General features: G+C 61.8%; 53 protein-coding genes and 1 tRNA gene (2 of these 54 only partly in view). 25 read left to right on the top strand and 29 right to left on the bottom strand.

Features of this window, described 5'->3' with window-relative positions; all coding sequences use genetic code 11:
* Nucleotides 1-32 carry the 3' end of an MATE family efflux transporter gene (locus PG900_RS19535; RefSeq protein ID WP_270802784.1) on the top strand. The gene continues 1,369 nt to the left of window position 1, outside the view, so the window shows 32 of its 1,401 coding nt (coding positions 1,370-1,401); its start codon lies beyond the left edge, outside the window; the stop codon is at nucleotides 30-32.
* 23 nt (nucleotides 33-55) lie between these two features.
* On the opposite strand, the gene PG900_RS19530 is transcribed toward PG900_RS19535, so the two are convergent.
* Complete coding sequence (locus PG900_RS19530; protein WP_024946196.1) at nucleotides 56-532, bottom strand: FxsA family protein; 477 nt, start codon at nucleotides 530-532, stop codon at nucleotides 56-58.
* A 449-nt stretch (nucleotides 533-981) separates the two neighbouring features.
* On the opposite strand from PG900_RS19530, the gene aspA reads away from it, so the two are divergent.
* From aspA to PG900_RS19515, 3 genes are all read left to right on the top strand, one after another.
* Nucleotides 982-2,424, top strand: a complete 1,443-nt coding sequence (gene aspA, locus PG900_RS19525) for an aspartate ammonia-lyase (protein ID WP_011704801.1) — start codon at nucleotides 982-984, stop codon at nucleotides 2,422-2,424.
* Between the two features lie 127 nt (nucleotides 2,425-2,551).
* A complete protein-coding gene (locus tag PG900_RS19520; protein WP_011704800.1) occupies nucleotides 2,552-3,871 on the top strand; it encodes an anaerobic C4-dicarboxylate transporter in 1,320 nt (439 codons plus the stop codon).
* A gap of 200 nt (nucleotides 3,872-4,071) precedes the next feature.
* Complete coding sequence (locus PG900_RS19515) at nucleotides 4,072-5,172, top strand: porin (protein ID WP_270802782.1); 1,101 nt, start codon at nucleotides 4,072-4,074, stop codon at nucleotides 5,170-5,172.
* Nucleotides 5,173-5,236: 64 nt separating this feature from the next.
* Here the strand turns inward: PG900_RS19515 and mdtH are convergent, their stop codons facing one another.
* Nucleotides 5,237-6,430 carry a multidrug efflux MFS transporter MdtH gene (mdtH, locus tag PG900_RS19510; RefSeq protein ID WP_219255980.1) on the bottom strand — a complete coding sequence of 398 codons (1,194 nt, stop codon included), beginning with the start codon at nucleotides 6,428-6,430 and terminating at the stop codon, nucleotides 5,237-5,239.
* Nucleotides 6,431-6,637: 207 nt separating this feature from the next.
* Here mdtH and PG900_RS19505 point away from each other — a divergent pair, with 207 nt between their 5' ends.
* Complete coding sequence (locus PG900_RS19505) at nucleotides 6,638-7,537, top strand: LysR family transcriptional regulator (RefSeq protein ID WP_024946193.1); 900 nt, start codon at nucleotides 6,638-6,640, stop codon at nucleotides 7,535-7,537.
* Between the two features lie 52 nt (nucleotides 7,538-7,589).
* On the opposite strand, the gene PG900_RS19500 is transcribed toward PG900_RS19505, so the two are convergent.
* A complete protein-coding gene (locus PG900_RS19500) occupies nucleotides 7,590-9,359 on the bottom strand; it encodes a M4 family metallopeptidase (RefSeq protein WP_270832078.1) in 1,770 nt (589 codons plus the stop codon).
* A gap of 351 nt (nucleotides 9,360-9,710) precedes the next feature.
* On the opposite strand from PG900_RS19500, the gene PG900_RS19495 reads away from it, so the two are divergent.
* Both PG900_RS19495 and rimJ read left to right on the top strand, forming a co-directional pair.
* Nucleotides 9,711-10,265, top strand: a complete 555-nt coding sequence (locus PG900_RS19495; protein WP_017410624.1) for a GNAT family N-acetyltransferase — start codon at nucleotides 9,711-9,713, stop codon at nucleotides 10,263-10,265.
* Nucleotides 10,265-10,816, top strand: coding sequence for a ribosomal protein S5-alanine N-acetyltransferase (gene rimJ, locus PG900_RS19490; RefSeq protein WP_270802779.1), 552 nt, complete (start codon nucleotides 10,265-10,267; stop codon nucleotides 10,814-10,816). The genes PG900_RS19495 and rimJ overlap by 1 nt, the downstream gene beginning before the upstream one ends.
* 102 nt (nucleotides 10,817-10,918) lie before the next feature.
* Here rimJ and PG900_RS19485 read toward each other — a convergent pair whose 3' ends face one another.
* The 3 genes from PG900_RS19485 to PG900_RS19475 all read right to left on the bottom strand — a co-directional run bounded on the left by PG900_RS19485 (nucleotide 10,919) and on the right by PG900_RS19475 (nucleotide 13,795).
* Complete coding sequence (locus tag PG900_RS19485) at nucleotides 10,919-11,164, bottom strand: hypothetical protein (RefSeq protein WP_005309486.1); 246 nt, start codon at nucleotides 11,162-11,164, stop codon at nucleotides 10,919-10,921.
* A gap of 309 nt (nucleotides 11,165-11,473) precedes the next feature.
* Entirely contained in the window at nucleotides 11,474-12,523 is a 1,050-nt protein-coding gene (locus PG900_RS19480) for an oxidoreductase (protein ID WP_270802777.1), read from the bottom strand.
* Between the two features lie 108 nt (nucleotides 12,524-12,631).
* Nucleotides 12,632-13,795, bottom strand: a complete 1,164-nt coding sequence (locus PG900_RS19475) for a multidrug effflux MFS transporter (RefSeq protein ID WP_024946189.1) — start codon at nucleotides 13,793-13,795, stop codon at nucleotides 12,632-12,634.
* Between the two features lie 222 nt (nucleotides 13,796-14,017).
* Here PG900_RS19475 and PG900_RS19470 point away from each other — a divergent pair, with 222 nt between their 5' ends.
* Complete coding sequence (locus tag PG900_RS19470) at nucleotides 14,018-14,614, top strand: XTP/dITP diphosphatase (RefSeq protein WP_011704791.1); 597 nt, start codon at nucleotides 14,018-14,020, stop codon at nucleotides 14,612-14,614.
* Nucleotides 14,615-14,748: 134 nt separating this feature from the next.
* Nucleotides 14,749-15,894, top strand: a complete 1,146-nt coding sequence (hemW, locus tag PG900_RS19465) for a radical SAM family heme chaperone HemW (protein ID WP_270832076.1) — start codon at nucleotides 14,749-14,751, stop codon at nucleotides 15,892-15,894.
* Between the two features lie 116 nt (nucleotides 15,895-16,010).
* Here hemW and PG900_RS19460 read toward each other — a convergent pair whose 3' ends face one another.
* From PG900_RS19460 to zntR, 3 genes are all read right to left on the bottom strand, one after another.
* Entirely contained in the window at nucleotides 16,011-16,229 is a 219-nt protein-coding gene (locus tag PG900_RS19460; protein WP_017410628.1) for an alternative ribosome-rescue factor A, read from the bottom strand.
* A 127-nt stretch (nucleotides 16,230-16,356) separates the two neighbouring features.
* On the bottom strand, nucleotides 16,357-16,893 hold the full coding sequence (locus PG900_RS19455) for a dihydrofolate reductase family protein (protein WP_270832074.1): 537 nt from the start codon (nucleotides 16,891-16,893) through the stop codon (nucleotides 16,357-16,359).
* The gene (gene zntR / locus PG900_RS19450) at nucleotides 16,883-17,320 is read right to left on the bottom strand and encodes a Zn(2+)-responsive transcriptional regulator (protein WP_005309469.1); all 438 of its coding nucleotides are present in this window, start codon (nucleotides 17,318-17,320) and stop codon (nucleotides 16,883-16,885) included. The genes PG900_RS19455 and zntR overlap by 11 nt, the downstream gene beginning before the upstream one ends.
* 411 nt (nucleotides 17,321-17,731) lie before the next feature.
* Here zntR and purH point away from each other — a divergent pair, with 411 nt between their 5' ends.
* From purH to PG900_RS19425, 5 genes are all read left to right on the top strand, one after another.
* Complete coding sequence (purH, locus tag PG900_RS19445; RefSeq protein WP_270832073.1) at nucleotides 17,732-19,324, top strand: bifunctional phosphoribosylaminoimidazolecarboxamide formyltransferase/IMP cyclohydrolase; 1,593 nt, start codon at nucleotides 17,732-17,734, stop codon at nucleotides 19,322-19,324.
* 110 nt (nucleotides 19,325-19,434) lie between these two features.
* Nucleotides 19,435-20,724, top strand: a complete 1,290-nt coding sequence (purD, locus tag PG900_RS19440) for a phosphoribosylamine--glycine ligase (RefSeq protein WP_011704786.1) — start codon at nucleotides 19,435-19,437, stop codon at nucleotides 20,722-20,724.
* 263 nt (nucleotides 20,725-20,987) lie between these two features.
* On the top strand, nucleotides 20,988-21,362 hold the full coding sequence (locus PG900_RS19435) for a cytochrome b562 (protein WP_011704785.1): 375 nt from the start codon (nucleotides 20,988-20,990) through the stop codon (nucleotides 21,360-21,362).
* The gene (locus PG900_RS19430) at nucleotides 21,343-21,897 is read left to right on the top strand and encodes a cytochrome b/b6 domain-containing protein (RefSeq protein WP_270802771.1); all 555 of its coding nucleotides are present in this window, start codon (nucleotides 21,343-21,345) and stop codon (nucleotides 21,895-21,897) included. Before PG900_RS19435 ends, PG900_RS19430 begins: the two co-directional genes overlap by 20 nt.
* A gap of 274 nt (nucleotides 21,898-22,171) precedes the next feature.
* A complete protein-coding gene (locus PG900_RS19425; protein ID WP_270802770.1) occupies nucleotides 22,172-24,748 on the top strand; it encodes an alpha amylase C-terminal domain-containing protein in 2,577 nt (858 codons plus the stop codon).
* 429 nt (nucleotides 24,749-25,177) lie between these two features.
* On the opposite strand, the gene PG900_RS19420 is transcribed toward PG900_RS19425, so the two are convergent.
* The 5 genes from PG900_RS19420 to rpsU form a co-directional block, all read right to left on the bottom strand.
* Nucleotides 25,178-25,254 (bottom strand) — tRNA-Ile (locus tag PG900_RS19420).
* 195 nt (nucleotides 25,255-25,449) lie between these two features.
* A complete protein-coding gene (gene rpoD, locus PG900_RS19415) occupies nucleotides 25,450-27,345 on the bottom strand; it encodes an RNA polymerase sigma factor RpoD (protein ID WP_263642045.1) in 1,896 nt (631 codons plus the stop codon).
* 183 nt (nucleotides 27,346-27,528) lie between these two features.
* Nucleotides 27,529-29,316, bottom strand: coding sequence for a DNA primase (gene dnaG, locus PG900_RS19410; protein ID WP_270802055.1), 1,788 nt, complete (start codon nucleotides 29,314-29,316; stop codon nucleotides 27,529-27,531).
* A gap of 88 nt (nucleotides 29,317-29,404) precedes the next feature.
* Entirely contained in the window at nucleotides 29,405-29,848 is a 444-nt protein-coding gene (locus tag PG900_RS19405; RefSeq protein WP_016349543.1) for a GatB/YqeY domain-containing protein, read from the bottom strand.
* Between the two features lie 15 nt (nucleotides 29,849-29,863).
* On the bottom strand, nucleotides 29,864-30,079 hold the full coding sequence (gene rpsU, locus PG900_RS19400) for a 30S ribosomal protein S21 (protein ID WP_005309452.1): 216 nt from the start codon (nucleotides 30,077-30,079) through the stop codon (nucleotides 29,864-29,866).
* 179 nt (nucleotides 30,080-30,258) lie between these two features.
* Between rpsU and tsaD the strand changes: the two genes are divergently transcribed.
* The gene (gene tsaD / locus PG900_RS19395; protein ID WP_270832072.1) at nucleotides 30,259-31,272 is read left to right on the top strand and encodes a tRNA (adenosine(37)-N6)-threonylcarbamoyltransferase complex transferase subunit TsaD; all 1,014 of its coding nucleotides are present in this window, start codon (nucleotides 30,259-30,261) and stop codon (nucleotides 31,270-31,272) included.
* An 84-nt stretch (nucleotides 31,273-31,356) separates the two neighbouring features.
* On the opposite strand, the gene rpoS is transcribed toward tsaD, so the two are convergent.
* From rpoS to rlmD, 14 genes are all read right to left on the bottom strand, one after another.
* Entirely contained in the window at nucleotides 31,357-32,340 is a 984-nt protein-coding gene (gene rpoS / locus PG900_RS19390; protein ID WP_011704778.1) for an RNA polymerase sigma factor RpoS, read from the bottom strand.
* Between the two features lie 47 nt (nucleotides 32,341-32,387).
* On the bottom strand, nucleotides 32,388-33,428 hold the full coding sequence (locus tag PG900_RS19385) for a peptidoglycan DD-metalloendopeptidase family protein (protein ID WP_270802051.1): 1,041 nt from the start codon (nucleotides 33,426-33,428) through the stop codon (nucleotides 32,388-32,390).
* A gap of 10 nt (nucleotides 33,429-33,438) precedes the next feature.
* Entirely contained in the window at nucleotides 33,439-34,020 is a 582-nt protein-coding gene (locus PG900_RS19380) for a YqaA family protein (protein WP_016349540.1), read from the bottom strand.
* Entirely contained in the window at nucleotides 34,017-34,634 is a 618-nt protein-coding gene (locus tag PG900_RS19375; protein WP_011704775.1) for a protein-L-isoaspartate(D-aspartate) O-methyltransferase, read from the bottom strand. The genes PG900_RS19380 and PG900_RS19375 overlap by 4 nt, the downstream gene beginning before the upstream one ends.
* A gap of 4 nt (nucleotides 34,635-34,638) precedes the next feature.
* On the bottom strand, nucleotides 34,639-35,385 hold the full coding sequence (gene surE, locus PG900_RS19370) for a 5'/3'-nucleotidase SurE (RefSeq protein ID WP_017410638.1): 747 nt from the start codon (nucleotides 35,383-35,385) through the stop codon (nucleotides 34,639-34,641).
* Nucleotides 35,366-36,424: a tRNA pseudouridine(13) synthase TruD gene (gene truD / locus PG900_RS19365; protein WP_270802048.1), complete on the bottom strand. Its 1,059-nt coding sequence runs from the start codon at nucleotides 36,422-36,424 to the stop codon at nucleotides 35,366-35,368. Before truD ends, surE begins: the two co-directional genes overlap by 20 nt.
* A complete protein-coding gene (ispF, locus tag PG900_RS19360; RefSeq protein ID WP_016349536.1) occupies nucleotides 36,424-36,900 on the bottom strand; it encodes a 2-C-methyl-D-erythritol 2,4-cyclodiphosphate synthase in 477 nt (158 codons plus the stop codon). The genes truD and ispF overlap by 1 nt, the downstream gene beginning before the upstream one ends.
* Complete coding sequence (gene ispD / locus PG900_RS19355) at nucleotides 36,897-37,628, bottom strand: 2-C-methyl-D-erythritol 4-phosphate cytidylyltransferase (protein ID WP_270802046.1); 732 nt, start codon at nucleotides 37,626-37,628, stop codon at nucleotides 36,897-36,899. The genes ispF and ispD overlap by 4 nt, the downstream gene beginning before the upstream one ends.
* On the bottom strand, nucleotides 37,621-37,938 hold the full coding sequence (ftsB, locus tag PG900_RS19350; protein ID WP_011704770.1) for a cell division protein FtsB: 318 nt from the start codon (nucleotides 37,936-37,938) through the stop codon (nucleotides 37,621-37,623). Before ftsB ends, ispD begins: the two co-directional genes overlap by 8 nt.
* 178 nt (nucleotides 37,939-38,116) lie before the next feature.
* Nucleotides 38,117-39,418: a phosphopyruvate hydratase gene (gene eno / locus PG900_RS19345; protein ID WP_011704769.1), complete on the bottom strand. Its 1,302-nt coding sequence runs from the start codon at nucleotides 39,416-39,418 to the stop codon at nucleotides 38,117-38,119.
* Between the two features lie 89 nt (nucleotides 39,419-39,507).
* Nucleotides 39,508-41,145: a glutamine hydrolyzing CTP synthase gene (pyrG, locus tag PG900_RS19340; RefSeq protein WP_017410643.1), complete on the bottom strand. Its 1,638-nt coding sequence runs from the start codon at nucleotides 41,143-41,145 to the stop codon at nucleotides 39,508-39,510.
* A 141-nt stretch (nucleotides 41,146-41,286) separates the two neighbouring features.
* Entirely contained in the window at nucleotides 41,287-42,084 is a 798-nt protein-coding gene (mazG, locus tag PG900_RS19335; protein WP_270802044.1) for a nucleoside triphosphate pyrophosphohydrolase, read from the bottom strand.
* Nucleotides 42,085-42,167: 83 nt separating this feature from the next.
* Entirely contained in the window at nucleotides 42,168-44,378 is a 2,211-nt protein-coding gene (relA, locus tag PG900_RS19330; RefSeq protein WP_016349532.1) for a GTP diphosphokinase, read from the bottom strand.
* Nucleotides 44,379-44,644: 266 nt separating this feature from the next.
* Entirely contained in the window at nucleotides 44,645-45,967 is a 1,323-nt protein-coding gene (gene rlmD / locus PG900_RS19325) for a 23S rRNA (uracil(1939)-C(5))-methyltransferase RlmD (protein WP_270802042.1), read from the bottom strand.
* 153 nt (nucleotides 45,968-46,120) lie between these two features.
* Here rlmD and barA point away from each other — a divergent pair, with 153 nt between their 5' ends.
* The 3 genes from barA (at nucleotide 46,121) to PG900_RS19310 (ending at nucleotide 50,308) form a co-directional block, all read left to right on the top strand.
* Entirely contained in the window at nucleotides 46,121-48,832 is a 2,712-nt protein-coding gene (gene barA / locus PG900_RS19320; protein ID WP_270802040.1) for a two-component sensor histidine kinase BarA, read from the top strand.
* A gap of 72 nt (nucleotides 48,833-48,904) precedes the next feature.
* Entirely contained in the window at nucleotides 48,905-49,384 is a 480-nt protein-coding gene (locus PG900_RS19315; protein ID WP_043125137.1) for a DUF1456 family protein, read from the top strand.
* A gap of 3 nt (nucleotides 49,385-49,387) precedes the next feature.
* Entirely contained in the window at nucleotides 49,388-50,308 is a 921-nt protein-coding gene (locus PG900_RS19310) for an N-acetylmuramoyl-L-alanine amidase (protein ID WP_270802036.1), read from the top strand.
* 72 nt (nucleotides 50,309-50,380) lie between these two features.
* Here PG900_RS19310 and PG900_RS19305 read toward each other — a convergent pair whose 3' ends face one another.
* Entirely contained in the window at nucleotides 50,381-51,178 is a 798-nt protein-coding gene (locus PG900_RS19305) for a DeoR family transcriptional regulator (protein WP_017764749.1), read from the bottom strand.
* A gap of 272 nt (nucleotides 51,179-51,450) precedes the next feature.
* On the opposite strand from PG900_RS19305, the gene kbaZ reads away from it, so the two are divergent.
* The 7 genes in view from kbaZ to nagA are tightly spaced (at most 46 nt apart) and all read left to right on the top strand, a layout consistent with a single transcriptional unit that may run on beyond the window.
* The gene (gene kbaZ, locus PG900_RS19300; RefSeq protein ID WP_270832070.1) at nucleotides 51,451-52,764 is read left to right on the top strand and encodes a tagatose-bisphosphate aldolase subunit KbaZ; all 1,314 of its coding nucleotides are present in this window, start codon (nucleotides 51,451-51,453) and stop codon (nucleotides 52,762-52,764) included.
* A 12-nt stretch (nucleotides 52,765-52,776) separates the two neighbouring features.
* The gene (locus PG900_RS19295) at nucleotides 52,777-53,946 is read left to right on the top strand and encodes an SIS domain-containing protein (protein ID WP_039214650.1); all 1,170 of its coding nucleotides are present in this window, start codon (nucleotides 52,777-52,779) and stop codon (nucleotides 53,944-53,946) included.
* Nucleotides 53,946-54,419 (top strand): PTS N-acetylgalactosamine transporter subunit IIB, encoded by a 474-nt coding sequence (agaV, locus tag PG900_RS19290; protein WP_005309404.1) that lies wholly within the window; start codon nucleotides 53,946-53,948, stop codon nucleotides 54,417-54,419. The genes PG900_RS19295 and agaV overlap by 1 nt, the downstream gene beginning before the upstream one ends.
* 15 nt (nucleotides 54,420-54,434) lie before the next feature.
* Nucleotides 54,435-55,211, top strand: coding sequence for a PTS N-acetylgalactosamine transporter subunit IIC (agaW, locus tag PG900_RS19285; RefSeq protein WP_270832069.1), 777 nt, complete (start codon nucleotides 54,435-54,437; stop codon nucleotides 55,209-55,211).
* Nucleotides 55,201-56,079: a PTS N-acetylgalactosamine transporter subunit IID gene (gene agaE / locus PG900_RS19280; protein ID WP_017410651.1), complete on the top strand. Its 879-nt coding sequence runs from the start codon at nucleotides 55,201-55,203 to the stop codon at nucleotides 56,077-56,079. The genes agaW and agaE overlap by 11 nt, the downstream gene beginning before the upstream one ends.
* Nucleotides 56,080-56,125: 46 nt before the next feature.
* Nucleotides 56,126-56,560: a PTS galactosamine/N-acetylgalactosamine transporter subunit IIA gene (gene agaF / locus PG900_RS19275; protein WP_010635027.1), complete on the top strand. Its 435-nt coding sequence runs from the start codon at nucleotides 56,126-56,128 to the stop codon at nucleotides 56,558-56,560.
* Nucleotides 56,561-56,914, top strand: partial view of an N-acetylglucosamine-6-phosphate deacetylase gene (nagA, locus tag PG900_RS19270; protein ID WP_270832066.1) — the beginning only. 846 nt of this gene lie beyond the right edge of the window; the window shows 354 of its 1,200 coding nt (coding positions 1-354); the start codon lies at nucleotides 56,561-56,563; its stop codon lies off the right edge, out of view.

Here is a 56,914-nt window from a genome sequence, read left to right as displayed (position 1 = left end):
TCGAGCAGTTGTGCCATCAGGGCAGGCCCTGATGGCTGGGAAGTAAGCGCAGCAGTTACTCCTTGCGCTCGAACTCCCCTTCGATGGTGGTGCCGCTGCGCGGAGCTTGACCCGGCTGGTCATTGCCCGGCACCTCGTCAAACGGCTGCTGACGGGCCTGAAAACCGCCCATCTGCATCTTGAACTGGTTGCTGCCGATCAGCTTGTCGGCCAGCTTGTTGCGCAGCCAGGGCTGCAGCAACAGGATGCCGAAGAAGTCGGTCACGAAACCCGGGATGATCAGCAGCAGACCGGCCAGCGCCAGCATCATGCCCCCCATCACCTCACGCCCCGGCATCTCCCCCTGCTGCATCTTCTGCTGCGCGTTGAACAGAGTCTTGATCCCTTCGCTGCGCACCAGCGAGGAGCCCAGCACCGCCGTCAGAATGAGCAAGCCGACGGTCGGCAAGGCACCGATCACGGAGCCGACCTCGATCATCACGGTGAGCTCAAGCACCACCAGACCGACCAACAATAGAAACAACTTGCCCATAACAACCTCAGTGCGGATGAATGTGAATGAACCGCTGGCGAAGTGCCACAACCGTTGATGCCGTTGCCAACCCGCCATGGTATCGGTTCCTGTTGATTAAAATGGGGGGTGACGCGCATTTTTCAAGTCCACAGGGTGACGGGGCGCCGGATCCGCAGAAAAACCGGCCTGCCAGACTGTGATTGAAGTCATTGTTCTGTCAAAGTAAATCGGTTGATTGCATTATCTGTTTAATGACCACAAGTTATTTGAGGTTGTCTCAAATTTAGTGATCCAGGTCTAATATCAGATACCTCAATTGGGGTAATATCGACGCCAGTAATTAAGGGGGCAAAAAAGCCCCCAACCGCCCCACTCGATGTGTGGTGCTTCAGGATGAACCGTGCGTAAGGAACTCGCGACCACTCGGTGAGGATCGTTTCCATTTATCTGATTTCTGAGGCATTACAATGAGCGACATCAAGAACGTCCGCATTGAAGAAGACCTGCTGGGCACCAAAGAAGTTTCCAACGATCTCTACTACGGTGTGCATACCCTGCGCGCCGTTGAGAACTTCAAGATCAGCACTCAGAAGATTTCTGACGTTCCGGAATTCGTCCGCGGCATGGTACTGACCAAGAAGGCCGCCGCCCTGGCGAACGGCGAACTGGGTACCATCCGTCCTGAAATTGCTGACAAGATCGTAGAAGCCTGCGACCTGATGCTGAACACCGGCAAATGCTTCGACCAGTTCCCGGTCGACGTTTACCAGGGTGGTGCCGGCACCTCCGTCAACATGAACACCAACGAAGTACTGGCCAACATCGCCCTTGAAATCATGGGCCTGGCCAAGGGTCGCTACGACGTCATCAACCCCAATGACCACGTCAACAAGTGCCAGTCCACCAACGATGCCTACCCCACCGGCTTCCGCGTGGCCGTGGTCAACAGCACCGACACCACCCTGCACGCCCTGGAAGCACTGATCGCCGCCTTCGATGCCAAGGCCGCCGAGTTCAAGGGCATCCTGAAGATGGGTCGTACCCAGCTGCAAGATGCGGTGCCGATGACCCTGGGTCAGGAGTTCCACGCCTTCGCCGTCACCCTGCGCGAAGAGATCAAGTCCATCAAGCGTTGCCAGGAACTGCTGCTGGAAGTGAACCTGGGCGCCACCGCCATCGGTACCGGCCTGAACACCCCGCCCGAGTACTCCGCCCTGGCCATCAAGCGCCTGGCCGAGATCACCGGTCGTGCCTATGTCCCGGCTGAAGATCTGATCGAAGCGACCTCCGACTGCGGCGCCTACGTGATGCTGCACGGCGCCATCAAGCGCATGGCGATGAAGCTCTCCAAGATCTGTAACGACCTGCGTCTGCTCTCCTCCGGCCCACGTACCGCACTTAAAGAGATCAACCTGCCGGAAATGCAGGCTGGCTCCTCCATCATGCCGGCCAAGGTCAACCCGGTCATTCCGGAAGTGGTCAACCAGTCCTGCTTCAAGGTATTCGGCAACGACGTCACCATCACCTTCGCCGCCGAAGCCGGTCAGCTGCAGCTGAACGTCATGGAGCCGGTGATCGGTCAGGCGATGTTCGAATCCCTGAGCCTGATGGAAAAAGCCTGCATCTCCCTGCGCGAGAAGTGCGTGGAAGGCATCACCGCCAACCCGGAAATCTGCATGAACCACGTGCTGAACTCCATCGGCATCGTGACCTACCTGAACCCCTTCATCGGCCACCACGAAGGCGACATTGTCGGCAAGATCTGTGCTCAGACCGGCAAGAACGTCCGTGAAGTCGTGCTGGAGCGCGGCCTGCTGACCGCCGAGCAGCTGGATGAAATTCTCTCCATCGAGAACCTGATGAACCCGCAATACAAAGCCAAGCGTTATACCCGCGAAGCCACCGTATAAGCGAGCAAATGGGCCGGGTTTATCCCGGCCCATAAAGTCAGTTCCCGATAGGTCTTGCCCAGCCCCATCGGGAATTGGCTTTTCTGCCAAATAAAACCTAAAAAAACTGGAAAATGGAGTGTTCGCTATGATTGGAATCGAGTTACTTGTCGTGCTCGCCGCTATCTATCTGGGGGCCCGGATAGGCAGCATCGGCATCGGCTTTGCCGGTGGTTTGGGGGTACTGGTACTGACCTGGGGTCTGGGGATGCCAATTCCCAGCGACCAGCTGGTCACCTACATCCCCTGGGACGTGATCATGATCATCGCGTCCGTCATCTGTGCCATTGCCTGTATGCAACTGGCCGGTGGCATGGACTATCTGGTCTCCCTGGCCGAGAAAGCCCTGCGCAAGAACCCCAAATACATCACCTTCGCCGCACCGGTCGTCACCTATCTGATGACCATGCTGGCCGGTACCGGTCACACCGCCTTCTCCACCCTGCCGGTGATCGCCGAAGTGGCCAAAGAACAGGGCATTCGTCCGTCCCGTCCGCTCTCCATCGCCGTCATCGCCTCCCAGATCGCCATCACCGCCTCGCCCATCTCCGCGGCCGTGGTTGCCTTCTCCGGCATGCTTGAGCCGTTTGGCGTGGATTACCTGACTCTGCTGGCCATCTGCATCCCCTCCACCTTCATCGCCTGCATCCTCGGTGCCTTCGTCGCCAACATGCTGGGCAAGCCGCTCGACCAGGACGAAGTCTACCTGGAGCGCAAGGCCAAGGGGCTGATCAAGCTGCGCGGCACCACCAAGCTGGAGCTCAAGCCTTACGCCAAGGTGTCGGTCTGGATCTTCATCGCCGCCATCGTGGCCGTGATGGCCTACGCCACCGCCATCTCCGGTAAAGTGGGCCTGATCGCCAACCCGCCGATCCCCCGTGATGGCGCCATCATGGGCATCATGCTGGCCGCGGCCACCATCATGACCCTGGTCTGCAAGCTGGACGCCACCCAGGTCACCAACATGCCGACCTTCAAGTCCGGCATGTCCGCCTGTATCTGCGTACTGGGTGTGGCCTGGCTGGGTAACGTCTTCGTGAAAGGCAACATGGACACCATCCAGCTGATCGCCGGCGACCTGCTCAATCAGTACTCCTGGCTGCTGGCCGTGGTGCTGTTCTTCGCCGCCATGCTGCTCTACTCACAAGGCGCCACCACCAAGGCCCTGATGCCGGCCGCTCTGGCACTGGGTGTCAGCCCGCTGACCGCCATCGCCTCCTTCGCCGCCGTGAGCGCCCTGTTCGTGCTGCCGACCTACCCGACCCTGCTGGCCGCGGTCGAAATGGATGACACCGGCTCCACCCGTATCGGCAAGGCGGTATTCAATCACCCCTTCTTCGTACCGGGTGTTGCCACCATCGCCATCGCCGTGGCGCTGGGCTTCTTCTTCGGTGGCATGATGCTCTAACCAGCATTTAATTCCACAAACACGCAAACGGCCCTGTTCGGGCCGTTTTTTATGCCTGCTTTTCAGGTCAAATCATTAATTAATCCTTGTGCGCTTCAGTTTCTATCAAGGTTCGCAGATCTACTCTGGGGCATCGGAACAGAAACCGATCAACAGGGCCGAGCACAGGTCCGACAGTGTTTACACCAGAGGAACGAACAATGAAAAAGACAGCATTGACCATGGCCATCTCCAGCGTGCTGCTGGCCGGTGGTGCGCAAGCCGCTACCGTCTACAACCAGAACGACACCAAACTCGACATCGGTGGTCGCGCTCAAGGCATGTACTACGGCACTGATGACAACGGTTCTGAAGGTGACCAGAGCTACCTGCGTCTGCACGTTGCCGGCGAAACTAAGATCGACAACGAGCTGACCGCGTTCGGCTTCGCTGAATACAACCTGCCGGTCTCCGGCTCCGACAACGACGAGCTGCGTTATGCCTACGCCGGCATCAAGCACGATCGTTTCGGTGCCTTCAGCTACGGCCGTCAGGATGGTCTGTTCACCAAAGCCGTGAACAACTACACCGACGTGCTGCCAGAGTGGGGTGGTGACGGTCTGGGCAAGGACACCGAAGTGTTCGGTACCGGTCGTACCAACGGCCTGGCCCAGTACATCTACACCTATCAGGGCCTGACCCTGGGTGCCCAGTTCACCGGCAACAACGATCCGCAGAATGCCGATCGCTCCAACCTGACTGGCGCCAACAGCACCTGGAATCCGAAGGGTTCCGCTGAAGGCTTCGCCGTGTCCGCCAACTATGACTTCGACATGGGCCTGAGCCTGGGTACCGCCTACAACCAGGCTGGCAAGACCGACGAGCAGGCCGCCAACGCCGACTTCGGTGGTGACCGCGACGCCAAGCTGTACGGCGTCGGTGCCAAGTACGCCGTCGGCGACCTCTACCTGGCTGCCACCTACTCCCACGGTGAAGACCACATGTACGTCAGTACTTCCCACTACAACGGCTATGCCGAGAAGATGGATGGCTACGAAGCCGTCGCCCAGTACGCCTTTGGCAAGTTCAAGCCGTCCCTGGCCTACCTGCGTACCGACGTGAAGGACAGCGCCCACGGCATCGATGACACCGCCACCGAGTACGTCTCCATCGGTGCCTGGTACAACTTCACCGACAACTTCAACGCCTACGTTGATTACAAGATCAACCTGCTGGACAACAACGGCGATAAATCCCACACCAACTCGCTGGGCAAGAACACCGACGACGTGGTCGCCGTGGCCCTGCAGTACAACTTCTAAGTCTTCCCTGAATTGCCTACTGTATTTTTTACCGGCCGCCCAGCGGCCGGTTTTTTATTGCCCGTCAGATGTCAACCCGCGCCAGACTCGGCTCGCGGTGAAAGCAGTTCACCAGCAGCAGCAAGGTCGTCACCCCCACCGTGCCCAGCACCAACCAGGGTAACCAGGGCTGACCCTGCAGCATGGCGTAGTCATGCAGCGCGCCGCCCCCCACGTAACCCGTCATGCCCCCCAGCGCCAGCCCCAGCCGGCTGAAGCCCATGTAGCTGCCGCGTGCTCCCGGTTGTGCGAGCTTGGTCATCAGCGTCTCCCGCGCCGGTTCGGCGATGACGATCCCCAGATAGAAGCAGGCCAGCAGCATGAATACCGCAGGCAGGGTGTTGGCAAAGGCCACCAGCCCGATGCCGGTGGTCATCAGCAGCACCCCGGCCATCAAGCGGCTCTCCAGCTTGAAGTGGCGCTCGCCATAGCGCGCCAGCGGATAGAGCAGCGCCAGCGAGATGGCGGTCTCCAGGGTATACATCCAGCCCACCGCCGTGGTGGTGCCCGCCATCTGCTTGACCAGGATGGGGAAGATCAGCATCACCTGGACCCAGAGCGCGTAGTAGCCGCTCAGGATCAGTACCAGCCGGCAGAACGCCTTGTCGGCCAGCACCTGGCCGAGACCGGCGCGGATCGGGGTCGGTCGCACCGAGAGTTTGTAGGCAGGCAGGATCAGCAGGTTGCACAGGGCGGCGCAGACAAACAGGCCGGCCCCCAGCAGGCAGACATATTCGAAGTCGAAGTTGAGCAGCCAGCTGCCGAGCAGGGCCCCCACCACGGCGCCGGCGCTCTCCAGCATCATCAACAAGGAGATGTAGCGCCCCCGCTGACGGGGCCGGGTGAATTTGATCACCAGCGCGGCGCGAGGCGGATCGAACAGACAGCCTCCCAGTCCCGAGATGACGCAGGAGAGGATCAGCTCCAGCCCGCTCTGGGCGTAGGCCAGGCTGGCAAACCCCGCCGCCCGCAGCAGCATGCCACCCACGATGAGTGGCCGCGCGCCGAACTTGTCCGCCAGCGAGCCGCCCAGAATGCCCAGCCCCTGCTGGGTCAGCTGGCGCAATCCCAGCGCCAGCCCCACCACCCCGGCCGCCCAGCCGAGTTGATCCACGAAGCGCAGGCTGATCATGGGCATCACCACGAAGAACCCCAGGATCACCAACAGGGAATCCAACGCCAAAAACCACCGCCCCAACCGCCTCGCCCGCTCCACCATGACTACCCGTCCCCTGCTTTCTGATGACATTCCGATTAATTCGTCTCATCGCCCGAATGACGCCGTCACCAAACGGGCTCAAGGTGCAACAAGCCCCTGAACCGATATGGCAATATGCCAAAGCACAACGATTGATACTGCTATTCTGGAAGGACGCCAGATATAGTGGTAGCCGACAACTGGCTATATTTTATATTGGATTATGTTATGGCTATGACCCTCGACGATCTGCAATTGCTGCTGGATGTGGTCAATCGCGGCAGCTTCAGCAAGGCGGCCGCCGTGCGCGGCTGGTCACAACCCATGGTGAGCCAGCGGATCGCCGTGCTGGAACAGGATCTGGGCCAGCCCCTGTTTCGTCGCCACCGGCGCGGCGCCACCCCCACCCCGGCCTGCGAGCAGTTCCTGCCCGCCGCGAGTGCGGCACTGAGTGCGCTGGAAGGGGGTCGCTTGGCGATGCAGGGAGCGCCGGCGCTGCCGCGCATCCGGCTCGCCTGCCTGCCCTCCCTGACGACCGTGGTGTTCGGCCCCCTGCTGCTGGCACTGGTCGACGAGACCTTCGAGATCCGCTGCAACACGGATCACTCCGGCATCATCATGCAGGAGCTGCTGACCGGCGAGACCGACGTCGGCTTCATCCTCAAGTGCCCGGCCATCGCCGGCATCCAACTCGAGTTGCTCTATCGCTCCCCCATCATAGCGGTGGCCTGTGCCACCCATCCGCTGGCCGGGCGGCAGGGGCTGACCCTGCAGGACATCGCCAACGAGCGGCTGGCCCCCCAGCAGTGGGGTACCGGCTGCGACGAGCTGATCCTGCAGTTGCGCCTGCTGCGCCAGGTGGCGAGCCCGCTGCACGCCATCCAGCCCGCCAGCGCGGCGCGGGAGCTGGCGCTGGAGCACGGCTTCATCACCCTGATGCCGGCGCTCGCCATCGCCCGGGATCTGGAGTTCGGCCGGCTGGTGCAACTGGACGTGGTGGATCTGCCGCCGGATCACTGGGATGTGATGATGGCCTGGCGCAGTGGAAAACGGCCCAATCCCGCCAAGGAGCGGGTACTGGAGGCCGCCCGTACCCTGGCCCGGCGCTGGGCGGGCAAATCCGCATAAAAAAAGCGCCGGACAAGTCCGGCGCTCCCTCTCTATTTGCAGTGGCTCAGGCTCAGTAACTGGCCTTGAGGGTCACCCCAGAGAAGGCGCTGTAGGCGCTCAGCTGCACGTTCCAGGTCCCCGCCTTGGGCGAGTTCAGGGTGCAGGTCTCGGCGTTGCCGCTCTTGTAGGGGCGGCAGTCATAGCTGCTGCTGGTCGGCACGCTGCCGAACTTCACATACAGATCCGCATCGCCGGTACCGCCACTGCTGGCGATCACCAGCTGGCTCTTGCCGGCCGGCACGTCGATGGTGAAGTTCAGCTTGCCACCCTTGGCAGCGGAGAGACCGCTCACCGGCACCCCGTTTTGCAGCACGCTACCCGGCTGCGGCGTGGTACCGCCACAGGAGGCATTGACCCCCACAGTGGTGAAGGCCGCCGCCACGTCGGTCACGCTGTAGCCCAGATCGGTGGCGGCCTTGGTCACGCCGCAGGCGCCCTGATCGAAGGTGGTGTTGGCGCCCCAGTAGAGGCGGTTGGCCAGCACGAACACTTCAAAGGCCTTGCGGGTGTTCCAGCCGCTGGTGTTGGCCAGCAGGTAGAAGGCGCGGTTGTAGACACCTGAGCTGTGGTGCACATCGATGCCATCGTAGTAGTCGCTGGCATGGCCGATGGAGCTGCCGTCCCGGGTCGGATCCTCGAAGTAGCGCAGCGAGCCGTTGCCCTTGAAGATCTGGGCGCCCACCAGCCAGTCGTTGCTGCCCTTCATGAAGTTCTCGGCCGCTTCCCCCGCCATGTCGGAGAAGGCCTCGTTGATGCCGCCCGACTGACCGGAGTAGACCAGCCCGGAGTTCTGCTCGGTAAAGCCGTGGCTCACCTCGTGGGCCGCCACGTCCAGGCTCACCAGCGGGTAGAAGGTGGTGGCGCCGTCGCCGAAGGTCATCTGGCTGCCGTCCCAGAAGGCATTCTCGTAGTTGCGGCTATAGTGCACCCGCATCTTCAGCTTGAAGGTCAGCGGCGCCGTGTTGTACCAGTTGCGGTACATGTCGAACACCACGTTGCCGAAGTAGTGGGCGTCATTGAGCGGCGAGTAGGCGCCGTTGATCTCCTTGACCGTGTTCTCCGGGCAGGTGAACTGATGAATGGCGCCGCCCGTGGTGGCGTGATTCATGTTGAGGGTGTCCACGTTCGGGCTGGTCATCCGGCAGTTGTCGTCCACCAGCAGCGGGCCGAAGTCGGCGCCGTAGAAATACTTGCCGGTCTTGACGTTACCACCCGGGCCGGTGGCGTCCTTGTGATTGATCCCTTCCCAGCGCTTGAGCTCGCTGCCGTTCTGGGCATCGATCACCACGAAGGGGCGGCTTGGCTCGTTGCTCGCCGCCAACCAGGAGACCAGATAGACCAGGCGGGCCTGACCTGCCTCATCCTGCATCACGAACAGCTTGACCCGCTCGTTGCTGCCCTTGGCCCCGGCCCGCGCCTTGCTGGCGGCATCGGCCGGCGACAGGGCGGCGGTCGGGCTGGCCACGTCGGCATCGATCTGGCGCAGGATCTGGCCGGAGACCTGGCTTATCTGCCCGCCGAGGGACTGCTCGGCCACCAGCACCTGACCCCAGACCGGGATGCCGTGCCAGGTCTGCTCATAACGCACCCGCTGCTGACCGTTGGGCAGCTTGACCGCCCGCACCTGACGAAACTCGCCATCCCCTGCCAGCGCACTCACCCCGGCAGCACCGCTCGGCGCCCCCTGAATGCCCGCTACCTGATGCACATCCACCTGTTCTGCAGCCAGCGCTGCGCTTCCCCAGCAGGCCAATACCACGGCCAAATAGACTTTGTTCATCCGTCTTTTCCTTAAGTCGATGAAGATTACACGTCGGGTCCGTTGCCCGGCGCTCCTACACTAGTTGGCACGTTCAAGATTGCTGCCTGTCATATGTGACAGAGCAGCACAAACCCATAGCAGGATCTGCTGTTGCTCCTGTTTGGTAGCGTGAGAAGAGATCAAAATGGCGAATAACACCAAAAAAAGCCGAACAATGGCCAGGCACTTTCTGACTGCCGCCAATCGCCCCTCCATATGGGGATGGCGAGGCGCAAGAACAGATGGAAAACCCTTGGCGTACAAGGGGTTGATTGGCTACATTGGCGGTTTGGCGGCCCGCTTCGGGCCCTGACTGGAGGGGAGGTACGGATGTTTTCATGGCAACTGGACGACGAGCTGGCGCTGCTGTTCCTGCAGCCCGACATGGCCAGCGAACTCTTTGCTCTGTGTCGGGAAAACCGTGACTACCTGACCCAGTGGCTGCCCTGGCCGCCCTACATTCAGCAGCCCGCCGACAGCGCCACCTTCATCCGCCACGCCATCGAGAAGTTTGCCCGCGGCGAGGGGCTGACCACCGCCATCGAGTATCAGGGGGAAGTGGTCGGCGTCATCGGTTACAACCAGATCGACCGGGCGCTGGCCAAGGTCAGCATCGGCTACTGGCTGGCCGAGCGCTGGCAGGGCAACGGCATCATCACCCGCGCCTGCCAGGCCCTGATCCATCACGCCTTCGAGGAGATGGGGATGGAGAAGGTGGAGATCAGCGCCGCCACCGACAACGAGCCCAGCCGGGCCGTCTGCGAGCGCCTCGGCATGCAGCAAGAGGGGATCACCCGCCGTGCCGAGCGGCTGGCCGACCGCATCGTGGATCACGTTCACTACAGCCTGCTGCGCGATGAGTGGCTCAGGCAGAGGGATCACTGATGGCGCTGCCACACCTGTGCACGGCCCGCTGCCAGCTCACCATACTGCCCCCCGAACGGGCCGATCTGATGCTGGATTTCTATCTGCGCAACCGCGCCCACCTCGCCCCCTGGGAGCCCAGCCGGGACGAGAACTTCTACACCCTCAGCCACTGGCACGGCCGGCTGCGCGACAGCTATGGCCAGTTCTTCAATGGCAGCGGGGTACATCTGGTGGCGCTCGATCCCCATGGTGAGCAGGTGATCGCCACCTGCAACTTCACCAACATCCTGATGGGCGCCTTCAAGGCCTGCCATCTGGGTTACGCCATCGACCAGGCCCACCAGGGACAGGGGCTGATGCAGGAAATCGTCGAGACCGGCATCGACTACCTGTTCCGGGAACACGGCCTGCACCGCATCATGGCCGGCTACATGCCGTCGAATCAGCGCAGCGGCGCCCTGCTCGAGCGGCTCGGCTTCGAGCGGGAGGGGTACGCCAAAGACTACCTGATGATCAATGGCCGCTGGGAGGATCATATCCTCACCGCGCGCCTCAACCCGGCACTCTAGCCGGTTCTCGGGCCGGCAATAATCCCGTCAAAGGCGGGGAACGGGCATAAAAAAACGGGCCCGAAGTTACCTTCGGGCCCGTTCTTCAGATGAGGTGCAGGCTTAGTTGGCCTTGGCATCGCTCACTGCGGCTTCTGCCTTGGTGGCTACGTCAGCGGCAGCCTTCTCAACGGTTGCAGTCGCTTCGGAAGCAGCCTTCTCTACGGTAGAGGTGGCTTCGCTAGCGGCTTTCTCAACAGTTGCAGCAACGTCGGCGGCCGGAGTAGCAGCCGGAGCGGCGGCTTCTTCTTTCTGACCACAAGCGGTCAACATCAGACCCAGGATACCGGCTACCAGTACTTTGTTCATGTGCATACCCTCAGAAAAATATGGAGAGATGGTTGGTACAACCATCACAGTGCGTCCTTTCACCCGGTGAAAAACCCATATGCCGGGAGCCAAGAGGCGCGCGAAATATATCCCCATACGCGCCCAATGAAAACGAGTATCACAATGATATTTTCTCGTTGGCTGGATGAAAAGAACTACTACAACGACAAACATTAATACAAAACACTGTAAATGGCGCAGTTTTGTACAATAAAACGCCACAGGCCCCGTGGTTGCTGGCAATAAACGGCTATTGCATTGTGCCGGCAACCGCGTGCGGACAGCGCCTCAGTCAGACAGGATCTGACAAGCCAGTCGTTTCCCCTCGCGGGCGCTGTCGCGGGCCAGGTCCAGCAGCGCCATCACCGCCAGTGCCTCGCCGGCCGGTACCGGGTTGTCGCCTTCCCCACGAATGGCGGCGCAGACACCGCGATAGTAGGCGCCGTAGTCCCCCGCTTCGCCAGCCACGCTCTGCTGCTGCAGCTGACCATCGCGGATCCGGCTGAGCTGGCCGGGTTCGTTGTCCACTCCCCAGTCTGCCGCCGGCGGCCGCTTGCCGAGCTTGAGCTGCTCCTCCTGCACATCCATGCCGAACTTGATGAAGGAGCCCTCGCTACCGTGGATGACAAACCGCGGCATGGTGGCCGACACCAGGCAGCTGCCGTGCAGCACGACCCGCATCTCGCCATAGCCGAGCACCACGTGGAAGTAGTCATCCGCCAGGGCAGCGGGGCGCTGCTGAGCCAGATCCGCCTGCAGCCAGTCCGGCTGACCGAACAGCTGGAGCGACTGATCGAGGATGTGGGGGCCGAGATCGAACCAGAGGCCAGAGCCCGGACCGCCCGCCTCGCGCCAGCGCTGGCGCACCTCGGGACGATAGCGATCGAAGTGGGATTCGAACTGGGCAACCTGACCGAGCGCTCCTTCCGCCAGCAGGCGGCGCACGGTGAGAAAGTCACCGTCCCAGCGCCGGTTGTGGAAGATGCTGAGCAGCCGCTGCTGCTTTTCCGCCAGCTCGACCAGCGCCTTCGCCTCGGCCAGATCCAGGGCGAACGGCTTGTCGATCACCACGTGCTTGCCGGCCAGCAGGGCCTCGCGGGCGATGGGGGCATGGGTGTCGTTGGGGGTGGCGATCACCACCAGATCGACCGACGGGTCCGCCAGCACCTCGGCCAGCGAACCGACCCGGCAGCCGGGCAGATCGCTCTGCACCTTGGCGGCATCGCGGCTCACCACCCAGCCGAGGGAGAGCCCGGGCGTGCTGGTCAGAAACGGGGCGTGAAAGGTTTGGCCTGCAAAGCCGTAGCCCACCAGGGCGGCATTGATTGTGTGGCTCATCCGGTTTTCTCCACGGGTAGCTGTGTCACGGGGTGCAGGCAAACCCTTGCCTGCCAAATAGAGAAGGGGGCCCAAGGCCCCCTGAGTGTGCCCATCAGAGCACAGGATTTATTGCAAACACAAGCGCCGGCCCTGGCGGGTCATCAGCATCAGCAGAGGGGGCAGCAGCAGCCACATGTGCAGCGCCAGCTGGCTGAGCGGATCATGCATCAGCACGCCGATGAAGCCCACCAGCGCGCCTGAGCCGCTCATCTGGAACAGACCGAGCAAGGCGGCGGCGGTGCCGGCGCAGTGGCCGAACGGTGCCAGCGCCATGCCGGCGGCCGCGCCCAGGATCATGGCAAAGCCGATGCTGGAGAGGAACACCGGGCCCATCATGGCCAGCGGATGCTCGATGTGCATGGCCAGGGTCAAGGCAATGGCGGAGAGCAGCAGCACCAGCAGGCCGATGCGCAGGGTGCGTCTTGGCCCCACTCTGGCGATGAAACGGGGTGCCAGGAAGCAGGCCAGGATGTTGAGTGCCGCGTTGGCGGTGAACCAGTAGCTGAAGCCGCTCATGTCCAGTCCCAGCTTCACCATCAGCTGCACCGGCGCCGCGGTGACATAGGCCAGGATCACCGCCATCGCCAGCATGCACAACGTCGCGTTGAACAGGAAGCTCGGGGAGCGCAGTACCGGGCTGTAGCGCGACCAGCTGATGAGCGGGCCGCTGCTGCTGGTTTCTTCCGGACGGGTCTCCGGCATCCGCCACAGCAGCCAGCTACCGACGATGACCGCATAACCGGCCATGAACCAGAAGTTGGCCGACCAGCCCGCCTTGGCGGTGAGCCAGCCACCGAGCAAGGGGGCCAGCGCCGGAATAAAGCAGATGGCACCGTTCAGGTAGGAGATCATCTGACCGCTCTTCTTGGGGCCGTAGCTGTCACGCACCACCGAGAAGGCGGCCACCGAGGTGGCACAGGCGCCAAAACCCTGCAGCACCCGCGCCAGCATCAGCTCGCCGAGACTCGCGGCAAAGCCGGCCCCCAGGGCGCTCAGACCATAGAGCAGCACACCGCCAAGGGCGATGGGCTTGCGGCCGTAGCGATCGGCCAGCGGCCCCACCAGCAGTTGCCCCAGTCCCATGCTGAACAGGAACCAGGTGATGGTGCCCTGCATCAGGGTCACCTCGGCACCCAGCTGCTCGGCCATCTGCGGGATGGCGGGCAGGTAGATGTCGATGGCCAGCGGACTGAACAGCACCAGTAGGACAAGCAGAAGAATCAATGGCATCAGTCACCTCGTGGCATGGGGAAAATAGATTGGGGCGCGAGTCTACTGGCTCACAGTAATGAATTGAAATGGTATTTAATCACTTCTGTTATTCCATTCAGGAAACATTCATTTTATCCGCATCTTGCCATGACCCCGGTGAGGGTGATCCAGGGCAATTGGCGCTTTTCCTGGGCGCCAGCCCCGCATAGAATGCGCAGATTATTTTTGCGGAGGTGCTCGATGAACAAGCTTGTCCTGGCAACAGGGAACCAGAAAAAGGTGAAGGAATTGGCCGCCATGCTGGCCGATATGAAGATCCAGGTGATCCCACAGAGCGAGTTTGCGGTCTCCGATGCCGAAGAGACCGGCACCACCTTCGTCGAGAATGCCATCATCAAGGCCCGCCACGCCGCCCGCATCACCGGCCTGCCGGCGGTTGCCGACGACTCCGGCCTGGAAGTGGATCTGCTGCACGGCCGTCCCGGCGTCTACTCCGCCCGCTTTGCCGGTGAGGGTGCCAGCGACAAGGACAACATCGACAAGCTGCTGGGCGAGCTGAAAGGGGCCCCAGAATATCTCAAGAGCGCCCGTTTCTGGTGCGTGCTGGTCTACATGCGCCACGCCGACGATCCCACCCCCATCATCTGCCAGGCCAGCTGGGAAGGGATGATCATCGACGAGCCGCGCGGCCAGCACGGTTTTGGCTATGATCCGGTGTTCTTCGTGCCCGATCACGACTGCACCTCGGCTCAGATGCCGGCCGAGCTCAAGAACCAGCTCAGCCATCGCGGCCAGGCGCTGGCCAAGCTCAAAGCGGCTCTGGCGGCGGTCAACTAAAGCGCTGTCTCCCGCCGCGTTGTCATCTACAATGGGGGCCGTCGGCCCCCGTTTCGTTCGCGGCGCCCCGGCCCGTTGTCATCGACGACAAGGGCAAACCGACCCCTGATGATTTTTTGAACACTGGAAACCCCATGCTGCAACTGCCGCCCCTCTCCCTCTATATCCACGTGCCCTGGTGTGTCCAGAAGTGCCCCTACTGCGACTTCAACTCCCACGCCCAGAAGGGGGAGCTGCCCCACCTCGAGTACGTGGCCGCCTTGCTGGAGGATCTGGAGCAAGACCTGCACTGGGCCCAGGGGCGCCCCCTCTCCTCCATCTTTATCGGTGGCGGCACGCCGAGTCTGCTCTCCGTGGAGGCCATGCAGGCGCTGCTGGACGGGGTGCGCGTGCGCATCGAACTCACCGCGGACTGCGAGATCACCATGGAGGCCAACCCGGGCACTGTGGAGGCGGACAAGTTCGCCGGCTTCCAGCGGGCCGGCATCAACCGCATCTCCATCGGGGTGCAGAGCTTCCAGCAGGAGAAGCTGACCCGGCTCGGCCGCATTCACGGGCCAGAGGAGGCGCGCAAGGCCGCCGAACTGGCTCACGCCATCAAACTGCCCACCTTCAACCTGGATCTGATGCACGGCCTGCCGGATCAGAGCCTGGCGGATGCGCTCTCGGATCTGCAGCAGGCCATCGACTGCGCGCCGCCGCACCTCTCCTGGTATCAGCTCACCATAGAGCCGAACACGGCGTTCGCCTCCAAGCCACCCACCCTGCCGGAGGATGACACCCTGTGGGACATCTACGAGCAGGGCCACTCTATGCTCACCGCCCACGGCTATCAGCAGTACGAGATCTCGGCCTATGCCAAGGCGGGCTACCAGTGCCGCCACAACCTCAACTACTGGCGCTTCGGCGACTATCTGGGGATCGGCTGCGGCGCCCACGGCAAGGTGACGGATCTCGCCAACCAGCAGATCCTGCGCACCGCCAAGGTGAAGCACCCGAAAGGGTATCTGGACCCGAGCCGCCCCTATCTGGACGAGCAGTGGCAGGTGAGTGCGGACGATCTGCCGCTCGAGTACTTCATGAACCGGTTCAGATTGTTTGAACCGGCCCCCAAGGCGGAGTTCGAGGCCTATACCGGGCTGCCGCTGGAACGGGTAGAGACCATGCTGACCATCGCCCAGAGCAAGGAGCTGATCCAAGATCTCGGCGACAGCTGGCAGCTCACCCCCCTCGGCCATCGCTATCTCAACGTGTTGCTCGAGCTCTTTATGGACGAATGAGCACGGATTCACTCTCTTGCGGCAAGAGAGTGAATCAGCACCAACGAATAGAGAAACAATCAGGGCGCCATTGGCGCCCTGATTGTTTTAGCTGATGCCTTGCGGCAGAAACCCGCTCAGCAGCAGACGCGTACCATCTGCTGTTGACCGGGCTCCCACCGCTTGCCGTGCTTGGCCTTGCGCTGATAGCTGCCCTTGCCTTTCTTGCTCGGTTCGACCCGGGCCTGGAACAGGGGAGAGGTCACCAGTGCCTTGAGGTGGTTGTCCTGAATGATGCCGCGCTGATGTTCGCAGGCGGGCTCGGTGGTGACCCGGGTCACCTTCTTCTTGGCCATATCGGCTCCTTGATGCAGTTGTGTGTTTGCCCATCGCGCCAGCCACCACAGATCCGGGGCTGGCGGCGAAAAAACGTGCCGATTGTGCGCCTCTCCCGGCCCGCCTGCAAGGGGGCTGGCGGGATCCTCAGGCCGGTTGATAGACGACCCGCACCAGCCCGCTCGGTAGTACGGTGCTCGACACCGGCACCAGCGCGCAGGGCAGCGGCCCTGCAAAGAGCGGTACCCCGCCCCCCAGGGTGACCGGCACCCAGAACAGGATCAGCTCGTCCACCAGCGCGGCCTGCAGCCCCTGCCTGACCACCTCGCCGCCATCCAGATAAAGATGGCGGCTGCCTGCCTGCCACAGCTCGTCCAGCACCTGCGCCAGCGCCCCCTGCCGGAAGGAGACGTGCTCACGGGGAGCGGCGGGTCTGTGGGTCAATACCACCACCGGCTTGTCGCCATAAAACCACTCGGGAAAGCCCAGCACAGTGTCGTAGCTGTTGCGCCCCATCAGCAAGGTATCAACACTCGCCATCAGCGCGCTGTAGCCGGTATCTTCCTGGGAGTCGCCGTTGTAGGGTTCAAGCCAGGCCAGATCGCCCCCCTCTCCGGCAATGAAGCCGTCGAGGGAGAGAGCGAGAAAGGCGGATACCCGGGGCCGGCGCAACTCAGTGCTCATGGTCGTGATGCTCATGACGGGAGGGGGCGCCGGACTCCAGCGTCTCTAGGATGGCGCAGTGCTCCGCCGAGCGCGGGCCGCCGCAGCAGATATTGGAGAGCTCGCGCAGGTTGTCGCGAAAACGGGTCAGCTCGACGATCTTCTGCTCCACCTGTTCGAGCTTGGTGTCGGCCACCGCCTTCACCTCCTGACAGGTGACCTTGGCCTTGTTGGTATCGAGATCCAGCAGCTCGCCGATGTCGGCCAGCGAGAACCCCACCGACTTGGCGCGGATGATGAACTCCAGCCGCCGCTTGTCCTGCTCGCCATAGAGGCGATAGCCGGACTCGTTGCGGATGCCTGGCGAGATGAGACCATTCTTCTCGTAAAAACGCAGGGTATCCGCCTTCACCCCGCACGCCTTGGCCAGCTCCCCGATCCGATACATGCCTTTTCTCCCGTTGAATTTGCCACACAGCCACAACCGGCCCCCACTATCGCCCCTTTGCCCGGCGATTGCCAGCCGGCAGCAGGAAAGAGCACGCGGCCACCCTTTTGCCATCAAGAGACTGAAAAGACAAACGTTTCACAAAAACCAACCAGAAAACGTTTAACACCGCACCAGGCAAGGCTTTGTCACTTTAAAAAATCCACCACGGGTCACATTTTTTGTGTAGAATACGCGCCCACAAGAGAGCGTCGCGTCAAGCGGGCATTTCCTAAAACGCTTTTGCCTGTCGGCAGGTTTTTCAGGCGAGAGCGGTTTGCGAAATCCCCCACTTCCATTTATTTGGGGACTCTCTGTGTTGAGCCTCGCCTCCCATGGAACGGTCCCCGTTATGCTGAGGACGATAGTGTGATGGAACAAGCTCGACCCATTCGCCGTGCACTGCTGAGTGTGTCTGACAAGACTGGCATCCTGGAATTTGCCAAGGCACTCAACGAACGTGGCGTGGCCCTGCTCTCCACCGGCGGTACCGCTAAGCTGCTGGCCGACGCCGGTCTGCCAGTGACCGAGGTCTCCGATTACACGGGATTCCCTGAAATGATGGATGGCCGGGTCAAGACCCTGCATCCCAAGGTCCACGGCGGCATTCTCGGCCGGCGCGAGCAAGACGACGCCATCATGGCCCAGCACGCTATCTCCCCCATCGACATGGTCGTGGTCAACCTCTATCCCTTCGCCGCGACCGTCGCCAAGCCCGGTTGCACCCTGGCCGATGCAGTCGAGAACATCGACATCGGCGGCCCGACCATGGTTCGCTCCGCCGCCAAAAACCACAAAGATGTGGCCATCGTGGTCAAGGCTGCCGACTATGACCGCGTCATCCGCGAGATGGATGGCAACGGCAACAGCCTGAAACTGGCGACCCGTTTCGATCTGGCCATTGCCGCCTTCGAACACACCGCCGCCTACGACGGCATGATCGCCAACTACTTCGGCACCATGGTTCCTTCTTACGGTGACAACAAGGAGGGTGACGAGGAGTCCCGCTTCCCGCGTACCTTCAACAGCCAGTTCATCAAGAAGCAGGACATGCGCTACGGCGAGAACAGCCACCAGGCCGCCGCCTTCTATGCCGAGGAGCAGACCGCACCAGGCTCGGTGGCGAGCGCCATCCAGCTGCAGGGCAAGGCCCTCTCCTACAACAACATCGCCGACACCGACGCGGCGCTGGAGTGCGTCAAGGAGTTCGACCAGCCGGCCTGCGTCATCGTCAAGCACGCCAATCCGTGCGGCGTGGCCATTGGCAGCAACCTGCTGAGCGCCTACGAGCGCGCCTGGCAGACCGACCCCACCTCTGCCTTTGGCGGCATCATCGCCTTCAACCGTGAACTGGATGGCGCCACCGCCAAGGCCATCGTCGAGCGCCAGTTCGTCGAGGTGATCATCGCCCCCACCGTCAGCCAGGCTGCCCGCGATGCGGTCGCCGCCAAGCAGAACGTGCGGCTGCTCGAGTGCGGTCAGTGGGCTGCACCGGCGCAAGGCTTTGACTTCAAGCGCGTCAACGGCGGCCTGCTGGTGCAGGAGCGCGACCTTGGCATGGTGACGCTCGGGGATTTGAAGGTGGTCAGCAAGCGTCAGCCCACCGAGACTGAGCTAAGCGACCTGCTGTTCTGCTGGAAAGTGGCCAAGTTCGTCAAATCCAACGCCATCGTCTATGCCAAAGACGGCCAGACCATCGGCGTCGGCGCCGGCCAGATGAGCCGCGTCTACTCGGCCAAGATCGCCGGCATCAAGGCCGAGGATGAAGGGCTGACCGTGGCGGGTTCCGTCATGGCCTCCGATGCCTTCTTCCCGTTCCGCGACGGCATCGACGCCGCAGCGGCCGCCGGCATCTCCTGCGTCATCCAGCCCGGTGGCTCGATGCGCGATCAGGAGGTGATCGACGCCGCCGACGAACACGGCATGTGCATGCTGTTCACCAACATGCGCCACTTCCGTCACTGATGGATCAGGGCCGCCGCCGGCGGCCCTTTTGTTGTCTCTTGTCACCTGGCTATTTTCACCGGCGCAGGCCCCAGGCCCGCCCGTGACCCCGAATAGAAGCGAGCGATACGATGAAAGTACTGATCATTGGCAACGGCGGCCGTGAACACGCCCTGGCCTGGAAGGCCAAGCAATCCCCTCTGGTGACCCGGGTCTTCGTCGCCCCCGGCAATGCCGGCACCGCCCATGAAGGGAGCATCGAGAACGTGGCCATCTCGGCCACCGACATCCCGGCCCTGCTGGCGTTTGCTAAGGAGCAGCGCATCGGTCTGACCATCGTCGGGCCGGAAGCACCGCTGGTGAAAGGGGTGGTCGATGCGTTCCGCGCCGAGGGGCTGGCCATCTTCGGTCCGACCGCCGCCGCTGCCCAGCTGGAAGGCTCCAAGGCGTTTGCCAAGGATTTTCTGGCCCGCCACGCCATCCCGACCGCCGAGTACCAGAACTTCACCGAGGTGGAGCCGGCGCTGGCCTACCTGCGCGAGAAGGGCGCCCCCATCGTCATCAAGGCTGACGGCCTGGCCGCCGGCAAGGGGGTCATCGTTGCCATGACCCTGAGCGAAGCGGAAGAGGCGGTCCGCGATATGCTCTCCGGCAACGCCTTTGGCGACGCCGGGGCCCGGGTGGTGATCGAGGAGTTTCTGGACGGGGAAGAGGCGAGCTTCATCGTCATGGTGGACGGCGAGCATGTGCTGCCGATGGCCACCAGCCAGGATCACAAGCGAGTCGGTGATGGCGATACCGGCCTCAACACCGGCGGCATGGGTGCCTACTCCCCTGCCCCCGTGGTCACGGCCGACGTGCACCGCAAGGTGATGGAGCAGGTGATCATGCCGACCGTGCGCGGCATGGCGGCCGAGGGCAACGTCTACACCGGTTTCCTCTACGCCGGTCTGATGATCGACGGCCAGGGCAACCCCAAGGTGATCGAGTTCAACTGCCGCTTCGGCGATCCCGAGACCCAGCCCATCATGCTGCGCATGCGCTCCGATCTGGTGGAGCTCTGCCTGGCGGCCTGTGCCGGCAAGCTGGATCAGGTCGAAGCCATCTATGACCCCCGCGTCGCCATCGGTGTGGTGCTGGCGGCGGGCGGCTACCCCGGCGACTACCAGCAGGGCAAGCCCATCAGCGGCCTGCCAGTGGAAGAGGCAAGCGGCGAGAAGGTATTCCACGCCGGCTCGCAGCTGGAAGGCGATACCGTGGTGACCGCCGGTGGCCGCGTGTTGTGCGCCACTGCCCTCGGCCACAGCGTGGCCGAGGCACAAAAACGGGCCTATCAGCTGGCGGGTCGCATCAAGTGGGACGGCGTCTTCTACCGCCACGACATCGGCTGGCGCGCCATCGAGCGTGAACAGCAGCAGTAATCAACAGGGCCCGCAAGGGCCCTCTCTTCATCCGGCGTATCTCGCGGTCACGCAGCCCGGCGGATGGCCCGAATGGCCTGGTTCGCTTGACTCAGCAACTTCCTTACATCTCCCCCTTCCCTGTTACCCTTTGTGACAAAAAACAGCAATATTCACAAACAGTTCACGCACTGTCATGGCATCATGCCTGTGATGAATCCGAATAAGGGTTCATAAGAAGCCACATAGAATCGATAAGCATGTCGTTTAAATAAGGAAATCCCATGTTGAAAACTGTTCGCCCCCTGTTGCTGCCCCTGATGTTTGGCCTGATGACCCTGCCCGCCATGGCCGGTGAGCTGGAACAGCCGATGAAGAAGATCGGCTTCAACTACAAGCAGGCGGTCAAGGCTGACGATGCCGCCACCATGGAAAAATACATCAACGAGATGAAGGCGCAGTTCGACATCGCCAAGCAGAAGAACATGCCAGCCGCCAAGAAAGAGAAGTTCCTGGAAGGTATGAACGAAGTGCAGACCGAACTGGATGCCAGCCTGGCAGCCCTCAAGGCGGGTGACGAAGCCAAGGCGCGTGAGCACCTGGCCAAGGTCAACGACCTGAAGAAGGAGTACCACAAATATGCCAAGCAAAAAGGCTGATCCCTTCCACTGGGATAGTCTGGTCCGCCTCACCCACTGGGGTGTGGCGGCCATCTGTATCGGCAACCTCTGGCTCAACGAGGCGGGCGAGGAGTGGCACGAACGGCTGGGTTACCTGGCCATCGCCCTGATCAGCCTGCGCCTGGCGTGGGGGCTCTCGTTTGCCAAGGGCCATGCCCGGTTGCGAGCCCTCATCCCAAGCCGGGAAGATTTTCGCCAGCAAGCGGTGGAGCTGCGCGAGCGCACGCCACCGGGCCCCGGTCACCACGGCAGCGGCAAGCTGGCGGTCTGGACGCTCTGGCTGCTGATCCTGGCCACCGCCGGCACCGGCTGGTTCCAGAATACCGAGATGGGGTTCGAGCTGGGAGCGGACGACTGGCACGTCTGGTGTACCTGGGCCCTGCAGAGCATGATAGCGCTGCACCTGCTGGCCATCCTGTTCACCTCCTGGCGCCAGCGCAGCAATCTGGTGAAGCGCATGTTGCCAAGGCGCCGCGGCAAGGCCCGGGCCTTGCCGCAGGAATCCGACGCCTGAATACTCATGGGGCCCTGCAGGGCCCCTGTTCATTGCTCTGCCACTCCCCTGATCCCACAGTACCCGCCTGTCCCCAGCTCTTGCCCTCTCTTTCGCCACCTGCATCGCTAGGGGCCATGAAAGCATTTTCATTCACATTTCTTAATTAATTCAGGCTGTTCGATTTTCAACCACTGCGATTTCATGAATGCTACTGAGCTGAACGAGGTTGTTCGTTGTCCGTTCGACTACACGACAGTGATATGTCAATAACAAGATCGAAGGGAAAATCGTCATGCACAGCACACTGCTTCGAACCGCCCTGCTGACGGCGGCACTCGGCTCTTTCAGCCACACTGCCACCGCCGAAGGCGTCATGGTTCACCTGTTCCAATGGAAGTTCAACGACATCGCCAACGAGTGCGAAACCGTGCTCGGACCCAAGGGGTTCGGGGGCGTCCAGATCACCCCACCGGCCGAGCACAAGCAGGGCAGTCAGGTCTGGTGGACCGTCTATCAACCCGTCAGCTTCAAGAATTTCAACAGCTTCGGCGGTAGCGAGGCGGAACTCAGAAGCATGATCGCCCGCTGCAACGCAGCCGGGGTCAAGGTCTATGCCGACGCCGTCTTCAACCAGCTGGCATCGGGCTCAGGCACCGCCACCGGTGGCGGCAGCTACAACGCGGGGCAGTACCAGTATCCCCAGTTCGGCTACAACGACTTCCACCACAGCGGCGACATCACCAACTACGGCGACAGCAACAACGTCTGGAACGGCGCCCTCTACGGCATGCCGGACCTCAATACCGGCTCTCCCTACGTGCAGGATCAGATCGCCACCTACATGAAGACCCTGCTCGGCTGGGGCGTAGCCGGCTTTCGCATCGATGCGGCCAAGCACATGGCCCCAACCGACGTGAAGGCCATCCTCGACAAGGCGGGCAGCCCCAAGGCCTATCTGGAGGTGATCGGCGCAGGCGGAGAGTCCGCCGACATCCAGCCGGGCCGCTACACCTATATCGACACCGTCACCGACTTCAAATACGGCACCGATCTCGCCGCCAACTTCAACGGCCAGATCAAGAACCTCAAGACCCTGGGTGAGAGCTGGGGCCTGCTCCCCTCCGCTAAGGCCTTCGTCTTCGTGGTCAACCACGACCGCGAACGCGGTCACGGTGGGGGCGGCATGCTCACCTTCATGAGCGGTGCTCGCTACGATCTGGCCAACACCTTCATGATGGCCTGGCCCTATGGCTGGAAGCAGGTGATGTCGGGCTATCGCTTCGAAAACATGAGCACCTATGAAACCGACAAGGGGGCTCCGGGCAGCACACCTTGCACGGACAGCCAGTGGAACTGCGAACAGCGCCGGCCGACCATCATGAACATGGCCCTGTTCCACAACCGGACCGAAGGGCAGCCGGTCAGCAACTGGTGGGACAACGGCAACAACCAGATCGCCTTCGGCCGCGGTGACAAGGGCTTCATCGCCATCAACAACGAGAGCGGCAGCCTGGTGGCCTCGCTGCAGACCGGTCTGCCGGCCGGTGAGTACTGCAACCTCTTGGGTGGCAACGACTACTGCAGCGGCGGCTATGTCACCGTCGACGGCAGTGGCAAGGCCAGCCTGAATGTGCCCGGCATGAAGGCGGCCGCCATCATCGCCGGTTGCACCAAGGCCAATCCCTGCGGTGGTTCCGCCCTGCCGGGCACCAAGTTCAGCAGCATGAACCTGCGCGGTACCCACAACGCCTGGGGCAATACCCCCATGACCGTCGATGCCAACCGTGTCTGGTCAGCCACCCTCACCCTGACCGGCAACGGTGACGCCACCGGCGCCCAGCGCTTCAAGTTCGACGTCTTCGGCAACTGGACCGAAAACTACGGCGACAACGAAGGGGATGGCATCGCCGACAAGGGCAGCAGCAAGGACATTTTGGTCAGCGGAGCGGGCACCTACCGCATCACTCTGAACGAAAGCGATCTGCGTTACACGGTCACCCCCCTCACCAGCAACCAGGCGCCGGTGGCCGCCCTCTCTCCCAAGACCCTCAGCGTCAAGGCGGGTGAGAGCGTGGTGTTCGATGCCTCAGCCTCCCGCGACGACGGGGGTGTAGTGAGCTACAGCTGGTCCAGCGGTGGCACCGCCGCCACGGAGACGGTCCGGTTCGATACCCCGGGCACCCATACCGTGACGGTCACCGTGACCGATGCAGAAGGGTTGACCGCCAGTGCCAGCGCTACCGTGACCGTCACCGACGACAACGGCACCTACGCCAGCGTGCTGCCTACCCTGAATTTCCGTGGCACTCCCAATGCCTGGGGCTCTCTTGCCATGACGCTGGTCGCCGACAATCAGTGGGAGGCTCTGGTCACCTTCGATGGTCAGGCAAACCAGCGCTTCAAGTTCGACGTCAAGGGGGACTGGAGCAAGAACTATGGTGACACCAACAAGGATGGAGTGGCCGAACTGGCCGGCAGTGACATCCTGACCTCGGTCACCGGCCAGTATCGGGTACGCTTCAACGATCAGACCCTGCAATACAGCCTGACCCCGGTCAGCGTCGGCTACGCGAAGAACTTCGCCAGCCTCAACATTCGTGGCACCACCAACAACTGGAGCTCCACCCCCATGTCGCTGGTAGGCGATCACCTCTGGCAGGCCAGCATCACCTTCACCGGTAGCGGCGATGGCAACGGCGGTCAGCGCTTCAAGTTAGACGTCAAAGGCGACTGGACCCAGAACTACGGCGACACCAACAAGGACGGTGTCGCCGAGCTGGCCGGCGCCGACATCACCACGGCAGTGGTCGGTGTCTACGTGGTGCGTTTCAACGACCAGACGCTGGCCTACAGCCTGAACGCCCAGTAAGGCTACGCTCGGTCACCAGACCCTGAAGCACTGACCCAGGCCTCCCAGCATCGGCGGGAGGCCTTTCTTATGGCGTCATGCCACCCCTTCCAGCCGGCCGCTCAGCAGGCTGATGACCTGGCAGCATGTCCAGGCTCATCTCAAACCATGCCATCCCTCAACGCCGAGAAAAGGCGCGAACAGCCCACCGCACACAAGCCAAACCGCATGATCACATGACCAGCCTGCCCGGCAGGCTCGGGCGGGAGGATCAGGCTATCCCTTACTTTTGCAGAAAACCGCCACAGCGAGGCTCTGCGACGACTCATGGTGCGAAACCTTGTCCGGTTCTGGCTCTATACGCCGCACTATGGAGCGCATGCCTGAGAGCCGGCGCCGGTGAACGGCAGAAACGAAAAAGCCGCTCAAGAGAGCGGCTTTGTCTGAAAATGGTGGCCCCTGGGGGACTTGAACCCACGACCAATCGATTATGAGTCGACTGCTCTGACCAACTGAGCTAAGGGGCCATTGATACTGGTTTGCGGCGTGGATTATAGGGGATGGCGAATACCCCGTCCATAGGCATATCAACCACTTGGCGAGATTTCATCCATATTCAAGCGGTTCCGTGACTCATCTTCACGCCCCCGTCGCCACGGATAAAACAAAGCCCCGCATGGCGGGGCTTTTTGACAGCGGTTACGGGTTGACCCCGTCCGGGATTACTCGTCCAGGAAGCTGCGCAGTACTTCGGAGCGGCTCGGATGGCGCAACTTGCGCAGCGCCTTGGCTTCGATCTGACGAATACGCTCACGGGTAACGTCGAACTGCTTGCCCACTTCCTCGAGGGTGTGGTCAGTGTTCATGTCGATACCGAAGCGCATCCGCAGTACCTTGGCCTCACGGGCGGTCAGGCCGGCCAGCACTTCGCGGGTCGCGTTGCGCAGGCTCTCGCTGGTGGCGGCATCCGCTGGCAGAGCCAGGGTGGTATCTTCGATGAAGTCGCCCAAGTGGGAATCTTCATCATCACCGATGGGCGTCTCCATGGAGATGGGCTCTTTGGCGATCTTCAATACCTTGCGGATCTTGTCTTCCGGCATGCCCATGCGCATGGCCAGCTCTTCCGGGTTCGGTTCACGACCCATCTCCTGCAGCATCTGACGGGAGATACGGTTGAGCTTGTTGATGGTCTCGATCATGTGTACCGGGATACGGATGGTGCGGGCCTGATCCGCGATGGAGCGGGTAATGGCCTGACGGATCCACCAGGTCGCATAGGTCGAGAACTTGTAGCCACGACGGTATTCAAACTTGTCTACCGCCTTCATCAGACCGATGTTGCCCTCCTGGATCAGATCCAGGAACTGCAGACCACGGTTGGTGTACTTCTTGGCGATGGAGATAACCAGACGCAGGTTGGCCTCGACCATCTCTTTCTTGGCGCGGCGGGCCTTGGCCTCACCGATGCTCATGCGACGGTTGATGTCCTTGATCTGGGCGATGGACAGACCGGTCTCTTCCTCGATCTGCTGCAGCTTGCCGATGGCGCGCAGCACATCTTCGTCCATCTCGACCAGACGCGGTGACCAGGCCTTGCCGGCCTGCTTCTGGTACTCGAACCAGGCAGTTTCGCACTCGTTGTTGGTGAAGGCCGCGACGAAGGTCTTCTTCGGCATCTTGGCCTGCTCAACGCAGAGTTTCATGATGATGCGTTCCTGCACGCGGACCCGCTCCATCATCTCGCGCATGTTGTTGACCAGGCGATCGAACTGCTTGGGCATCAGGCGGAATTGACGGAATACATCGGCCAGCTGGGCAATCGCAGCCTGAGTATCTTCGTGCGCACGACCATTCTGCTGAATGGAGAGACGGGTTACTTCGTACTGGGCGCGCAGATCACCGAACTTCTCGCGAGCGACTTCCGGATCCGGACCACCGTCGCCATCATCGTCGGAGTCATCGCCATCACCGTCTTCATCTTCATCTTCGTCTTCGTCTTCGTCAGCCAGATCTTCTTCGCTGAGCTCGGAGCCGATGTGAGTAGCGGTCGGGGCGACGTCATCGGTCTCGTTGGGATCGATGAAGCCGGAAATGATGTCGGACAGACGCAGCTGTTCCGCTTCGTATTTGTCGTATTGCTCAAGCAGATAGGTAATCGCTTCCGGGTACTCGGCGACGGAGCTTTGTACCTGGTTGATACCGTCTTCGATACGCTTGGCGATGTCGATTTCGCCTTCGCGAGTCAACAGTTCGACGGTACCCATTTCCCGCATGTACATGCGGACGGGATCGGTCGTACGACCAATCTCGGATTCAACAGATGCCAGTGCCTGGGCCGCTGCTTCGGCAGCGTCCTCATCGGCGGTACCACCTTCAGCCATGATAAGGTCATCGGCATCCGGGGCGTTTTCCACCACTTGAATGCCCATGTCGTTGATCATCTGGATGATGTCTTCGATCTGGTCAGAGTCGACAATGTCTTGCGGGAGGTGATCGTTCACCTCGGCATAGGTCAGGTAGCCCTGTTCTTTACCTTTGGCAACGAGGAGTTTAAGCTGAGACTGCGGGGTTTGCTCCATAGAACTCATCCGGTTGGTGTTGCTAGGTTGCGCGTACAGTGCGCTGCTGCGCAAATAGCCAATTCTAATAGAAAACCGCCAGACATGCTATGTCTGGTTGCGGCGTCGGTCATGAGAAACCCCTGCCCGCAGTATTGTCGGGGCCAGGCGGTTATAAAATGTTTGCTTTTAATCCCGTCGATTCGGGCAACGGTATTCATATTGGGGTTAATCACTCAAATATCAAGCCCCACTCTCATTTCTTTTCTCAATTTGCACCTCTCTGATCAGCATCATCAGCTCTTGAGTTTCCTCAGAGCTTAGCCCTTCCTGCGCCACCTTGGCCTGCAATTCCTCGATGCGCTGCTTCAGGAACAGGTTGATGAAACCGACGAAAGTATCCTGCAATTCTCCCAGAATATCCGGCTCCTGGTCGAGTTTTACCTCTTCAAACAGATCGTGCATCGCCAGTTGCGCCAGGATCTCTCCCTCTTTGGTGCCACGCCAGTGCTCCAGCAGGATGCCCGTCGTGACCCCAGGCTGAGTCAGGATCTGTTGATGCAGCTGCAGCAAGAACCTGATGCCCTGCAGGCGCAGTCCAGCCAGTTCAGGCATGGCCGGCAGCTTGGCCGTGATTGCCGGATACTGCACCATCAGTGCCAATGCCCGGCGCAGCGGCGTCAGCTTGGCCGCCTTGGGCTTGTTGACCTCGGCCTTCGGCTGACTGTTGCGGGCAAACAGTTCGGCGATCCGCTGCTTGTTCTCGCCCCAGCGCATCATGCTGGAAAGGCGGGTGATCAACCCTTCGCGCGTGAACCCTTCCGGGACTCGCCTGATCAGCTCGGCGGCCTTGTTGGCCACTTCGAACTTGCCAGCCTCACCGGAAAGTGCCGCATCGCGTCCGAGGCGCTCAAACATGAAGTCAGCGAACGGCTGGGCCTGGTCGAGCAGAGCTTCAAATCCCTCCTTGCCTATCTGGCGTACCAGCGAGTCGGGATCCTCCCCATCCGGCAAAAACACGAACTTGAGTTCACGGCCGTCCTGCAGATGGGAGAGCGCATTGTCCAGCGCCCGCCAGGCCGCTTCCCGACCGGCGTTGTCGCCGTCGTAGCAGCAGACGACCTCGGCCGTGGTGCGAAACAGGGTGTGAATATGGTCGCTGGTGGTCGCGGTACCCAGCGCCGCCACCGCATAATCAATGTCGTACTGGCCGAGCGCCACCACATCCATATAGCCTTCCACCACCAGGATCCGGCGCGGATCCTTGTGTGCCTGCTTGACCTCGTAAAGGCCGAACAACTCCCGCCCCTTGTGGAAGATGGGTGTTTCCGGCGAGTTCAGGTACTTGGGCGTCCCCTCCCCCAGCACCCGGCCACCGAAACCGATGACCCGGCCACGCTTGTCACGGATCGGAAACATGATGCGATCGCGAAAGCGATCATAACTGCCGGGCCCGCTGTCACGAGTGATCAGCATGCCACCCGAGATGAGCAACTGCTCGTGCTCCCGGCTGGCGCCAAAGCGCCGACGCACCTGATCCCAATCGGCAGGGGCATAACCAATGTTGAAGCGCTTGACCACTTCACCGGTCAGACCGCGCCCCTTCAGGTATTCCACCGCCTGCGGCGCGTTCTTGAGATTGCTCTCGTAGAAACGGGCGATCTGGTTCATCAGCTCGAACAGATCCTTGCTGACCGCAGGTTGGCTGCTGCTCGCCCCACCTGCTGTCTGCTCACGGGGGACCTGCATGCCGTGCAGGCTGGCAAGCTCTTCAATGGCATCGGGAAATTCGAGCCCGTCATACTCCATGACAAAGCCGATGGCATTGCCGTGAGCACCGCAGCCGAAGCAGTGATAGAACTGCTTCTCCTGACTGACAGTAAAAGAGGGGCTTTTTTCGTTATGAAAAGGGCAGCAAGCCTGGTAGTTCTTACCGGCTTTCTTCAGCCGCACCCGCGAGTCGATCAACTCGACGATATCGGTGCGTACGAGCAGATCATCGATGAAGGATTGTGGGATCCTGCCTGCCATAACCGTCCTGTTTCATTGCATAGAAAATAAAAAAGCCGCGCATTCCCAGGGAAGCACGGCTTCTTTGACCAAACAAGAGAGTTGCCTGTTACGCCAAGCGGGTTTTCACCTGAGCACTGACGGCGCCGACATCGGCACGCCCCTGAATTTTCGGCTTCAAGACAGCCATGACTTTGCCCATGTCAGCCATGACGGCAGCACCACTTTCAGCGATGGCTTGCTCAATCAGTGCGGCAATTTCGGCTGCAGTCAGCTGTTGCGGCAGGAACTCCTGCAACACAACGATCTCTGCGGACTCTTTGTCGGCAAGATCCTGGCGACCGGCAGCTTCGAATTGACTGATGGAATCACGACGCTGTTTGACCATTTTGGTCACCACAGCGAGGATATCCTGATCATTGAGCTCGACACGGGTATCAACTTCACGTTGCTTGATTTCAGCCATCAACAAACGGATCGCTCCCAAGCGAGCCTTGTCTTTGGCAAGCATGGCGAGTTTTTGTTGATCCTTGAGTTGATCCTTCAGCGACACGGCATGAACCCTTGATTAGTACAGGCGGATACGACGTGCGTTTTCGCGGGACAGCTTCTTGGCGTGACGCTTAACGGCAGACGCTTTGGCACGCTTGCGAATGGTAGTCGGCTTCTCGTAGAACTCACGGCTACGAACTTCGGACAGGATACCGGCTTTTTCGCAAGAACGCTTGAAGCGACGCAGAGCAACGTCAAACGGCTCATTTTCACGGACTTTGATTACTGGCATGTGCCTTTCACCTCAGTGATAAATTGTTAGCTGACCTTCAATCGATCAGCATGTCTTAAAATGGTGCGAAATTATACTCTGGACAGGGAATGAAAGTAAACCCACAGAGATCGCTCTGGTTTAAAAAACCCGCGAAGGTTACCATAGCCGTCTCATTTTAGCAGTGAAATTTTTTAGCAATGCGTGTATTGGGCATAGAGACATCCTGTGACGAAACCGGGATCGCGATCTTCGACGATCAAAAAGGGATCCTTTCCCACCAGTTGTATAGCCAGGTCAAGCTGCATGCGGACTACGGCGGCGTCGTTCCCGAGCTGGCCAGCCGGGATCACGTCCGCAAGACGATCCCCTTGATCCAGGCCGCGTTGCGAGAGGCGGGACTGGGCAAGGACGGCATCGACGGCATCGCCTACACCGCAGGTCCGGGCCTGGTTGGCGCCATTCTGGTGGGGGCCACCATAGGCCGCTCGCTGGCGATGGCCTGGAACAAACCGGCCATTGCCGTGCACCACATGGAAGGCCACCTGCTGGCGCCCATGCTGGAAGAGCGAGCCCCCGAATTTCCCTTCGTGGCCCTGCTGGTCTCCGGCGGTCACTCCATGCTGGTTCGGGTCGATGGCATCGGCAGCTACCAGCTGCTGGGCGAGTCGATCGATGATGCTGCCGGCGAGGCGTTTGACAAGACCGCCAAGCTGATGGGACTGGATTACCCAGGCGGCCCGCTGCTCTCCCGGCTGGCGGAGAAGGGCACCACTGGACGCTTCACCTTCCCGCGTCCCATGACCGACCGCCCCGGGCTCGACATGAGCTTCTCCGGCCTCAAGACCTTCGCCGCCAACACCATCGCCGCCAACGGTGATGATGAACAGACCCGTGCCGATATCGCCCGAGCGTTTGAAGACGCGGTAGTTGACACCCTGGCCATCAAGTGTCGCCGTGCCTTGAAGGAGACCGGCCTCAATCGCCTGGTGGTGGCCGGCGGCGTCAGCGCCAACCGTCACCTGCGCGCCCAGCTGGCCGAGCTGATGGAGAGCCTCAAGGGGGAAGTGTTCTATCCGCGCACCGAATATTGCACCGACAATGGCGCCATGATCGCCTATGCCGGCATGCAGCGCCTGAAAGCCGGGGTCTTCGAGCCACTGGTAGTCAAAGCCGTGCCACGCTGGCCGCTGGATACCCTGGATCCGGTTTGATCCAGCGGATCCTGCCAGCATGAAAAAGGGGCCTTTGGCCCCTTTTTGTTTTGCTTGGTAAGCATCTTCGCTCACTCGCAGCCATTAGTTGGTACGGAATAGCGCCTCGATGGAGAGCCCCTGCCCCAGCAGGATCTCCCGCAAGCGGCGCAGCCCTTCTACCTGGATCTGGCGAACCCGCTCGCGGGTCAGACCAATCTCGGCACCCACGTCTTCCAGAGTCGCCGGCTCATAGCCGAGCAGACCGAAGCGACGGGCCAGCACCTCGCGTTGCTTGGGATTAAGCTCCTCCAGCCAGTGCACTATGCTGGCGCGCATGTCGTCATCCTGGGACTCCAGCTCAGGGCCCATGCCACGCTCGTCGGAGAGCACATCCAGCAGCGCCTTGTCGCGATCGCCACCGATGGGGGTATCGACCGAGGTGATCTTCTCGTTGAGCTTGAGCATGCGATTCACATCGTCTACCGAGCGATCCAGCGCGAAGGCGATATCTTCCGCCGTCGGTTCATGATCGAGCCGATGGGAGAGTTCACGGGCGGTGCGCAGATAGACGTTCAGCTCCTTGACCACATGAATGGGCAGACGAATGGTGCGGGTCTGATTCATGATGGCCCGCTCTATGGTCTGACGGATCCACCAGGTGGCATAGGTAGAGAAACGGAAACCGCGCTCGGGATCGAATTTCTCGACTGCACGGATGAGGCCGAGGTTGCCCTCTTCGATAAGATCGAGCAACACAAGGCCGCGATTGTTGTAGCGACGGGCGATCTTGACCACCAGTCGCAAATTGGACTCGATCATGCGCTTGCGGGCGGCTTTGTCACCTCGCAAGGCACGACGGGCGTAATAGACTTCTTCTTCGGCGGTGAGCAGCGGGGAGAAGCCAATCTCCCCGAGATAGAGCTGGGTGGCGTCCATCACCTTGTTCAGTTCAGGCGCCATCAGTTCATCGGAAATCGTCTCTTCGGCCTCGGCCGCGACTTCCTGAACCTCTTCCTCTTCGTGGGTCTCCAGCTCTTCGTCGAACTCTAACTCTGCATCCTGCATAACCAGTTGTTCTTGGCTCATGGCGTGTCTCCCTGACCGGCACCAGAGTAAGACTTAACTCTCTGGGTCTAACGCTTTGGCAAATGGCTCATCGGGTTAATCGACTTGCCTCTGTACCGGATTTCAAAGTGCAATCGCACATCCGGCGCGTCCGTGCTACCCATGTTGGCAATGACTGATCCGCCTTTGACGCTGTCCCCTTCCTTCACTCGCAACTCGTCGTTGTGGGCGTAAGCAGAGAGGTAATCATCATCATGTTTGAGAATGATCAGCTTGCCATAACCCCTCAGTGCGCTACCGGCATAGACGACCTTGCCGCCGCTCGCCGCGTAGATGGGTTGCCCCTTCTGACCGGCGATATCTATGCCCTTGTTACCCTGTTCTGCAACAGAGAACCCCTCGACGATCCGGCCCTTGGTAGGCCAGTGCCAAGATAGCTTGCTGTAGGAATTGTCTGATTTTTGTTCTTTTACCTGAGCGTATTCTTTTGAAGATGGCTGAGCAATCGTTTTCTGTTTGATAAATGGAGTGGTCGTACCTGAGGTCGCCGGCGCCAGGGGTTTGGGGCCGGAGCTCTGGGTCACCACCGGGCGCGTCGCCGCCACCATCTGGCCACTGTCGCTGCTGGCGGACTGCACATTCAGCACCTGCCCGACCTGCAGGGCAAAGGGCGCCTGCAGATTGTTGCTTTGTGCCAGAGTCTGATTCGACATGCCAAACTGGCGGCCAATGCTGCTCAGCGTGTCCCCAGGACGGACCTGATAGGTGCCTGCACTGCGCGCAACGGCCATGGTGCTGCCGGAGGCATCGAGCCGGATCTGTTGACCCGGATAGATGTTGTAGGGGGGGCTGATGCCGTTGAGACTGGCCAGCGAGGGCACGTCATTGCCCGAATTGAAGGCGATGGAGTAGAGGGTGTCCCCTTTTTTCACCGTGTAGCTGTTGCCCTGAATGGCGGGCTGGGCCGCTATCTGGCGAGCCGGAATGGTAGAGACGAGACCATCATTGCCCAATCCTTGTACCGGAGCAGCAGTCTTACTGGAAGAGCAAGCGAGCAGCAGCCATGACAACACGACGACACTGCTTCCTTGCCAAACACGCGAACGCATAGTGGATCCTTTAACGACTAAACCAGAAATAGGCCACAACGGCCAAACCAATACAGAGCCAACCCAGCACATCCACATAGTGCATCAGCTTGCGCTCCATCTTCTCGCCACCCCAGCGCATCAGACCTGCCACCAGGAAAAAGCGCATGCCACGCCCGATCAGCGAGGTCACGATGAAGGGCAGCAGTGCCATTTGCAACAGGCCGGCCGTCACGGTAAACACCTTGTAGGGGATCGGCGTGAAACTGGCAATAAAAATAACCCAGATGCCCCACTGCTCGAACCATTGCCGGGCCAAGGCAATCTTGTCTTCATAACCTACCGAGACCACCAGCGGCTGGACCACCGGCTCCCACAGGGCATAACCGAGCAGATAGCCGAACAACGCGCCCAGCACGGAGAACAGGGTCGCCAGTGCGGCGTAGTGCCAGGCCTTGTGCGGTCTGGCCAGCGCCATGGGGGCCAGCATCACGTCCACCGGAATGGGCCAGAACACCGACTCGATGAAGGCGGTGATCGCCAGATACCAGGGGGCATACTTGTGACGTGCCCACTGCATCACCAGCACATAGAGGCGGGAAAACAACTTCACTCGACATCTCCGTCAATCAGGGGGACGAAACGGACCGGCTCCAGGATGCGGCTGGTCAGCTGGGAGCCCGACCGCTCGATCAGCTGCAGGGTCTGCTGGCTGTCCCCCACCGGCAACACCAGCCGGCCACCGTCGGCCAGCTGATCGGTAAGGGCCGTCGGTACCTCGCTGGCGGCCGCCGTCACCAGAATGGCGTCGAAGGGGCCCTTGTTGGGCCAGCCCAGCCAGCCATTGCCGTGCTTGGCGGAGACATTGTGCAGATCGAGCTGACGCAGCCGGCGCCGGGCCTGGAACTGCAGCGACTTGATCCGCTCCACCGTATAGACGTGCTCCACCAGATGAGCCAGCACCGCCGTCTGATAACCCGAGCCAGTGCCGATCTCCAGCACATGGGCCGGATCGTTCTGGATCAACAGCTCGGTCATCCGCGCCACCATGTAGGGTTGCGAGATGGTCTGACCGTGGCCGATGGGCAACGCCGTATTGTCCCAGGCCTTGTGGGCCATGGCTTCATCCACGAACAGCTGACGCGGCACCTTGGCAATCGCCGCGAGTACGCGGAAATCACGAATGTCCTGCGCGATCAGCTGGTTTAACAGGCGCTGTACTATCACACCTTCATCCCTGCAGGTCCAACCAAGCCCCCAGCCCCGCCAGACTGCTGTAGGCAGTCATATCGATGGTCAGGGGGGTGATCGAGACGTAGCCCTGCTCGATGGCGGCGAAATCCGTGCCTTCGCCCGCATCTTGCTGGCTGCCGGGCGGGCCGATCCAGTAGATGGGCTGGCCACGGGGATCCTCGCTGCATATGACCGACTCCGCCCGGTGGCGGTTGCCAAGGCGCGTCACCCTGATCCCCTTGATCTGGTCGAGGGGCAGGTCCGGCACATTGACGTTGAGGATCTGATCGGCGGGCAGCGGGTGCACCATCATGCCCTTCACCAGCTGGGCGGCGTAGTGGGCCGCCGTGGCGAAATGGGTCTTGCCTACCAGCGAGATGGCCAGCGAGGGGAAGCCGAGGTGGCGTCCCTCGGTTGCCGCCGCCACCGTGCCCGAGTAGATGACATCATCCCCCAGATTGGCACCGTGGTTGATGCCGGCCACCACCATGTCGGGCTCCGGGCGCACCAGCTCGTTGACCGCCAGGTGCACGCAGTCGGTCGGCGTTCCCTTCACCGCATGATATCCGGTTTCGGCGATGCGGGTGACCCGCAGCGGCACTTCCAGCGTCAGGGAATGACTCGCCCCGCTGCGATTGCGATCCGGCGCCACCACGATGACCTCGCCACAGGCAGCCAGCGCCTCGCTGAGGGCTCTTATGCCCTCCGCATGCACACCGTCATCATTACTGACCAGAATTCTCATCGGACTGATTCCTGAAACCATGATCGGCCTCTTCGGCCTGCATTAACTCGCGCACCACGCTGGTGGCAAACGCCCCGGCCGGCAGGAAGAACGACAGGGTCAACACGGCCCCCTCCAGCTGCCAGCTCATGGCTTGCGGCTTGAGCAGCAGCGGGCGGCGGTCCTGGTCCAGCCCGGCTTTTTCCAGGCCGTCACACCAATCGTGATAGGGGGCCAGCACGCTCTGCTCGAACTCGGCGGCGGCCCCCTGGCTGGCCAACCGGCCACGGCCCCACTGGGGCCCGGTGAGCTGCACGTCGCCTGAGGCGAGACGTGCCTCCAGCTCAGGGGTCACGCCCTCTTCGCTGAAGATGGAGTGGCTGCCCTTGAGCATCACACAGTCGCCGGCCAGCAGCTGATGGGCCAGTCCCTGCTCGATGCGGGCACTGACGATGGCATTGAACAGCATGCTGCGGGCAGCGGAGAGATAGAGGGAGCGCTTGTTGCGATCCTTGATCCGCTTGCCGGCGAACATCGCCTTGGCCGCCTCCAGGTTGTTGCCGCCCCGGCCGAAACGCTGTTCGCCGTAATAGTTGGGTACCCCCTGCTCCGCGATGGCCTGCAGGCGGGATTCCAGACCGTCGGCCTGCTCCAGCCCGGTGAGGCGCAGGATGAAGTGGTTGCCCTTGAGATAGCCGACCCGCAGCTTCTTGTTGTGGCGCTTCACCTGCAGGATCTGGATGCTGTCGCTCTCGATCACGGAGAGATCCGGTTCTGCCTTGCCCGGCAGATGAATGCCGAACCACTGTTCGGTCACCGCGTGGCGATCTTTCAGCCCGGCCCAGGTCACCGCATTGCGGTTGACCCCGGCCGCATCGGCCAGCAGACCAGCCACCCAGGCGGTATTCTCTCCAGTTTTACGCACCCGGACGAAGATGTGTTCCCCCTCTCCGCAGGGTTCAAACCCGAGATCTTCATTGACCACGAAATCGGCGGCTTGCGCCTTGAGGATGCCGCGGGCAGTCGGCGCCCCGTGCAGATAGGCAAGTTGTTCCAGCATTATTGTTTCACCAGTAAGACGACGGCTTCGGTGGCGATCCCTTCCTTGCGCCCCGTGAATCCCAGCTGTTCGGTGGTGGTCGCCTTGACGTTCACCCGGTTCAAATCACATTGCAGATCGGCGGCCAGCACGGCGCACATGGCTTCGATATGCGGTGCCATCTTGGGCGCCTGGGCAATGATGGTCACATCCAGGTTGCCGATGGCATAGCCCGACTGCTGTACCCGGGCAAACACGTCCCGCAGCAGGATGCGGCTGTCGATCCCCTTGAACTCGGCGGCGGTATCGGGAAAGTGACGGCCGATATCGCCGGCCCCGATGGCACCGAGCAGCGCATCGCTCACCGCGTGCAGCACCACGTCACCATCGGAGTGAGCCAGCAGGCCCTGCTCATACGGCACCGCCACCCCGCCCAGCATGCAGGGGCCAACCCCACCAAACTTGTGTACATCAAAACCATGTCCAATCCGGATCATGCCAGCTCCTCTGTGGGTGAATCGGGTTGCGCCGGCTGGCGCGCGTTCTGTTGCTGCAAATAAAGCCCCGCCAGAGAGAGATCCTCCGGCCGGGTCACCTTGATATTGTCGGCTCGTCCTTCCACCATCCGCACCGTGAAACCGGCGCGCTCCATGGCGGAGGCCTCGTCGGTGATGGTGGCCCCCAGCGCCAGCCCCTCTTCCAGTGCCAGCTTGAGCGGTCTGGTGGGAAACATCTGGGGGGTCAGGGCATGCCAGAGCTGCTCGCGATCGACGGTGGCGAGGATGTTGCCCGCCCCGTCGGAGCGCTTCATGGTGTCGCGCACCCGGCTGCCGAGGATGGCGCCATCACAGGCCATGGCGGTGGCAATCAGCGCATCGAGATCGCCGTGGGTCAGGCAAGGGCGGGCAGCGTCGTGCACCAGCACCCACTCCCCTGCGGCCACCTGCAACGCATTGAGCACGGAAAAAGCCCGCTCGGCGCCCCCTTCCACTCGCAGGATCCTCGGATCGGCGGCCACGGCCAGGGTGTCGAACCAGCGGTCATGGGGAGCCAGCGCCACGATCACCTGAGCGATGGCCGGGTGGGAGAGCAGCCGGGTCAGGGTATGTTCCAGAATGGTCCGACCCGCCAGCTGCAGATACTGTTTGGGGCACTCGGCTCCCATTCGGCTGCCGATGCCCGCGGCCGGGACGATGGCGGTCAGCCCGGGGCGGAGATCAGTCATCGTAGGCTGCGTCTCCGGAGCTGGAACCCTTGTCTTTGTCCTTGGGGATGATCCGATAGAAGGTCTCGCCCTGCTTGATGTAGCCAAGATCGTTGCGCGACAGCTCCTCGATGGCTTCCAGGCCCGAGGTTAGATCGTCGATCTCGCGATAAATCAGGTTGTTGCGATCCTTGAGTACCAGATTGTCCTGCTGCTGCCGGGTGATGGCATCGGACAGCTCATGATAGTCAGACAGGCCGTTCTTCCCCAGCCAGAGGTCATATTGAAGCCCCCCCAACAAGAGAAGCAGGATAAGAGTGAGTAGCCGCATGCACTGAGTCTCCTTCAAGCGGCCTAGTTTCCCATATTCGCAGGCAAGACAAAAGAAAGCCTGTGCCTCGGATGGGTTGGGCCGGAATAAAAAATGCAGAAACCCGCCGTGGCGGCGGCAGAAACAAAAAAGCCCCGCCGATTGGCGGGGCTTTGCAAAGCGTGGAAGCAGGCGAAAATTAAGCCTGGTTCTTCACTTCTTTCAGACCACGGAACGGAGCCTTGGCACCCAGCGCTTCTTCGATACGGATCAGCTGGTTGTACTTGGCAACACGGTCAGAACGGCTCATGGAACCGGTCTTGATCTGGCCAGCAGCGGTACCAACAGCCAGGTCGGCGATGGTCGCGTCTTCGGTCTCACCGGAGCGGTGGGAGATGACGGCAGTGTAGCCAGCGTCTTTGGCCATCTTGATGGCAGCCAGGGTTTCGGTCAGGGAACCGATCTGGTTGAACTTGATCAGGATGGAGTTGGCGATGCCGTTGTCGATACCGCGCTTCAGGATCTTGGTGTTGGTTACGAACAGGTCGTCACCCACGATCTGGATTTTCTTGCCCAGTTCAGCAGTCTGGTAGGCGAAACCGTCCCAGTCAGATTCGTCCAGGCCATCTTCGATGGAGACGATCGGGAACTTGGTGGTCAGGTCAGCCAGGAAGTCGGAGAAACCGTTGGAGGTGAAGACACGACCTTCGCCTTTCAGGTTGTACTCTTTCTTCTCTGCGTCGTAGAACTCGGAAGCAGCGCAGTCCATGGCCAGGGTGATGTCGGTGCCCAGTTTGTAACCGGCAGCGGCAACGGCTTCGGCGATCACTTCCAGCGCTTCGGCGTTGGATTTCAGGTTCGGAGCGAAACCACCTTCGTCACCAACAGCAGTGTTGTAGCCCTTGGACTTCAGCACTTTGGCCAGGTTGTGGAACACTTCAGCGCCCATGCGGACAGCTTCTTTCAGGGTCTTGGCGCCAACCGGCTGGATCATGAACTCCTGGATGTCGACGTTGTTGTCGGCGTGCTCACCACCGTTGATGATGTTCATCATCGGCAGCGGCATGGAGTAGACACCCGGGGTGCCGTTCAGCTCGGCGATGTGGGCGTACAGCGGCATGCCTTTGGCAGCAGCGGCAGCTTTGGCGTTGGCCAGGGAAACAGCCAGGATGGCGTTGGCGCCGAACTTGGATTTGTTCTCGGTACCGTCGAGGTCGATCATGATCTGGTCGACAGTGGCCTGGTCCTTGGCATCTTTACCCAGCAGAGCTTGAGCGATCGGGCCGTTTACGGCTTCGAGGGCTTTCAGCACGCCTTTACCCAGGAAACGGCTCTTGTCGCCGTCACGCAGTTCCAGCGCTTCGCGGGAACCGGTGGACGCGCCAGACGGAGCGGCTGCCATACCAACAAAACCACCTTCCAGGTGAACTTCGGCCTCAACGGTCGGGTTACCACGGGAGTCGATGATTTCACGACCGATCACTTTAACGATCTTGGACATGTGTATTTCCTCAGGTTTCGTAAAAAAACAACAAAAATATGCCAAAAAAAGCGGCTGCGGCACAGGGCCCCAACCGCATTTATTTTCAATTACTTCAGATTACGCTTCTGATACTCGCCTGCCGCCTTCACAAAACCGGCGAACAGGGCGTGGCCATCACGGGGAGTCGAGGTGAACTCCGGGTGGAACTGCGCGGCCACGAACCAAGGGTGATCCGGGATCTCGATAATTTCCACCAACTTCTTGTCGGCGGAGAGACCGGTCACTTTCAGGCCTGCTGCTTCAATCTGCGGCAGCAACTTGTTGTTCACTTCATAACGGTGACGGTGGCGCTCGTAAATGGTCGGGCTACCGTACATCTGGCGCACCTTGGAACCTTCAACCAGGTGGCAGAGCTGGGAACCCAGACGCATGGTACCGCCCAAATCGGACTTCTCGGTACGAGTCTCGACGTTGCCTTCGTCATCCACCCACTCGGTAATGAGACCCACCACCGGATAGGCACAATCCTTCTTGAACTCGGAAGAGTGAGCCCCTTCCATGCCCGCCACGTTGCGGGCGAATTCGATCATGGCAACCTGCATGCCGAGGCAGATACCCAGGTAGGGGATCTTGTTCTCGCGAGCATACTGGGCTGCCTGAATTTTGCCTTCCACGCCGCGCTCACCGAAGCCACCCGGCACCAGAATCGCGTCCAGACCTTCCAGCAGCTCGGCGCCACGGGTCTCGATGTCCTGGGAATCGATGTACTTGATGTTGACGGACAGACGGGTCTTCAGGCCACCGTGCTTGAGCGCCTCGTTGACGGACTTGTAGGCATCCGGCAGGGATACGTACTTGCCGACCATGCCGATGGTCACTTCTGCGGTCGGGTTGGCCTCTTCATAGATGACCTGTTCCCACTCGGCCAGGTCGGCCTCCTTGCACTCCAGACCGAAACGCTCGGTGAAGTAGGAGTCCAGATTCTGGGACTTGAGCAGTGCCGGGATCTTGTAGATGGAGTCGACGTCTTTCATGGAGATGACGGCGCGCTCCGGCACGTTGCAGAACAGGGCGATCTTGGCGCGCTCAACGGCCGGAATGGCACGGTCGGAGCGGCAGATCAGCACGTCTGGCTGGATACCGATGGAGAGCAGCTCTTTGACGGAGTGCTGAGTCGGCTTGGTCTTCACTTCACCGGCGGCAGCCAGGTAAGGAACCAGCGTCAGGTGCATGAACATAGCATTGTTGCGGCCCACTTCGGCAGCCAGCTGACGAATGGCCTCGAGGAACGGCAGGGACTCGATGTCGCCCACGGTACCGCCCACTTCGACGATAGCAACCTGATGGCCTTCGGCACCGGCAATCACCCGCTCTTTGATGGCGTTGGTGATGTGCGGAATCACCTGAATGGTTGCGCCCAGATAGTCACCACGGCGCTCTTTGCGCAGCACGTCTGCATAGATGCGACCGGTGGTGAAGTTGTTGCGGCGGGTCATCTTGGTGCGGATGAAACGCTCGTAGTGGCCCAAGTCCAGATCGGTCTCGGCCCCGTCCTCGGTTACGAACACTTCACCGTGCTGGGTCGGGCTCATGGTGCCCGGATCCACGTTGATATAGGGGTCCAGTTTCATGATGGTCACATCCAGACCACGGGCTTCCAGAATGGCTGCCAGAGAAGCAGCGGCAATGCCTTTGCCGAGGGATGAAACAACGCCACCAGTTACAAAAATATATTTTGTCGTCATGCTGAACCTGAAAGAAGTTTAGGGAATTTTAAGGGGTGCTTCGGGGATGAAGCAGGACGGGGAAACAGTATACCAAAACCCCCTCTCCCAAACAATGAACAAAAATCTATCAGGCTCCCGGCGCCCCCATCTTGCGCCAAATCAACTTTGTTCGGTTTCCTTGGCCCTGTCCCAGGCGGCATCGAGCTTTTCCAGCGAACATTCGCTCACTTTCAGCCCTTCTGCGGCGATAAACTGCTCAACCTGACGAAACCGGCGTTCGAACTTGGCGTTAGCGCCCCGCAGCACCTGCTCCGGATCCTTGCCCAGATGGCGCACCAGATTGACGGTGGCGAACAAGAGATCGCCGAGCTCATCGCTCACCCGCACCTCGTCCACATCGGCCATCAGCGCCTCTTCCATCACCTCGTCGATCTCCTCGTGGATCTTGTCCACTACCGGGCCCAGCGTCTTCCAGTCGAAGCCGACAGTGGCGCAGCGCTTCTGGATCTTGGCGGCGCGGGTCAGAGCCGGCAGCGAGAGCGGGATGTCGTCGAGCACGCTCTCCTTGTCGAGCGCAGCCCGCTCTTTGGCTTTTTCTGCCTCCCAGTTCACCTTCACCGCCTGCTCGTCGCCAAGGTCGGCATCGGAGAAAACATGGGGATGGCGGCGGATCAGCTTCTCGCTCACCGTATCGACGATATCGGCAAAATCGAACAGCCCCTGTTCCTTGCCGAGCTGCGCGTAGAACACCACCTGAAACAGCAGATCGCCCAGTTCACCCTTTAATCCGTCCCAATCCTGGGTTTCGATGGCATCGGCCACCTCGTAGGCCTCCTCCAGGGTGTGCGGCACTATGGTCTGGAAGCTCTGCTTCAGATCCCAGGGGCAACCCCCGTTCGGGTCGCGCAATCTGGCCATGATGTCGAGCAGTTGAGGCAGGTCGTAACGTTGGGACATGGGATATTCGCTTCTTGATTCGTAACGCAGGGGAAAACAGTGACCGACCTGGCGGTCGGTCACGAGTTGGTTGTTAATGACAATCAGAGGCGCTTGGCGCTGATCACGTCGTTGAGCTGACTGAGCTTGGCCAACGCCCGGTTGAAGGCGTTGATGTTGTAAATCTCCAGCTCCATGTCGATCTCGGCGGTCTGCTCGCGCACGTTGGAGCGCGAACGCACCCCCATCACGTTGATCTTCTCGTTGGCCAGCACAGTGGTGATGTCGCGCAGCAGGCCGGAGCGGTCGTTGGAGAGGATGCGGATGGTAAGGCCGTAGCCACCGGAGTAGTTCTCCCCCCATACCGCGTCGATCAGCCGCTCCGGGTTGCGACGGGAGAGCTCTTTGAGCTGCTCGCAATCCTCGCGGTGGATGGAGACGCCGCGCCCCATGGTAATGAAACCCTGGATGCCGTCCCCCGGAATGGGCTGGCAGCAACGGGCGATATGGGTCATCAGGTTGCCAACCCCTTCCACTACGATGTGATCCTTGGGCTTGGGCCGGAACGGCACGTTGGCCTTCTGCTCCAGCTTCTCCAGCAGGCGGCGATCTTCCTCTTCCGCCGTCGGCTTGTTGTAGCGGGTGTCCAGGTAGTTGAGCAGCTGGTTGATGCGGATGTCGCCACTGCCGATGCCGGCCAGCAGATCTTCCAGCTCGTCGGCATGGAAGCGCTCCAGCACCACCTTGTCCACCTTGGAGAGGGTCAGGTTGTGCCTGTCGAGCTCCTTCTCCAGCAGCTCCTTGCCGGCGGCAATGTTCTTGTCCCGATCCAGCTTCCTGAACCAGGTGGCCACCTTGGCCCGCGCCCGGCTGGAGCGCAGGAAGCCGGAGTTGGGGTTCATCCAGTCGCGGCTCGGGTTCGGCTCCTTCTGGGTGATCACCTCCACCTGATCGCCGGTCTGCAGCGCATAGGTGAACGGCACGATGCGGCCGTCGATCTTGGCGCCGATGCAGCGGTGGCCGATCATGCTGTGCACGTGATAGGCAAAGTCAAGCGGGGTGGCGCCCGCCGGCAGATCGATGACATCCCCTTTCGGGGTGAAGACGTAGACCCTGTCCTCGAACACCTGACTGCGCAGATCTTCGAGCAGGGAGCCGCTCTCGGAGAGATCTTCCTGCCAGGCGAGCAACTTGCGCAGCCACTCGATCTTGTCTTCGAAGGTGTTGGCCTTGCCGCCGGCTTGGGCCCCTTCCTTGTAGCGCCAGTGCGCCGCCACGCCGAGCTCGGCATCCTGGTGCATCTGGTCGGTACGGATCTGGATCTCCACCGTCTTGCCCTCGGGCCCCACCACGACTGTGTGGATGGACTGGTAACCGTTGGGTTTGGGGTTGGCGACATAGTCGTCAAACTCGCGGGGAATGTGGTGGAAGTGGGTGTGGACGATGCCGAGCGCCGCATAGCAATCCTGCAGCCGCTTGGTCACCACCCGCACCGCCCGCACGTCGAACAACTCGTTGAATTCGAGGTGCTTCTTCTGCATCTTGCGCCAGATGCTGTAGATGTGTTTCGGCCGGCCGTAGACCTCGGCCTCGACCCCCGCCTCTTTCAGGGCATCGCGCAGGGACTGCACGAACTCGCGGATGTAGCGCTCCCGATCGAGCCGTTTCTCGTCGAGCTGCTTGGCGATCTGCTTGTAGGTATCCGGGTGCAGATAGCGGAAGGCGAGATCTTCGAGCTCCCACTTGAGCTGACCGATGCCGAGCCGGTTGGCCAGCGGCGCGTAGATGTTGGTGATCTCCTGGGCCATCAGCACCCGGGTCTCTTCATCCGCCTTCTTCGCTTCCCGCAGGCAGGCGATCCGCTCCGCCAGCTTGATCACCACGGCACGCACATCCTCGACCATGGCGAGCAGCATGCGGCGCACGTTGTCGACCTGTTCCGGCGAGGTTTCGCTGCGGTGCAGGGTCTGCAGGGAGCGGATGGCCTCCATCTCCAGCACCCCTTCCACCAGCTTGGCTATCTTGGGGCCGAAGTCCTCGTCCATCCGCTCCTGGCTGATGAGACCGGCTTCGACGAAGGGATAGATGATGGCGGCCTTGAGGGTGCCGAGATCCATGCTGAGCATCAGCAGGATGCCCACCATCTCGACCCCGCGGACCAGCAGGCGATTGGTGAGCGCTTCGTCACCGAGTGTCAGACAGTACTGGTAGACGGTTCGCAGCTGATCCTTGTCACTGTCACTCAGGGTGAGCGAGCTGACCCACTCCTCCAGGGTGAAGTTGTCTTTCAAATGAATATCGCGAACCGCAACCATGGTATCAATCCTTTAAATTATTGGGCCGAAGGCTGTCGCCCCCTCCCCCTCATGAGAATGCCTCAAATGGGGATATGCGGAGATTTTTTCAAGGCATACTGTCAAGAAAGACAATAGAGTTCTCCGCCAACCCCTGCCGATTTACGAGGGTCTAGATTACCCCAATCATGGCCGCCCAGACAGCGTTATGGACCGGGCAAATGCCACCCAACCTGGCGAGCCGACGCCCCTTTGGCCATAGCGTTTCATCTGCCCCGCAGCGTCCGTTACTTGCGCTCGAACAGCGCCATGGACTCCAGATGGCCGGTGTGGGGGAACATGTCGAGCATGCCGAGGCGCACCAGCCGGTAGCCCCCTTTCACCAGCACCTGGCTGTCGCGCGCCAAGGTGACCGGATTACAGGAAACGTAGACCACCCGTCTGGGTGAAAGTTTCACGACGTGCTCCATCACCTCGAACGCGCCGGGACGGGCCGGATCCAGCAGCACCAGATCGAAGCCTTCCCGTGCCCAGGACATGCCGGCGATGTCGCCGCTCAAGTCCGCCTTGTAGAAACGGGCATTGCCGATGCCGTTGCGACGGGCGTTCTCTTCGGCGCGCGCCACCATGGCCAGCTCCCCTTCTACTCCCACCACTTCACGGGCCTGACGGGCCAGCGGCAGGGTGAAGTTGCCGATACCGCAGAACAGATCGAGCACCTTGTCATCCTTGCCCGCCTCCAGCCAGGAGAGCGCCTGCTCCACCATGCGCTGGTTGACCGGCGCGTTGACCTGAATGAAGTCACCGGGAGCGAATGCAAGAGACAGGCCATCCAGCGAGTAGGAGGGGGCAAACTGCTGGTGCAGCGGCTCAATCTGCTCGTCGCCCGCCTGCAGATAGAGATCGATCCCCTGCGTCTTGGCAAACTCGATCAGCTGCGCCCGATCCGCCTCGGTCGGTCGGCCGGTATGGCGCAGCAGCATCAGGATCCCCTGCTCGGCCTGGATAAGCTCCGCATGGCCCAGCTCGCGCTGGCTCTTGAGACGGTTGAGGCACTCGCGCAGCGGGCTGATCAGCACGGAAAGCGACTTGGCCAGCACCGGGCAACCGCCGATCTCCACCAGATCATTGGACTGGCGACGACGAAAGCCCACCCGGGTGCAGCGGCCGTTCTTGTCGAACTTGATGGCCAGCCGGCAGACCCGGCGATAGGCGCGGGACTCTCCGCCCAGCACGGGCTCGAGCGCCGGAGGCTGGATGTTGCCAAGCCGCTCGAACAGACTGACCAAACCGGCCTCCTTGGCGGCACGCTGATCCGCTTCAGCCAGGTGCTGGGCGCTGCAGCCGCCGCACTCGCGGTAGTGGCTGCAGAAGGGGGCGATGCGATTGGCCGCCGGGGTCACCACCTGTTGCAGGGCGGCGTGGGCATACTGCTTCTTGTCTTCGAGGATGCGGGCCTTGACCAGCTCACCGGGCAGCGCCCCTTCGATGAAGATCGCCTTGCCCTGGTGGCGGCCGATCCCGACGCAGTGGTGATCCAGGCTGTCTACCGTAAATTCAATGCGTTGGGGCTGGGTGGATTTCTTTTGGGGCTTGAAAAACTGGGCCATAAAACTTGGTGCCTATAGGTGGCTATGTCATGATTGTGGAATCTGCAGCAGGCTATTGTCCCACAAGAATAATAGTATGACCAAATACGGCCTGTGGGCCCGCTCCCGCTCGTTTACGCCATTGCCAACCCTGCTCATCGGGGGACCATCCGCATGACCAAATACGGCCTTCGGGCGCGTGTGCTGGCCTTTACCATCTTGCCGACCCTGATCATCGGCGGCCTGATGGCCGGCTATTTCACTTTCCACCGCTACCAGCAGCTGGAAAACAACCTCATCGATCAGGGCATCAACATCATAGAGCCGCTGGCCATCGCCAGCGAATACGGGATGACCCAGCACAGCCGCGAGTCGCTCAAGCGGCTGATCGGCCTCACCCACCGCAAGAACTCGCCGCTCATCAAGTCCATCGCCGTCTTCACCCAGGACAACCAGCTGTTCGTGACGTCCAACTACCACAGAGACTTCACCCGGCTGCGGCTGCCGGACGGCAGCCAGATCCCCGAGCTCACCAGCGTCACCCTCTATGGCGACGACATCATACTGCGCACCCCGATCCAGGCCGAGACCAGCATGGACGGCTTCCCGCTGCCAAGCGACGTGGAGCCGCCGATGATCGGCTACATCTCCATGCAGATGACCACCGATCGGGCCATGATCCTGCAATACCGCGACACCTTCTTCGCGGTGATCATGGTGCTCATCGGCATCGCCTTCAGTACCCTGTTTGGCTTCAGGCTGGTCAAGAGCGTGACCCAGCCCATCACCGACATGGTGCAGGCGGTGCACAAGATCAGGGAGGGGCGACTCGATACCCGGGTCAGCGGTCAGCTCACCGGCGAGCTCAACATGCTGAAAAACGGCATCAACGCCATGGCCAAGGCGCTCTCGGAATACCACGAGGAGATGCAGCAGAACATCGATCAGGCCACCTCTGACTTGCGCGAGACGCTGGAGCAGATCGAGATCCAGAACGTCGAGCTCGACATGGCCAAGAAGCGGGCGCAGGAGGCGGCGCGAGTCAAGTCAGAGTTCCTCGCCAACATGTCCCACGAGCTGCGCACCCCGCTCAACGGGGTCATCGGCTTTACCCGCCAACTGCTCAAGACCAGCCTGACCCCGAGCCAGACCGACTACATGCAGACCATCGAGAAGTCGGCCCGCAACCTGCTAGGCATCATCAACGACATCCTCGACTTCTCCAAGCTGGAGGCGGGCAAGCTGCAGCTGGAGCACATCCCGTTCAGCCTGCGCGACACCCTCAACGAGACCATGCACCTGCTCGGCCCCAGCGCCCACGACAAGCAGCTGGAGCTCTCCCTGCAGGTGGATGCCGAGGTGCCGGACTACCTCACCGGCGACCCCATGCGCCTGCAGCAGGTGCTGACCAACCTCACCGGTAACGCCATCAAGTTCACCGAGCACGGCAACGTGGATGTGCGCATCGAACAGATCGGCAGTGCCAGCGGCAGCAAGGTGCGGCTCAACGTGCTGATCCGCGACACCGGCATCGGCATCTCGGAAGAGCAGCAACGCCAGCTGTTCCAGGCCTTCAACCAGGCCGACTCCTCCATCTCCCGCCGCTATGGCGGCACCGGCCTCGGTCTCGTCATCACCCAGAAGCTGGTGCAGCAGATGGGTGGCCAGATCCGGTTCGAATCGGAGCTCGGCAAGGGGTCGGTCTTCTCCTTCAGCCTGGATCTGGAGGTCTCTCCCCTGCCCCAGACCGACAAGCTGCCGCTGGATCGCATCCAGGGCAAGCGGGTCTGGCTGCTGGAGCCGGATCCCTTCAGCCACTCGGCCCTCTGCGCCCTGCTGGCGGAGTGGCAGCTGGAGGTGCAATCCCTCGCCAACGACGCCCCCTGGCCCGACATGAGCAGCCAAGACATGGTGATCATCGGCAGCGGCACCCAGCACAGCCCGCAGCAGGTGGTGGCGCGCCTCGACGGGCTGGATCGCCAGCAGAACACCATAGTGCTGCTCAGCAGCCACGAGCCTTCGCTCTACGAGGCCATGCTGGCCCATGGTGCCCAGCACTGCCTCTCCAAACCCATCAACCATCGCAAGCTGCTGCACGCCCTGCTCTCCCCCGAGGCTCTCCGCAGCGCCCCGCTGCCGACCCCCTCCCCGCGCAGCGTGCAGGAGATCAAGGTGCTGGCGGTGGACGACAACGCCGCCAACCTCAAGCTCATCGCCGCCATGCTCAAGGAGATGGTGAGCCAGGTGGTGGTGTGCAAGAACGGCAAGGAGGCGGTCAGACTGGCCCAGAGCCAGCCGTTCGACATCATCTTCATGGATATCCAGATGCCGATCATGGACGGTATCAGCGCCACCCAGGCGATTCGCAGCCAGTCGCTCAACACCGAGACGCCCATCGTCGCGGTCACCGCCCACGCCATTCCCGGCGAGCGGGAACGGCTGATCCGCCAGGGCATGGACGACTACCTGGCCAAGCCCATCGACGAGGCCATGCTGGCCAAGCTCATCACCGACTTCGCCCATCGTCGCCACCAGAATCACGCCAGCCAGCAGATCGACTGGGCGCTGGCGGTGCGTCAGGCGGCGGGCAAGCTGGATCTGGCCAAGGAGATGCTGACCATGCTGATGGCCAGTTTCGACGAGGTGGATCCGGTGCTGGAGGCGGCGCTTGCCGGCCAGGTGGAGGATAGCGAGGTGCTGGCCCAGCTCCATCGCCTCAACGGCGGCTGCGCCTATTCCGGCGTCCCCGGCCTGCAGCGGCTGCTCTCCCAGCTGGAGCAGCAGCTGCGCGACGGGGTGCCGGTGGCCGAACTCGAGCCCGAGCTGCTGGAGCTGCAGGATGCGATGGAGCAGGTACGCCAGGAGGCGCCACGCTATCTATCCTGAACCGGGCAACCCGCTTTTTCTGACGCGGGCCCCGCCAGATGGTAAAGTTGCGCCGTTTCCACAGGAGTCGACATGACCAACAACGATATTTTGCGCCGCCTGCGCTACGCCCTCAGCATCAGCAACGACCAGATGGTCGACATGTTTGCCAAGGGCAACCTGACCGTCACCCATGCCCAGCTGCACGGCTGGCTGATCAAAGAGGCGGAGGAAGGGGAAGAGCAGGAAGCGGGCTTTGCCGCCTGTCCGGATTCGGCCCTGAGCCAGTTCCTCGACGGCTTCATCCTGGCGCGCCGCGGCGCGCGGGAAGATGCGCCGGCCCAGGTGATCCCGAACCGGATCAACAACAACATGATCCTGCGCAAGCTGCGCATCGGCCTCAACTTCAAGGAAGAGGACATGCTGGGCACTCTCAAGCTGGCCCACTTCAACCTCTCCAAATCCGAGCTGAGCGCCCTGTTCCGTTCACGGGACCACAAACACTATCAGGATTGCGGGGATCAGATCCTGCGCAACTTCCTCATCGGTCTCACCGCCAAGTATCGCGGCTGAACCATGGGCCGGCGTCAGCACTCACCGTCATTCCGCCAGCAGGCGGCCGGTGGGTGGCGCCGGCCATGGCAACTGGGTATTCACCTCCCGCGCACCCGTCGCCACGGGTTTGCGCTCTGCCTCGCCCTGCTGCTCTGCGCCTGCCAGCCCGCCCCCTATCGGCTCAACAACGACTATCAAAGCGCCAGCCAGAACGAGCGCATCGCCTTTCTGATCCTGCACTACACGGACGAAGACGATGGCCACTCCCTGCGCCTGCTGACCGAGCCGGCCCATCAGGTGAGCGCCCATTACCTGATCCCGCGCGATACCCATGAGCGGCCACTGCCGGTCTACCAGCTGGTGCCCGACAGCCAGCGCGCCTGGCATGCCGGCCGCAGTCGCTGGCATCAATATGCGGGGCTCAACGCCAGCTCGCTCGGCATCGAGATCGTCAACCTCGGCTACCCGCCACAAGACGAACTGCTGCCCGCCCACCAGCGTCGCTGGCAGCCCTACACCCAGGCACAGATAGCCGCCCTAGGCGCCCTCACCCGCCGACTGGTCGAGCGCTACCAGATCCCCCCCACCCAGGTGCTGGCTCACAGCGATGTCGCCCCCGAGCGCAAGCAGGATCCCGGCCCCCACTTCCCCTGGCGCGAACTGGCCCTGCACTACGGAGTGGGAGCCTGGCCCGACGAAACCCGGCTGGCCGAATTGCGCCAGCAGCCGGCACCGGCCTGGGATGCCCTCGGCTGGCAGCAACGGCTGGCCCGCTACGGCTACGGCGTCGCCCCGAGCGGTGCCTGGGACGAGCAGAGCAGCGCCGCCCTGCGCGCCTTCCAGCTCCACTTTCGGCCCGCCCTGGTCAGCGGTGAAGCGGATGCCGAGAGCCAGGCCATCCTCACTGCCCTGCTCGAGCGTTACTTTCCCGAGCAACGCTGAGCTTCGCCCCCGACCACGAAAAAAGAGGGACGCCGCGGCGTCCCTCTTTCGCATTCTCCGTCGAGTGCAGGCTCAGGCCTCCACCAGCAGCACCTCTATCCCGGCCTGACGCAGACCGGCCAGGGTCTCGGCCGCAATGGCGTCGTCGGTGATCAGGGTGTGAATGCGCCGGGTATCGACGATCTTGTGCAGGCTCAGCCGGCCAAACTTGCTGGAGTCGGTCACAACGATGATCCGCTCGGCCACGTGGCACATGCAGCGGTTGAGCCTGGCCTCGTCTTCATGATGGGTGCTGACGCCGCGCTCCAGATCAATGCCATCCACCCCGAGAAACAGCAGATCGAAGTGATAGTTTTGCAAAGAGAGATCCGCCTGGGCGCCGTAGAAGGAGAGCGACTTGCGGCGCAGGTGGCCCCCCGTCATCAGCAGCTCCACCCCTTCCGCCTCCAGCAGGGCATTCGCCACGTTCATGCCGTTGGTCATCACCACTATCTCCTGGTGATCGCGCAGGTGGCGTGCCACCTCCAGGGTGGTGGTGCCCGAGTCGAGAATGAGGCGGCAACCCGGCTGCACCAGGCTCGCCGCCATGGCGCCGATGCGCTGCTTGACCGGGGTGTTGAGCACGCTCTTGTCGGCGATGGTGCGCTCGGCCACCGGCTGGCCGGATTCACACAACAGGGCGCCGCCGTAAGCGCGCACCGCCACCCCCTGTTTCTCCAGAAATGCCAGATCGTTGCGGATGGTGACGGTGGAGACCTGATAGTGGCCGGCCAGCTCGTTGACCTGAACGCTGCCATTGCTGCGCAGCTGTTGAATGATGCGCTCCCGTCGCTCGCTGGTGCCGAGCACGCTCTTTTCGGTGATTTGCATAGTCTCTCTGCCGGAGTCCTGTGGTGAAAGTAGAGCTTTCACTTCGTTACGTTTCCCTATTAACACTCAGCCTCGATGGCAAATCAAGCTTTCATTGAATTGAAAAGTGCCGTCAGACTCCCTAAAACAGCCACAAACCTTTCGATTCATTTCTTTTTGTGATCTTGCTCAAGATGTGAACACGCTTTTATTTCGTTTCGAACGCCATACGCCTAGGGTAAAGAAAGAAATCGAAAGCAAAGCATCTTGTTCAGGCCAAGAGGAAGAGGGAAATGAAATCAATGCTGGATCTGGTCGCACAACACAAGCAGGGGGAGCAGGTCGGGATCTACGCCGTCTGCTCCGCCCATCCGCTGGTGCTGGAGGCGGCCCTGCGACTGGCGGCGCAAGGGGATCAGCTGCTGCTGGTCGAGGCCACCTCCAATCAGGTGGATCAATTTGGCGGCTACACCGGCATGACGCCGACCGATTTTCGCGACCTGCTGCATCGGCTCGCCGCCGAATGCCGCTTTCCCGTGCAGCGGCTGGTACTGGGTGGGGATCACCTCGGCCCCAACCGCTGGCAGAGCGAGCCCGCCGAACAGGCCATGGCCCACGCCGAGGATCTCATCGCCAGCTATGTCGCAGCCGGCTTCAAGAAGATCCACCTCGACTGCAGCATGTCCTGCCAGGGGGATCCGGTGCCGCTGACCGACGAACTGGTGGCGGCGCGCGCCGCCCGGCTGGCAAACGTGGCCGAGCAGACCGCCATCCGGCAGTTTGGCCACAGCGACCTGGTCTATGTGATTGGCACCGAAGTGCCGGTACCGGGCGGCGCCCACGAAGAGCTGGCCGAGCTGGCGGTCACCACGCCGGAGGCGGCGCGCCACACCTTGGCTGCCCACCAGCAAGCCTTCGAGCAGGCCGGACTGGCCCAGCTCTGGCCGCGGGTGATCGGTCTGGTGGTACAGCCCGGCGTGGAATTCGACCACACCCACGTCATCGACTACCGTCCCGAGCGGGCCGCCCCCTTGAGCCGGATGATCGAGGCCTATCCCCATCTGGTGTTCGAGGCCCACTCCACCGATTACCAGACCCCGGACGCCTACCGCCAGCTGGTGCGCGATCACTTCGCCATCCTCAAGGTCGGCCCCGCCCTCACCTTTGCCCTGCGCGAGGCACTGTTTGCCCTCGCTGCCATCGAGGAGGAGCTGGTGGTGGCCAAGGCCTGCTCGGGCCTGCGCCAGGTGCTGGAAGAGACCATGCTGGATCGCCCCGACTTCTGGCGCAGCCACTATCAGGGCAGCCCCAACGAGTGCCGGCTGGCCCGCGGCTACAGCTACTCCGATCGCATTCGCTACTACTGGCCCGACAGCCGGGTCGACGACTGTTACGCCCGGCTGCTGGCCAACCTGGCCGCCGAACCCATTCCCCTGCCGCTGCTCAGCCAGCACCTGCCGCTGCAATACCGCAAGGTGCGCCAGGGCACGCTGTCACCCCGGGTTCACGACCTCATTCTCGATCAGGTGCAGGAGGTGCTGTGCCAATACGCGGCGGCCTGCAGCGCCGTCCCCGCCAGCCACTCCCGGCTGACCCCAGTTGTATAAGGAGTTGTAGAGATGATCCTTGGTTATCCAGAAGAGACGCTGCGGTCGGCCAACGGCCTGGCCACCGCCCGTGAAATTCGCCAGCAACCCGCCACCTGGCGGGAGACCCTCACCATGGTGGAGGAGTGCCGCGCCACCATAGAACGCTTCCTGCTGCCGCTGCTGTCACGGGGCAACCTGCGGGTGATCCTGACCGGCGCCGGCACCTCCGCCTTTGCCGGCCGCGCCCTCGCCCCCTATCTCAGTGCCCGCCTCAACGGCCGTTTCGAGGCGATCGCCACCACCGACATCGTCACCGATCCGGGCGAATACCTGGCACAGGACTGCCCGACCCTGCTCATCTCCTTCGCCCGCTCCGGCAACAGCCCGGAGAGCGTGGCGGCGGTGGAGCTGGCCAGCCAGCTGCTGAGCGAGTGCCACCACCTGGTGTTGACCTGCAACGGTGAGGGGGAGCTCTATCGCCGCTGCCAGAAGGATGCTCGCTCCCTGGCGCTGCTGATGCCGCCCCAGACCCACGACCGCAGCTTTGCCATGACCAGCAGCCTCACCAGCATGATGCTGAGCTGTCTGGCGGTGTTCCTGCCACGCCAGTTCAACCCGATCGCCAGCCAGCCGCTCATCGCGCTGGGGGACGCCATTCTGCCCCAGGCCGAACTGAAGGTGCCCGAGTGGGATAAACCGCTGCCGGAGCGGGTCATCTACCTTGGCAGCGGCAGCCTGCAGGGGGTGGCCCAGGAGGCGGCCCTCAAGCTGCTGGAGCTCACCGCCGGCCAGGTGATGGCCATGCACGACTCTCCCACCGGCTTTCGCCACGGGCCCAAGTCGGCCATCAATCGGCAGACCCTGATCGTGCTGATGGTGTCCAACGATCCCTATACCCGCCAGTACGACCTGGACCTGCTCGGCGAGCTGCGCCAGGACGGCCATGCCGCCCGGGTGGTCGCCCTGGCCGACCGGCCGGATCCGCTCATCAGCGCCGGCGAACATATCTACCTGCCCACCCCCCTCAACGGTGACGACGCCGAGCTGGCGCTCTGCTACCTGCTCTACGCCCAGTACTACGCCTTCCACACCGCGCTGGTGCTGGGCATCACCCCGGACAACCCCTGCCCGAGCGGGCGGGTCAACCGGGTCGTGCAGGGGGTCAATATCTATCCGTTCAACCAGCAAGGAGGCGTCTGATGCCGAACATAGTGCTGAGCCGTATCGACGAGCGCCTGATCCACGGTCAGGTCGGCGTGCAATGGGTCGGCTTCGCCGGCGCCAATCTGGTGCTGGTGGCCAACGACGAAGTCGCGGAGGACCCCATCCAGCAGAACCTGATGGAGATGGTGCTGGCAGAAGGCATCGCAGTGCGCTTCTGGCCGCTGCAGAAGGTGATCGACAACATCGGCAAGGCCGCCGATCGCCAGAAGATCCTGCTGGTGTGCAAGAGTCCGGCAGACTTTCGCACCCTGGTGGAGGGCGGGGTGCCCATCCCCCGCATCAACGTCGGCAACATGCACTACGCCGACGGCAAGCGTCAGATCCACAAGACGGTATCGGTGGACGAATCGGACATAGCGGCGTTTCGCGCCCTGCAGGACGCCCACGTCGCCTGCTTTGTCCAGGGGGTGCCGACCGAACCGGCACAGGACATTTTCAACCTCATCTGATTAAGGACAATTGTGATGGAAATCAGTTTGTTGCAAGGGCTCTTGCTGGGCATGCTGGCGTTCTTCGCCGGGCTTGACCTGTTCAACGGCCTGACCCACTTCCACCGGCCCGTGGTACTGGGCCCGCTGGTGGGCATGATCCTCGGCGACCTGCCTACCGGCATTCTGGTGGGCGGCACCCTGGAGCTGGTCTGGATGGGGCTGGCCCCGCTGGCAGGCGCCCAGCCGCCCAACGTCATCATCGGCACCATAGTCGGCGCCACCTTCGCCATCACCACCGGGGTCAAGCCGGATGTGGCGGTCGGGGTCGCGGTACCGTTCGCGGTGGCGGTCCAGATGGGGATCACCTTCCTCTTCTCGGTGATGTCGGGGGTCATGTCCCGCTGTGACCGGATGGCGGAACAGGGGGATGTGCGCGGCATCGAGCGGGTCAACTACCTGGCGCTGCTGGCGCTCGGCTCCTTCTACTTCCTGTGCGCCTTCCTGCCCACTTACTTCGGGGCCGAACACGCCAAGACCGCCATCGACGTGCTGCCCGCCCGTCTCATCGACGGCCTCGGCGTCGCCGGCGGCATCATGCCCGCCATCGGCTTCGCCGTGCTGCTCAAGATCATGATGAAGAACGTCTACATCCCCTACTTCATCCTCGGTTTCGTCGCCGCCGCCTGGCTCAAGCTGCCGGTGCTGGCCATCGCCGCGGCCGCCCTGGCCATGGCCCTGATCGATTTCATGCGCAAGGACCCGGCGCCACAAGCCCGCCCCACCCAGGAGGAAACTGAAGATGGCATCTAACAACACCGCCACCCGGCTGACCCAGGCGGCCGAGCCGCAACCGACCCGCACCGTCTCCGACGACGTCTACGAAGATCAGCAACTCGGGGCCGAGCTGACCCGCCAGGACATCAACCGCTTCGCCTGGCGCTCCCTGCTGCTGCAGGCCTCCTTCAACTACGAGCGGATGCAGGCCTCCGGCTGGCTCTACGGCCTGCTGCCGGCACTGCAAAAGATCCACACCAACCCCAAGGATCTCTCCCGGGCGATGAAGGGGCACATGGGCTTCTTCAACACCCACCCCTTCCTGGTCACCTTCGTGATGGGGATAGTGCTGGCGATGGAGCGCTCCAAGCAGAACGTCAACAGCATCCAGAGCACCAAGATCGCGGTCGGTGCCCCGCTCGGCGGGATCGGCGATGCCATGTTCTGGCTCACCCTGCTGCCCATCTGCGGCGGCATCGGCGCCGACCTGGCCCTGCAGGGTTCCATCATGGGGGCAGTGGTCTTCTTCCTGCTGTTCAACCTGGTGCACTTCGGCCTGCGCTTCGGGCTGGCGCACTACGCCTACCGCATGGGGGTGGCCGCCATTCCGCTCATCAAGGCCAACACCCGCAAGGTGGGCCATGCCGCCTCCATCGTCGGCATGACGGTGATCGGCGCCCTGGTCGCCACCTATGTGCGGCTCGGCACCACCCTGGAGATCACCGCCGGCGATGCGGTGGTGAAGCTGCAGGCGGACGTGCTCGACAAGCTGATGCCCGCCTTCCTGCCGCTGCTCTACACCCTGGCCATGTATGGGCTGATCCGCCGCGGCTGGAGCCCGCTGCGCCTCATCGTCATCACGGTCGTGCTCGGCATCGTCGGCAAGTTTGCAGGCTTCCTCTAATCCGGTGCCGGCACCAGGCCGGCCCTTTGCTGTAAAGGAACAGATTATGTTGGGCATCATCATTTGCGGACACGGCGGCTTCGCCAGCGGCATGGAACAGGCCATGCTGCAGATCCTCGGCGAGCAGGAGGCGGTGGTCGCCATCGACTTTCCCGAGTCCTCCACCACGGCCCTGCTGCAGGATCAGTGCGAAACCGCCCTGACCCAGGTTGAGCGAGGGGATGGGGTGGTCTTTCTGACCGACCTGCTGGGGGGAACCCCGTTTCGGGTCGCCTCCACCCTGGCGCTGCGCCAGCCCGGGCGGGAAGTGGTCACCGGCACCAATCTGCAGTTGCTGCTGGAGATGGTGATGGAGCGCGGCGAGCTGACCCCGTCCCAGTTTCGCGAACAGGCGCTGTGCTGCGGTCATCGCGGCCTCACCAGCCTGGTGGACGAGCTGGCGCGCGAGCGGGCCGAGACGCTGGCCGAGGAGGGGATCTAGATGGCAGAGCGGATCCGCGCCCACCGCCTGCTGACCGAGCAGGGCTGGCTGACACATCAGGTACTGACCCATGAAGGGGGCGTCATCACCGCCATCGGCCCCATCCCGGCCGACGACCCGGTGCGGGAGGTCGAGCTGCTGGTGCCCGCCCTCATCGATGGCCATGTTCACGGCGGGGCCGGCGTCGACGTGATGGACGAGGCGGCCGACGCCCTGGCCCGCCTCTCCCTTGCCAAGGCGGCGGAAGGGGTGGGCGCCTTCCTCGCCACCACGGTCACCGCCCCGCTGCCCGCCATCCTCAGCACCCTCAGTCGCATCGCCGATGCCATGGCGAGCCCCCTGCCGGGCGCGCAA

Origin of the sequence: Aeromonas sp. QDB03 (assembly GCF_027707985.1) — a bacterium.
In the GTDB taxonomy this organism is placed as follows: domain Bacteria; phylum Pseudomonadota; class Gammaproteobacteria; order Enterobacterales; family Aeromonadaceae; genus Aeromonas; species Aeromonas hydrophila.
Note: the sequence above shows the minus strand (reverse complement) of the source record. Positions and strands in the feature narration are given on the sequence as shown.

Excerpts from the sequence above, each read along its gene's own strand:
- rlmD (WP_270802042.1), bottom strand. The coding sequence starts at position 45,967 with ATGGCCCAGTTTTTCAAGCCCCAAAAGAAATCCACCCAGCCCCAACGC.
- purH (WP_270832073.1), top strand. The coding sequence starts at position 17,732 with ATGGAACAAGCTCGACCCATTCGCCGTGCACTGCTGAGTGTGTCTGAC.
- zntR (WP_005309469.1), bottom strand. The coding sequence starts at position 17,320 with ATGTATCGGATCGGGGAGCTGGCCAAGGCGTGCGGGGTGAAGGCGGAT.
- rimJ (WP_270802779.1), top strand. The coding sequence starts at position 10,265 with ATGGCGCTGCCACACCTGTGCACGGCCCGCTGCCAGCTCACCATACTG.
- agaW (WP_270832069.1), top strand. The coding sequence starts at position 54,435 with ATGGAAATCAGTTTGTTGCAAGGGCTCTTGCTGGGCATGCTGGCGTTC.
- pyrG (WP_017410643.1), bottom strand. The coding sequence starts at position 41,145 with ATGACGACAAAATATATTTTTGTAACTGGTGGCGTTGTTTCATCCCTC.
- PG900_RS19480 (WP_270802777.1), bottom strand. The coding sequence starts at position 12,523 with ATGAGCCACACAATCAATGCCGCCCTGGTGGGCTACGGCTTTGCAGGC.
- relA (WP_016349532.1), bottom strand. The coding sequence starts at position 44,378 with ATGGTTGCGGTTCGCGATATTCATTTGAAAGACAACTTCACCCTGGAG.
- ispF (WP_016349536.1), bottom strand. The coding sequence starts at position 36,900 with ATGATCCGGATTGGACATGGTTTTGATGTACACAAGTTTGGTGGGGTT.
- ispD (WP_270802046.1), bottom strand. The coding sequence starts at position 37,628 with ATGACTGATCTCCGCCCCGGGCTGACCGCCATCGTCCCGGCCGCGGGC.
- PG900_RS19430 (WP_270802771.1), top strand. The coding sequence starts at position 21,343 with ATGCCAAGCAAAAAGGCTGATCCCTTCCACTGGGATAGTCTGGTCCGC.
- PG900_RS19460 (WP_017410628.1), bottom strand. The coding sequence starts at position 16,229 with ATGGCCAAGAAGAAGGTGACCCGGGTCACCACCGAGCCCGCCTGCGAA.
- rpoS (WP_011704778.1), bottom strand. The coding sequence starts at position 32,340 with ATGAGCCAAGAACAACTGGTTATGCAGGATGCAGAGTTAGAGTTCGAC.
- rpsU (WP_005309452.1), bottom strand. The coding sequence starts at position 30,079 with ATGCCAGTAATCAAAGTCCGTGAAAATGAGCCGTTTGACGTTGCTCTG.
- PG900_RS19305 (WP_017764749.1), bottom strand. The coding sequence starts at position 51,178 with ATGCAAATCACCGAAAAGAGCGTGCTCGGCACCAGCGAGCGACGGGAG.
- PG900_RS19425 (WP_270802770.1), top strand. The coding sequence starts at position 22,172 with ATGCACAGCACACTGCTTCGAACCGCCCTGCTGACGGCGGCACTCGGC.
- PG900_RS19520 (WP_011704800.1), top strand. The coding sequence starts at position 2,552 with ATGATTGGAATCGAGTTACTTGTCGTGCTCGCCGCTATCTATCTGGGG.
- eno (WP_011704769.1), bottom strand. The coding sequence starts at position 39,418 with ATGTCCAAGATCGTTAAAGTGATCGGTCGTGAAATCATCGACTCCCGT.
- surE (WP_017410638.1), bottom strand. The coding sequence starts at position 35,385 with ATGAGAATTCTGGTCAGTAATGATGACGGTGTGCATGCGGAGGGCATA.
- agaE (WP_017410651.1), top strand. The coding sequence starts at position 55,201 with ATGGCATCTAACAACACCGCCACCCGGCTGACCCAGGCGGCCGAGCCG.
- PG900_RS19475 (WP_024946189.1), bottom strand. The coding sequence starts at position 13,795 with ATGCCATTGATTCTTCTGCTTGTCCTACTGGTGCTGTTCAGTCCGCTG.
- PG900_RS19385 (WP_270802051.1), bottom strand. The coding sequence starts at position 33,428 with ATGCGTTCGCGTGTTTGGCAAGGAAGCAGTGTCGTCGTGTTGTCATGG.
- hemW (WP_270832076.1), top strand. The coding sequence starts at position 14,749 with ATGCTGCAACTGCCGCCCCTCTCCCTCTATATCCACGTGCCCTGGTGT.
- aspA (WP_011704801.1), top strand. The coding sequence starts at position 982 with ATGAGCGACATCAAGAACGTCCGCATTGAAGAAGACCTGCTGGGCACC.
- PG900_RS19315 (WP_043125137.1), top strand. The coding sequence starts at position 48,905 with ATGACCAACAACGATATTTTGCGCCGCCTGCGCTACGCCCTCAGCATC.
- truD (WP_270802048.1), bottom strand. The coding sequence starts at position 36,424 with ATGCTGGAACAACTTGCCTATCTGCACGGGGCGCCGACTGCCCGCGGC.
- tsaD (WP_270832072.1), top strand. The coding sequence starts at position 30,259 with ATGCGTGTATTGGGCATAGAGACATCCTGTGACGAAACCGGGATCGCG.
- PG900_RS19515 (WP_270802782.1), top strand. The coding sequence starts at position 4,072 with ATGAAAAAGACAGCATTGACCATGGCCATCTCCAGCGTGCTGCTGGCC.
- purD (WP_011704786.1), top strand. The coding sequence starts at position 19,435 with ATGAAAGTACTGATCATTGGCAACGGCGGCCGTGAACACGCCCTGGCC.
- mdtH (WP_219255980.1), bottom strand. The coding sequence starts at position 6,430 with ATGGTGGAGCGGGCGAGGCGGTTGGGGCGGTGGTTTTTGGCGTTGGAT.
- dnaG (WP_270802055.1), bottom strand. The coding sequence starts at position 29,316 with ATGGCAGGCAGGATCCCACAATCCTTCATCGATGATCTGCTCGTACGC.
- PG900_RS19310 (WP_270802036.1), top strand. The coding sequence starts at position 49,388 with ATGGGCCGGCGTCAGCACTCACCGTCATTCCGCCAGCAGGCGGCCGGT.
- PG900_RS19505 (WP_024946193.1), top strand. The coding sequence starts at position 6,638 with ATGGCTATGACCCTCGACGATCTGCAATTGCTGCTGGATGTGGTCAAT.
- PG900_RS19495 (WP_017410624.1), top strand. The coding sequence starts at position 9,711 with ATGTTTTCATGGCAACTGGACGACGAGCTGGCGCTGCTGTTCCTGCAG.
- mazG (WP_270802044.1), bottom strand. The coding sequence starts at position 42,084 with ATGTCCCAACGTTACGACCTGCCTCAACTGCTCGACATCATGGCCAGA.
- kbaZ (WP_270832070.1), top strand. The coding sequence starts at position 51,451 with ATGAAATCAATGCTGGATCTGGTCGCACAACACAAGCAGGGGGAGCAG.
- PG900_RS19530 (WP_024946196.1), bottom strand. The coding sequence starts at position 532 with ATGGGCAAGTTGTTTCTATTGTTGGTCGGTCTGGTGGTGCTTGAGCTC.
- ftsB (WP_011704770.1), bottom strand. The coding sequence starts at position 37,938 with ATGCGGCTACTCACTCTTATCCTGCTTCTCTTGTTGGGGGGGCTTCAA.
- PG900_RS19455 (WP_270832074.1), bottom strand. The coding sequence starts at position 16,893 with ATGAGCACTGAGTTGCGCCGGCCCCGGGTATCCGCCTTTCTCGCTCTC.
- PG900_RS19470 (WP_011704791.1), top strand. The coding sequence starts at position 14,018 with ATGAACAAGCTTGTCCTGGCAACAGGGAACCAGAAAAAGGTGAAGGAA.
- barA (WP_270802040.1), top strand. The coding sequence starts at position 46,121 with ATGACCAAATACGGCCTTCGGGCGCGTGTGCTGGCCTTTACCATCTTG.
- PG900_RS19295 (WP_039214650.1), top strand. The coding sequence starts at position 52,777 with ATGATCCTTGGTTATCCAGAAGAGACGCTGCGGTCGGCCAACGGCCTG.
- PG900_RS19500 (WP_270832078.1), bottom strand. The coding sequence starts at position 9,359 with ATGAACAAAGTCTATTTGGCCGTGGTATTGGCCTGCTGGGGAAGCGCA.
- PG900_RS19485 (WP_005309486.1), bottom strand. The coding sequence starts at position 11,164 with ATGAACAAAGTACTGGTAGCCGGTATCCTGGGTCTGATGTTGACCGCT.
- agaV (WP_005309404.1), top strand. The coding sequence starts at position 53,946 with ATGCCGAACATAGTGCTGAGCCGTATCGACGAGCGCCTGATCCACGGT.
- PG900_RS19435 (WP_011704785.1), top strand. The coding sequence starts at position 20,988 with ATGTTGAAAACTGTTCGCCCCCTGTTGCTGCCCCTGATGTTTGGCCTG.
- agaF (WP_010635027.1), top strand. The coding sequence starts at position 56,126 with ATGTTGGGCATCATCATTTGCGGACACGGCGGCTTCGCCAGCGGCATG.